The organism is Kitasatospora hibisci (assembly GCF_043950205.1).
GTDB classification, from domain to species: domain Bacteria; phylum Actinomycetota; class Actinomycetes; order Streptomycetales; family Streptomycetaceae; genus Kitasatospora; species Kitasatospora hibisci.
Map to the genome: position 1 here is coordinate 7466786 of NZ_CP171642.1, position 55645 is coordinate 7522430.

At 74.2% G+C, this 55645-nt stretch carries 52 protein-coding genes; 23 read left to right on the forward strand and 29 right to left on the reverse strand.

Annotated elements, in window-relative coordinates; translation table 11 throughout:
• Window positions 1–493 precede the first annotated feature (493 nt).
• On the reverse strand, window positions 494–1702 hold the full coding sequence (locus ACF9IK_RS32510; protein WP_395297648.1) for a hypothetical protein: 1209 nt from the start codon (window positions 1700–1702) through the stop codon (window positions 494–496).
• 284 nt (window positions 1703–1986) lie between these two features.
• Here ACF9IK_RS32510 and ACF9IK_RS32515 point away from each other — a divergent pair, with 284 nt between their 5' ends.
• Window positions 1987–2550: a pyridoxamine 5'-phosphate oxidase family protein gene (locus ACF9IK_RS32515; RefSeq protein WP_395297649.1), complete on the forward strand. Its 564-nt coding sequence runs from the start codon at window positions 1987–1989 to the stop codon at window positions 2548–2550.
• Window positions 2551–2637: 87 nt separating this feature from the next.
• Here ACF9IK_RS32515 and ACF9IK_RS32520 read toward each other — a convergent pair whose 3' ends face one another.
• Window positions 2638–4335: a sensor histidine kinase gene (locus ACF9IK_RS32520; protein WP_395297650.1), complete on the reverse strand. Its 1698-nt coding sequence runs from the start codon at window positions 4333–4335 to the stop codon at window positions 2638–2640.
• Between the two features lie 568 nt (window positions 4336–4903).
• Here ACF9IK_RS32520 and ACF9IK_RS32525 point away from each other — a divergent pair.
• Both ACF9IK_RS32525 and ACF9IK_RS32530 read left to right on the forward strand, forming a co-directional pair.
• Window positions 4904–5773 (forward strand): universal stress protein, encoded by an 870-nt coding sequence (locus ACF9IK_RS32525; protein WP_395297651.1) that lies wholly within the window; start codon window positions 4904–4906, stop codon window positions 5771–5773.
• A gap of 352 nt (window positions 5774–6125) precedes the next feature.
• Complete coding sequence (locus ACF9IK_RS32530) at window positions 6126–7133, forward strand: Acg family FMN-binding oxidoreductase (RefSeq protein ID WP_395297652.1); 1008 nt, start codon at window positions 6126–6128, stop codon at window positions 7131–7133.
• A 116-nt stretch (window positions 7134–7249) separates the two neighbouring features.
• Here the strand turns inward: ACF9IK_RS32530 and ACF9IK_RS32535 are convergent, their stop codons facing one another.
• From ACF9IK_RS32535 to ACF9IK_RS32545, 3 genes are read right to left on the reverse strand one after another with little or no spacing between them, the layout of a single operon-like run.
• Entirely contained in the window at window positions 7250–7789 is a 540-nt protein-coding gene (locus tag ACF9IK_RS32535; protein ID WP_395297653.1) for a copper chaperone PCu(A)C, read from the reverse strand.
• Window positions 7786–10113 (reverse strand): heavy metal translocating P-type ATPase, encoded by a 2328-nt coding sequence (locus ACF9IK_RS32540; RefSeq protein ID WP_395297654.1) that lies wholly within the window; start codon window positions 10111–10113, stop codon window positions 7786–7788. The genes ACF9IK_RS32535 and ACF9IK_RS32540 overlap by 4 nt, the downstream gene beginning before the upstream one ends.
• Complete coding sequence (locus ACF9IK_RS32545) at window positions 10110–10292, reverse strand: hypothetical protein (RefSeq protein WP_395297655.1); 183 nt, start codon at window positions 10290–10292, stop codon at window positions 10110–10112. The genes ACF9IK_RS32540 and ACF9IK_RS32545 overlap by 4 nt, the downstream gene beginning before the upstream one ends.
• Before the next feature lie 214 nt (window positions 10293–10506).
• Between ACF9IK_RS32545 and ACF9IK_RS32550 the strand changes: the two genes are divergently transcribed.
• The gene (locus ACF9IK_RS32550) at window positions 10507–10779 is read left to right on the forward strand and encodes a hypothetical protein (protein WP_395297656.1); all 273 of its coding nucleotides are present in this window, start codon (window positions 10507–10509) and stop codon (window positions 10777–10779) included.
• A gap of 16 nt (window positions 10780–10795) precedes the next feature.
• Here the strand turns inward: ACF9IK_RS32550 and ACF9IK_RS32555 are convergent, their stop codons facing one another.
• The 3 genes from ACF9IK_RS32555 to ACF9IK_RS32565 all read right to left on the reverse strand — a co-directional run bounded on the left by ACF9IK_RS32555 (window position 10796) and on the right by ACF9IK_RS32565 (window position 13239).
• Window positions 10796–11185: a hypothetical protein gene (locus ACF9IK_RS32555; RefSeq protein ID WP_395298741.1), complete on the reverse strand. Its 390-nt coding sequence runs from the start codon at window positions 11183–11185 to the stop codon at window positions 10796–10798.
• A 347-nt stretch (window positions 11186–11532) separates the two neighbouring features.
• Window positions 11533–12066, reverse strand: coding sequence for a hypothetical protein (locus ACF9IK_RS32560; protein ID WP_395297657.1), 534 nt, complete (start codon window positions 12064–12066; stop codon window positions 11533–11535).
• A gap of 837 nt (window positions 12067–12903) precedes the next feature.
• Window positions 12904–13239 carry a hypothetical protein gene (locus ACF9IK_RS32565; protein ID WP_395297658.1) on the reverse strand — a complete coding sequence of 112 codons (336 nt, stop codon included), beginning with the start codon at window positions 13237–13239 and terminating at the stop codon, window positions 12904–12906.
• On the opposite strand from ACF9IK_RS32565, the gene ACF9IK_RS32570 reads away from it, so the two are divergent.
• Window positions 13220–13519: a hypothetical protein gene (locus ACF9IK_RS32570; protein WP_395297659.1), complete on the forward strand. Its 300-nt coding sequence runs from the start codon at window positions 13220–13222 to the stop codon at window positions 13517–13519. The genes ACF9IK_RS32565 and ACF9IK_RS32570 overlap by 20 nt on opposite strands.
• A gap of 57 nt (window positions 13520–13576) precedes the next feature.
• Here the strand turns inward: ACF9IK_RS32570 and ACF9IK_RS32575 are convergent, their stop codons facing one another.
• Complete coding sequence (locus tag ACF9IK_RS32575; RefSeq protein ID WP_395297660.1) at window positions 13577–15940, reverse strand: lamin tail domain-containing protein; 2364 nt, start codon at window positions 15938–15940, stop codon at window positions 13577–13579.
• A gap of 397 nt (window positions 15941–16337) precedes the next feature.
• Here ACF9IK_RS32575 and ACF9IK_RS32580 point away from each other — a divergent pair, with 397 nt between their 5' ends.
• Window positions 16338–17246: an alpha/beta fold hydrolase gene (locus ACF9IK_RS32580; RefSeq protein WP_395297661.1), complete on the forward strand. Its 909-nt coding sequence runs from the start codon at window positions 16338–16340 to the stop codon at window positions 17244–17246.
• 93 nt (window positions 17247–17339) lie between these two features.
• Here the strand turns inward: ACF9IK_RS32580 and ACF9IK_RS32585 are convergent, their stop codons facing one another.
• Window positions 17340–17759, reverse strand: a complete 420-nt coding sequence (locus ACF9IK_RS32585) for a PPOX class F420-dependent oxidoreductase (RefSeq protein ID WP_395297662.1) — start codon at window positions 17757–17759, stop codon at window positions 17340–17342.
• Window positions 17760–17816: 57 nt separating this feature from the next.
• Window positions 17817–19130 (reverse strand): D-alanyl-D-alanine carboxypeptidase family protein, encoded by a 1314-nt coding sequence (locus tag ACF9IK_RS32590; RefSeq protein WP_395297663.1) that lies wholly within the window; start codon window positions 19128–19130, stop codon window positions 17817–17819.
• Window positions 19131–19404: 274 nt separating this feature from the next.
• On the opposite strand from ACF9IK_RS32590, the gene ACF9IK_RS32595 reads away from it, so the two are divergent.
• Entirely contained in the window at window positions 19405–20412 is a 1008-nt protein-coding gene (locus ACF9IK_RS32595) for an alpha/beta fold hydrolase (RefSeq protein WP_395297664.1), read from the forward strand.
• 72 nt (window positions 20413–20484) lie between these two features.
• Here the strand turns inward: ACF9IK_RS32595 and ACF9IK_RS32600 are convergent, their stop codons facing one another.
• The 3 genes from ACF9IK_RS32600 to ACF9IK_RS32610 form a co-directional block, all read right to left on the reverse strand.
• A complete protein-coding gene (locus ACF9IK_RS32600; RefSeq protein WP_395297665.1) occupies window positions 20485–21978 on the reverse strand; it encodes a VWA domain-containing protein in 1494 nt (497 codons plus the stop codon).
• The gene (locus tag ACF9IK_RS32605) at window positions 21975–22847 is read right to left on the reverse strand and encodes an AAA family ATPase (RefSeq protein ID WP_395298742.1); all 873 of its coding nucleotides are present in this window, start codon (window positions 22845–22847) and stop codon (window positions 21975–21977) included. The genes ACF9IK_RS32600 and ACF9IK_RS32605 overlap by 4 nt, the downstream gene beginning before the upstream one ends.
• A gap of 293 nt (window positions 22848–23140) precedes the next feature.
• Entirely contained in the window at window positions 23141–23812 is a 672-nt protein-coding gene (locus ACF9IK_RS32610; protein WP_395297666.1) for a Tat pathway signal sequence domain protein, read from the reverse strand.
• 372 nt (window positions 23813–24184) lie between these two features.
• Here ACF9IK_RS32610 and ACF9IK_RS32615 point away from each other — a divergent pair, with 372 nt between their 5' ends.
• From ACF9IK_RS32615 to ACF9IK_RS32625, 3 genes are all read left to right on the forward strand, one after another.
• On the forward strand, window positions 24185–25003 hold the full coding sequence (locus tag ACF9IK_RS32615) for a TetR/AcrR family transcriptional regulator (RefSeq protein ID WP_395297667.1): 819 nt from the start codon (window positions 24185–24187) through the stop codon (window positions 25001–25003).
• Window positions 25004–25138: 135 nt separating this feature from the next.
• A complete protein-coding gene (locus ACF9IK_RS32620; RefSeq protein WP_395297668.1) occupies window positions 25139–25786 on the forward strand; it encodes a DUF6230 family protein in 648 nt (215 codons plus the stop codon).
• A 122-nt stretch (window positions 25787–25908) separates the two neighbouring features.
• The gene (locus tag ACF9IK_RS32625; RefSeq protein ID WP_395298743.1) at window positions 25909–26310 is read left to right on the forward strand and encodes a DUF6114 domain-containing protein; all 402 of its coding nucleotides are present in this window, start codon (window positions 25909–25911) and stop codon (window positions 26308–26310) included.
• Window positions 26311–26437: 127 nt separating this feature from the next.
• On the opposite strand, the gene ACF9IK_RS32630 is transcribed toward ACF9IK_RS32625, so the two are convergent.
• From ACF9IK_RS32630 to ACF9IK_RS32645, 4 genes are all read right to left on the reverse strand, one after another.
• Window positions 26438–26677: a hypothetical protein gene (locus ACF9IK_RS32630; RefSeq protein WP_395297669.1), complete on the reverse strand. Its 240-nt coding sequence runs from the start codon at window positions 26675–26677 to the stop codon at window positions 26438–26440.
• 88 nt (window positions 26678–26765) lie between these two features.
• Window positions 26766–27959, reverse strand: coding sequence for an ISAs1 family transposase (locus ACF9IK_RS32635; RefSeq protein ID WP_395292209.1), 1194 nt, complete (start codon window positions 27957–27959; stop codon window positions 26766–26768).
• Window positions 27960–28024: 65 nt separating this feature from the next.
• Window positions 28025–29575, reverse strand: a complete 1551-nt coding sequence (locus ACF9IK_RS32640) for a hypothetical protein (RefSeq protein ID WP_395297670.1) — start codon at window positions 29573–29575, stop codon at window positions 28025–28027.
• 336 nt (window positions 29576–29911) lie between these two features.
• Window positions 29912–31030 carry an NAD(P)-dependent alcohol dehydrogenase gene (locus tag ACF9IK_RS32645; RefSeq protein WP_395297671.1) on the reverse strand — a complete coding sequence of 373 codons (1119 nt, stop codon included), beginning with the start codon at window positions 31028–31030 and terminating at the stop codon, window positions 29912–29914.
• A gap of 145 nt (window positions 31031–31175) precedes the next feature.
• Here ACF9IK_RS32645 and ACF9IK_RS32650 point away from each other — a divergent pair, with 145 nt between their 5' ends.
• From ACF9IK_RS32650 to ACF9IK_RS32670, 5 genes are all read left to right on the forward strand, one after another.
• Window positions 31176–32096 carry a helix-turn-helix domain-containing protein gene (locus ACF9IK_RS32650; protein ID WP_395297672.1) on the forward strand — a complete coding sequence of 307 codons (921 nt, stop codon included), beginning with the start codon at window positions 31176–31178 and terminating at the stop codon, window positions 32094–32096.
• A 187-nt stretch (window positions 32097–32283) separates the two neighbouring features.
• Complete coding sequence (locus ACF9IK_RS32655; RefSeq protein WP_395297673.1) at window positions 32284–33597, forward strand: globin domain-containing protein; 1314 nt, start codon at window positions 32284–32286, stop codon at window positions 33595–33597.
• 463 nt (window positions 33598–34060) lie between these two features.
• Window positions 34061–35101 (forward strand): alpha/beta hydrolase, encoded by a 1041-nt coding sequence (locus tag ACF9IK_RS32660; protein WP_395297674.1) that lies wholly within the window; start codon window positions 34061–34063, stop codon window positions 35099–35101.
• 56 nt (window positions 35102–35157) lie between these two features.
• Window positions 35158–35952 (forward strand): spermidine synthase, encoded by a 795-nt coding sequence (locus ACF9IK_RS32665; protein ID WP_395298744.1) that lies wholly within the window; start codon window positions 35158–35160, stop codon window positions 35950–35952.
• Between the two features lie 160 nt (window positions 35953–36112).
• Window positions 36113–36937, forward strand: coding sequence for a class I SAM-dependent methyltransferase (locus tag ACF9IK_RS32670; protein ID WP_395297675.1), 825 nt, complete (start codon window positions 36113–36115; stop codon window positions 36935–36937).
• Window positions 36938–37071: 134 nt separating this feature from the next.
• Here the strand turns inward: ACF9IK_RS32670 and ACF9IK_RS32675 are convergent, their stop codons facing one another.
• Both ACF9IK_RS32675 and ACF9IK_RS32680 read right to left on the reverse strand, forming a co-directional pair.
• Window positions 37072–37743, reverse strand: a complete 672-nt coding sequence (locus ACF9IK_RS32675) for a hypothetical protein (RefSeq protein ID WP_395297676.1) — start codon at window positions 37741–37743, stop codon at window positions 37072–37074.
• 104 nt (window positions 37744–37847) lie between these two features.
• Window positions 37848–39140 (reverse strand): MFS transporter, encoded by a 1293-nt coding sequence (locus tag ACF9IK_RS32680; protein ID WP_395297677.1) that lies wholly within the window; start codon window positions 39138–39140, stop codon window positions 37848–37850.
• 145 nt (window positions 39141–39285) lie between these two features.
• Between ACF9IK_RS32680 and ACF9IK_RS32685 the strand changes: the two genes are divergently transcribed.
• From ACF9IK_RS32685 to ACF9IK_RS32700, 4 genes are all read left to right on the forward strand, one after another.
• On the forward strand, window positions 39286–39792 hold the full coding sequence (locus ACF9IK_RS32685; RefSeq protein WP_395297678.1) for a MarR family winged helix-turn-helix transcriptional regulator: 507 nt from the start codon (window positions 39286–39288) through the stop codon (window positions 39790–39792).
• 273 nt (window positions 39793–40065) lie between these two features.
• On the forward strand, window positions 40066–40752 hold the full coding sequence (locus ACF9IK_RS32690; RefSeq protein WP_395297679.1) for a DedA family protein: 687 nt from the start codon (window positions 40066–40068) through the stop codon (window positions 40750–40752).
• A 139-nt stretch (window positions 40753–40891) separates the two neighbouring features.
• The gene (locus ACF9IK_RS32695; RefSeq protein ID WP_395297680.1) at window positions 40892–41560 is read left to right on the forward strand and encodes an O-methyltransferase; all 669 of its coding nucleotides are present in this window, start codon (window positions 40892–40894) and stop codon (window positions 41558–41560) included.
• Window positions 41561–41688: 128 nt separating this feature from the next.
• Complete coding sequence (locus ACF9IK_RS32700; protein ID WP_395297681.1) at window positions 41689–42588, forward strand: Gfo/Idh/MocA family protein; 900 nt, start codon at window positions 41689–41691, stop codon at window positions 42586–42588.
• A 101-nt stretch (window positions 42589–42689) separates the two neighbouring features.
• Here ACF9IK_RS32700 and ACF9IK_RS32705 read toward each other — a convergent pair whose 3' ends face one another.
• Entirely contained in the window at window positions 42690–43787 is a 1098-nt protein-coding gene (locus ACF9IK_RS32705; protein WP_395297682.1) for a hypothetical protein, read from the reverse strand.
• Between the two features lie 97 nt (window positions 43788–43884).
• Here ACF9IK_RS32705 and ACF9IK_RS32710 point away from each other — a divergent pair, with 97 nt between their 5' ends.
• The 3 genes from ACF9IK_RS32710 (at window position 43885) to ACF9IK_RS32720 (ending at window position 47691) form a co-directional block, all read left to right on the forward strand.
• Window positions 43885–44913, forward strand: coding sequence for a phosphotransferase family protein (locus ACF9IK_RS32710; protein ID WP_395297683.1), 1029 nt, complete (start codon window positions 43885–43887; stop codon window positions 44911–44913).
• A 4-nt stretch (window positions 44914–44917) separates the two neighbouring features.
• Complete coding sequence (locus ACF9IK_RS32715; protein WP_395297684.1) at window positions 44918–46147, forward strand: acyl-CoA dehydrogenase family protein; 1230 nt, start codon at window positions 44918–44920, stop codon at window positions 46145–46147.
• A gap of 182 nt (window positions 46148–46329) precedes the next feature.
• Window positions 46330–47691, forward strand: coding sequence for an alpha/beta hydrolase family protein (locus tag ACF9IK_RS32720; RefSeq protein ID WP_395297685.1), 1362 nt, complete (start codon window positions 46330–46332; stop codon window positions 47689–47691).
• A gap of 122 nt (window positions 47692–47813) precedes the next feature.
• On the opposite strand, the gene ACF9IK_RS32725 is transcribed toward ACF9IK_RS32720, so the two are convergent.
• The 3 genes from ACF9IK_RS32725 to ACF9IK_RS32735 all read right to left on the reverse strand — a co-directional run bounded on the left by ACF9IK_RS32725 (window position 47814) and on the right by ACF9IK_RS32735 (window position 50361).
• Window positions 47814–48785, reverse strand: coding sequence for an NADPH:quinone oxidoreductase family protein (locus ACF9IK_RS32725; RefSeq protein ID WP_395297686.1), 972 nt, complete (start codon window positions 48783–48785; stop codon window positions 47814–47816).
• The gene (locus ACF9IK_RS32730; protein WP_395298745.1) at window positions 48782–49540 is read right to left on the reverse strand and encodes an SDR family oxidoreductase; all 759 of its coding nucleotides are present in this window, start codon (window positions 49538–49540) and stop codon (window positions 48782–48784) included. The genes ACF9IK_RS32725 and ACF9IK_RS32730 overlap by 4 nt, the downstream gene beginning before the upstream one ends.
• Before the next feature lie 62 nt (window positions 49541–49602).
• Entirely contained in the window at window positions 49603–50361 is a 759-nt protein-coding gene (locus ACF9IK_RS32735) for an SDR family oxidoreductase (RefSeq protein ID WP_395297687.1), read from the reverse strand.
• A gap of 208 nt (window positions 50362–50569) precedes the next feature.
• On the opposite strand from ACF9IK_RS32735, the gene ACF9IK_RS32740 reads away from it, so the two are divergent.
• Entirely contained in the window at window positions 50570–51199 is a 630-nt protein-coding gene (locus tag ACF9IK_RS32740; RefSeq protein WP_395297688.1) for a TetR/AcrR family transcriptional regulator, read from the forward strand.
• Window positions 51200–51261: 62 nt separating this feature from the next.
• On the opposite strand, the gene ACF9IK_RS32745 is transcribed toward ACF9IK_RS32740, so the two are convergent.
• From ACF9IK_RS32745 to ACF9IK_RS32765, 5 genes are all read right to left on the reverse strand, one after another.
• Window positions 51262–52107 carry a class I SAM-dependent methyltransferase gene (locus ACF9IK_RS32745; protein ID WP_395298746.1) on the reverse strand — a complete coding sequence of 282 codons (846 nt, stop codon included), beginning with the start codon at window positions 52105–52107 and terminating at the stop codon, window positions 51262–51264.
• A gap of 291 nt (window positions 52108–52398) precedes the next feature.
• Complete coding sequence (locus ACF9IK_RS32750) at window positions 52399–53229, reverse strand: SAM-dependent methyltransferase (protein WP_395297689.1); 831 nt, start codon at window positions 53227–53229, stop codon at window positions 52399–52401.
• A gap of 83 nt (window positions 53230–53312) precedes the next feature.
• Complete coding sequence (locus ACF9IK_RS32755; protein WP_428846376.1) at window positions 53313–53747, reverse strand: hypothetical protein; 435 nt, start codon at window positions 53745–53747, stop codon at window positions 53313–53315.
• Window positions 53748–53816: 69 nt separating this feature from the next.
• Window positions 53817–54281, reverse strand: a complete 465-nt coding sequence (locus ACF9IK_RS32760) for a roadblock/LC7 domain-containing protein (RefSeq protein WP_395297690.1) — start codon at window positions 54279–54281, stop codon at window positions 53817–53819.
• Window positions 54282–54482: 201 nt separating this feature from the next.
• On the reverse strand, window positions 54483–55415 hold the full coding sequence (locus tag ACF9IK_RS32765; protein WP_395297691.1) for a MarR family transcriptional regulator: 933 nt from the start codon (window positions 55413–55415) through the stop codon (window positions 54483–54485).
• Between the last annotated feature and the right edge of the window lie 230 nt (window positions 55416–55645).

A 55645-nucleotide genomic window follows, 5' to 3' on the forward strand; every position in this document is an offset into this window, starting at 1 on the left:
TGCTTCCGTGCGCGATGGCGGCTGTGAAGTCGCTGGCCGATCGTCGGAACGCAGTGGTAGAGGTTCGGGGTGACAGTGACACTTGAGGCTCGGCGCCGCACTCCTCGTCACCGGGATCGTCCTCGGCGTCACAGCCCTGCTCCGGTCGGCCAGCCGCATGCTGATCGCAGGCACCACCATCGACACGCTGCTGCTCCTCTACCTGTTCTTGATCACGGCTCAGGGAGCGAGTCACCCGTAGGGGCGATGGTCGATCACCGGTACCGCCGCGACTTCCGGCCGTCCTCGGGCAGCTCGGCGCCGCACTGATCGCAGAACCTGGGCGCTCGCCTGGCCGCACCTCCGGCATGCGCCCGACCGGGCCGCGCGGCCCGGCCGGGCTTCGGCGCTCCCGTCCTCCCCGTCGGCCTCGGCCGGGTCGCGCAGGGGCCGCAGCACCCCGCAGGAAGAGCGCTGCAGAGAGCCCGGATCGACGTCTTCGGCGCCGACGGCCCTACCGCTGCTCCGAGCGCCGGTTCAGGAGCACCCCGCGGTGGTGCCACGCGAGCTGCAGCAGCGCGGCGCCCGCCGGCTGCATCGGCTCGCGGTCGGCGAGGCGCTCCACCTGCTCGGCCGTGAACGGGATGCCCGTGGCGTGCCCGGTGCCGTCGTCGAGCCGGACGCGGTGTCCCTCGTCATTGTCGGCGACCATCCGGGCGAAGACCTCGTCGAACAGCTCGGCGTCGAACACGGCGACGGTGAGCAGGTCGGTCACGAAGGTGAGCGGGTCCACGCCCAGGCCGAGCCAGTACATCCGCAGGGTCCCGGCCGACCGGGCCGAGGCCAGGGTCCGCTGGAACGGCCAGGCGTCGTAGTCGATCGGGGTGGTGCCGCTCCCGTAGTCCTCGCCGCCGCCGAGCAGTTCCTCGCTGAGCTCGCGGACGACCGACCGCCAGAGGTCGAAGTCGTTGGCCTCGTTCCACGGCGCGTCGTGGGAGGCCTGGAACATGCCCGCCGGCATCACCTGGAACAGCCCGCCGCCGCTGGCGACCTTGGCCGGGTCGCGCCAGTGCAGGACGAACTCGGCGGTGCCGGTCCGCCGGTCGTGGCGGACGGCCAGCGTGCTGACGGCGGCCAGGACCGGCCGCCGGGCGAGGTCGGTCGGATCGCCGACGACGTCCCGGAACGGGGTGGCTCCGGCCTCCGGCCCCGGCCCGCCGGGTGCGGACAGGGCCGCGGCCGCGTACTCGTGAGCCGCCGCCTCGCAGGTGTCGATGACGTCGAAGTAGCGGCCACGGCCGAACGTCAGCGTCGGAACGGCGGCGTCCTCCGCCACCTCCAGGAGCCGGTAGCAGCCCCGGTTCTCGAAGAGCCGGGGCCGGGCCAGGCCGCCGACCGCGTCGGCGTAGGTCTCGTACGGGGTGCCGTCGGCCCGCCGGGGGAGGACGGCGTCCAGCTCGGGGCGGCGGCCGTCGATCGGAGCCGCCGGGGCCGGCTCCTGCCAGCGCAGCCGGACCCGGTCCAGGGGGACCGGCGCCGCGGGAATCCAGTGCCGGCGCGCCAGTAGCCTGCCGCCGGGGGCGAACTCGCGCGGGGCGTGCCCGGCCGCGGCCGAGCGGGTCAGCTCGAACCGGCTGCGGTTCAGGTGGTCGCGCACCTGCCGCCACCGCTCCCGGCTCGCCTCGGGCGCGACGGGCTGCTCCGGCGGGGGACTGGTGGACACGGCGCTCCTCGGGATCGTGGCGGGCTGCCGCCGGCCAGCGTACGAGCCGGGCAGCGGTACGGCGTCGGGCACCCGGGCCTGCCTGCGCGGGCACCCGGGGCCGGACTGCGCCGGGTACCCGGGCCTGGGGGCGTACTGCCGGTCGATCCGTGTGCTACAGATCCGTGCGCCTCCGGTCCCTGTGGCGGGCCTCCCGCCGGATCCGGCGCGGGCCGCCGGACGGGACCCTCGGCAGGACCATCGGCCCTCGTCGTCCCGGGGCCCGGCGGGCGACCATCGCTGGCATGGATGCCGATCGTGAAGCGCAGTCCCCGCAGCAGGAGCCGCCCGGTGAGGCCGGGCCGTACGGCGCCCCCAGCCGGGATCTCGCCGCGGGCCTGGCCGCGGACGTCGTCCTGGACCGTTCCGCGGACGTCGGTCCGGCCCCGGAGCTGGACGAGACGCGGGCGCTGGAGCTGTTGGCCGGCACGCCGGTCGGGCGGGTCGTCTACACCCTCGGCGCCCTGCCGGCGGTGCTGCCGGTGCCGTTCCGGGTCGACGAACACGGCGGTGTGCTGTTCGCGGTCGACGCCGGGTCGGAGCTGGTCCGGGCGGTGGACGGTGCGGTGACCGCCTTCGAGGCCGACGACGTGGACGACGGCGACGGCACCGGCTGGTTCGTCACCGTCCTGGGCCGCGCCGAGGTACGGCCGGCCGAGGTCGCCGGTGGTGACGGGTTCGCGGGGCCGGACCCGGCGGTCGCTCGGACCGGCCCGGCGTGCGAGGACCGACCCACGGCCCGGAGCGAGGTGCTGATCCGGATCGGCCCCGAGCTGGTCGTCGGCCGGCGGCTGGCGGCCGGACCCTGACCGGGGACGGCGGCCTCCCGGGTGGGAGGCCGCCTCCCGCCGTGCCGCGCCCTGCCCGTGCCGCGCCCCGCCGTCGACGGCGGGCACTCAGACCCCCAGCGGGGCCTCCCACACCAGCCTCGCGCCGCCGCCCTCGGCCGACTGCAGCTCGAAGCTGCCGCCGACCTGCTCGGCCCGCTCGGCGAGGTTGCGCAGCCCGCTGCGCCGCCCGCCGTCGGGCACCCCGACCCCGTCGTCCGTGACCGTCAGCGTCACCCGACCGGCCAGCGCCCGCAGTACGACCTCCACCCGGCTCGCCCGGGCGTGCCGGGCCGCGTTGCTGAGCGCCTCGCCGAGGACGGCCATGACGTGCTCGGCCAGCTCCTGCGGCACGTCCGTGTCGAGCAGGCCCTCCATGCTGAGCCGGGGCGGGAAGCCCAGCGTCGCCTGGGCCTCGCCGACCGTGCGGGTGGCGCGGGCGCGCAGACCGCGGTCGGGCTCGCTGTGGGCGCGCAGGCCGAAGATCGTCGACCGGATGATCTTGATCGTCTCGTCCAGGTCGGCGACCGCCCGGCTGACCCGGTCGGAGGCGCTGCGGCTCTCGATCAGCCGGCCCGCGCTCTGCAGCGTCATCCCGGTGGCGAAGAGCCGCTGGATGGCCAGGTCGTGCAGGTCCCGGGCGATCCGGTCGCGGTCCTCCAGCAGCGTCAACTGCTCGGCGTCTCGCCGCCGTTCGGCCAGTTCCAGAGCGAGTGCGGCCTGGTCGGCGAAGCCCAGCAGCGGGCCCGTCTCCTCGGCCGTGAACGGCTCCCGTCCGCTTGCCCGGGCCAGCAGCAGGACACCGCGCCCGAACCCGGCCCCGGTGCCCAGCGGCACCGCCACCGCCGGCCCGAGGCCGGCGAAACGGTTCGGCCGACCGGCCGGGAACCGGGCGTCGCCCGCCAGCTCGTCGCTGGTCACCGGCGAGCCCGAGGCGTACGCGGCCCCGGAGAGGGTGCCGTCCACCGGCACCGTCACCCCGATCCGGCCGCTCGGGTCGGCGCCCAGTGCCACCTCCACGGTGAGCTCGGCCGCCCGCTCCTCCGGGCTGGCCAGCGCCACCGAGACGTCCGCCAGCTCGGCGCCCGCGATCTCCCGTGCACGGCGGGCGATCAGCTCCACCACCTCCAGGCGGGGCGCGCCCGAGAGCAGGCTGCGGGTGATCTCGGCACTGGCCTGCAGCCAGCGCTGGCGCCGCTGCGCCTCCTCGTAGAGCCGGGCGTTGTCGATGGCGACCCCGGCCGCGACCGCGAGGGTGGCGATCACCGCCTCGTCGTCGGCGTCGAAGTCCAGACCGCCGCGCTTGTCGGTGAGGTACAGGTTGCCGAACGCCTCGCCGCGCACCCGCACCGGCACCCCGAGGAAGGTGTGCATCGGCGGATGGTTCGGCGGGAACCCGACGGAGGCCGGGTGCTCGGACAGCACCGGGCAGCGCAGCGGCTGCGGGTGGCGGATCAGCTCGCCGAGGATGCCGCGCCCGGCCGGCAGCGGCCCGATCGCCTCTATCTCCTCCTTGGTCAGACCGACCGTCAGGAACTGCGAGAGGGTGTGCCCGTCCGGCCCGATCACGCCGAGCGCGCCGTAGCGGGCGTCGACCAGGTCGGCGGCGGCCTCGACGATCCGGTGCAGGGCCTGTGAGAGGTCCAGCTCGCGGCCGACCGCGAGCACCGCCTCCAGCAGGCTGTGCACTCGGTCGCGGGTGCCGCGGGCCGCGTCGATCCGCCACTGGAGCTCCTCCAGCAGTTCGTCCAGGCGCAGCTGCGGCATCCGGGCGGGTGCGCCGTTCCGGGCGATCGGTGCGCCGGAGTGGAGCCCGGGGGCGGCGGCAGGTGCGCCGGATCCCTGGTGTTCTGCCGGGGTACCGCCACCGCCTGCGCCCGCCCCCGGGCGGGCTGCCGCCGGGCCGTCCGCCCCGGCGCCCGCCGGGCAGGCCGTCATGGTGCCCGTAGGGTCGCCCGCAGGGCGGGCAGGTCGGCCGTTCGCCGAACCGCCGGTGCCCGCCCGCGTACCGTCCGCGCCGCCCACCGGCGTCCTCCTCGTGGGTCTGTCCGTCTCGTCGTTCTGTCCGCCGGGTCCGCACGCATGCGGAACCACCCTCCGGTCGCCCGACCAGAAGGACTGTCGGATTCACGGTAGTGCCCGGGGAAGCATGTCCGAAACGCCGGGGCCGGGGCGAACTGCCCCGGCGGGTCCGGTGGGTGGGACCAAAGGCCCGGCGGTGCGGGCCGTGCGGCTCTGGGCCGGGGTGCGGCCCGACGGCGAGGGTGGGGTTGTCGGACGGCGCGTCAGGGAGTGCCGCCCGCCCAGCACCGGCCCGCAGCGGAAGGAACCTCCCATGACCCCACCTGTTCTGGTCGGAGTCGACGGCTCGCCCGAGAGCACCGCCGCCGCCCACTGGGCTGCCGAGGAGGCACTGCGCCGGGGCGCGCCGCTGCGCCTGGTGCACGTCTGGCCCTGGCTGACCGACGGCCGGTCCGCCCTCGCCGACGCCGACTCGCTGCCCGCCGGTGCTCTGCGGATGCTCGCCGAGATCGCCGGCACGCTCCGGACCGGCCACCCCGGCCTGGACGCGCACACCGACGTGGTGCTCGACGCCGCGGTGGACGGCCTGGTGGCCGCGGCCGAGGCCGCCGGCCTGCTGGTCCTCGGCTCGCGGGGCCTCGGCGGCTTCACCGGCCTGCTGCTCGGCTCGGTGAGCCGGGCGACCGTCGCGCGCAGCTCGTCCCCGGTGGTCGTGGTCCGGCCGGCCGAGGCGCAGGCCGGGGCGGCGACGGGTGCCGTTCCGGAGGTCCTGGTCGCGGTCGACGTCCAGGCACCGAACGAGGCCGTGCTCGCCTTCGCCTTCGAGGAGGCGCAGCTGCGCGGTGCCCGCGTCCGCGCCGTCCACGGCTGGGACCTGCCGCCGGCGTTCGCGGCCGTGGGCTTCGTCCCGTCGCCGCCCGAGACGGCGGAGCTGCAGGGTCTTGAGGCCAAGGCGCTCACGGAGGCCCTGGCGGACTGGCGCGAGCGGTACCCCGGGACGGAGGTGGTCGAGGAGGTCCGGCTCGGCCCGGCCCGCGCGGTGGTCGAGGCCTCGGAGACGGCCGAGCTGGTGGTGATCGGGCGGCGCCGCCGCCCGCACGACTTCGGCCCGCGTCTGGGCCGGGTGGCGCACGCGGTGCTCCACCACGCGCAGGCACCGGTGGCGGTCGTGCCGCACGACTGACGGCGGTGGGCGGTGGGCGGCGTGCGGCGGCTGGTGGTCGACTGGTGGTGGAGGTGGGTGGCGGCCGGTCCGGCGGGCGCCGGAACCCGGGCCGTTCGACCCTGCCGTCCGGCCGCCGCCGGGCGCACCCTCGGGAGTACCGGCGCACCCCCGGGAGTACCGGAGCCGGCCCCGCCCGGCGCACGCGGCGGGCCGCGCAGCCGGTCGAACGGGCTTCCTTCGGCGTCACCCGGTCGACCGGCCCGTCCGGCCGTCCGACCCGACCGCCTCGACCCACCCGACCGGCCCGACCCGGCCCGACCCGGCCAAGGAAGAGACCAGAGGAAAGGCCAGAGGCAAGGAGAGGATCACCATGACCGAGCCCACCCTCACCCCGGCCGACCTGCGGTTGCTCGCCGCCGCCGGCGGCGCGGCGCCGTCCCTGCACAACAGCCAGCCCTGGCGGTTCCGCCCGACCGAGGACGGGCACGGCATCGACGTGCTCGCCGACCCCGCCCGTACCGTGCCGCTCGCCGATCCCACCGGCGCCGCACTGCACATCGCGGCCGGCGCGGCCCTGTTCAACCTGCGGGTTGCCGCCCTCCGGCTCGGCCGGGAGCCGGCCGCCCAGCTGCTCCCGGACCCGGACGCCCCGGGGCTGCTCGCCCGACTCGACCTCTCGGCGGCCGTCCGCGACGCCGAACCGTTCGGCCGGGACCTCCACGCGGCGATCACCCGACGTCACTCCAGCCGCCAGCCGTTCAGCAACCGCGACGTCCCGGAGGCGGTGCTCGGCGAACTCGTCGCCGCCGCCGAGGCCGAGGGCGCCATGCTCGCCGCACTGGAGGAGAGCGGCGTCCGGCGGGTGCTAGCGCTCACCGCCGAGGCGGAGGACCGGACCTCCCAGGATCCGGACCGCCAGGCCGAGGCCCGTGCCTGGCTCCGCTCCGACGACGTGGCGGGCGAGGCCGTCGACGGCATCCCGTTCGCGGCCCTCGGCTCGCAGGACCGCGACGCCCGCGTCCCGATGCGCGAGTTCGCCGGCCGCCCGCCGCACCGGGACGCGCCCGCGCGGCCGGCCGAGCGGTTCGAGGCGCTGCCCCAGCTCTGCATGCTCGCCACCCGCACCGACCGGCCCGCCGACTGGCTGCGCACGGGGCAGGCGCTGGAGCGCGTCTGGCTGCTGGCGACCGTCCACGGCGTGCGCCTGACGGTCTGGCACCAGGCCATGGAGTGGCCCGACACCCGCTGGGGCCTGCGCGATCCGGCCGACGGCCCAGGCCACGTCCAGCTGGTGCTCCGGATCGGTTACGGCCCGCCGGGCAGCGCGACGCCGCGTCGCCCGGTCGAGGAGACGCTCGACGCGCCGGTCACACACTGATCGGTCGCGCCGCGGGGCGCCGCCGGCCGGAAGCTGCGGGGCGCCGGTCCGGAGTGGGAGGTCGGCAGGTCCGACTTCCCACTCCGCCTGCCAACCGGGTCAGCCGCCGCCGTGGCTCACTCCGGGCGGTCGGCGCGCCGACCGCCCGGTGGGACCACCTCGGCCCGAACGGTGAGGTCCGGACTGTGCCGGAAGCGGAGTGTGAACTCCACCCACTGGCCGGCCCGCAGCGGCGGCGGGCCGACGATCATCAGATCGGTGTCCTCGGGCGACATCGCCAGCTCGCCGCGGGCAGGGACCGGCAGTCCCGCGGCCGGCTCCCACCGGCCGGACGCGCCCCGGTGCAGGTGCCGCTTCAGGGTGATGCGGCCACCGAGCTCCCAATCGGCTCCGATGAGTTCGTCGGGTACGTCGCCGGGGTTGCGGACCGTGAAGAAGGCCGTCGCCGCCGATGTCGCCGTCGACCCGCCGGAGGCGGGCAGCAACACCCAGCCGGGCCCGGCCTCCACCGGGCGCTGCCGCCCGGCCCCGCCGGCGGCCGTCCAACCGCAGAGCAGGGCCAGGGCCACCACGGCCGCCGCCACCGGCGGCCCACCACCCGCCACCCGCTCCACCGCCCGCCCGGGCCGGCCCGCCCGACCTGTCCGCGTCCTCACCGGGCACCCCCGGCGTTCCCGGCCATCAGGGCGCCACGGCCACCCCGCCGGCCCCGTCCGCCCGGCCGTCCGCCGCCCGAACCGCCGCGCGCCGGCTGCCACGTCCGCAGCCGCAGGCTGTTCCCCACCACGAGCAGCGAGCTGAGCGACATCGCCACCGCCGCCAGCATCGGGTTGAGCACCCCGACCGCCGCCAGCGGGATCAGCACCACGTTGTACCCGAACGCCCACAGCAGGTTCGCCCGGATCGTGGCCAGCGTGCGCCGGGCCAGCCGGACGGCGTCCACCACCGCCTCGATGTCGCCGCGCACCAGCGTCAGCCCGGCCGCGCCGATCGCGGCGTCGCTGCCCGAGGCCAGTGCCACCCCGAGGTCCGCGGACGCCAGCGCGACCGCGTCGTTGACGCCGTCGCCGACCACGGCCGTGGTCCGCCCGGCCGCCTTCAGCTCGGCGACCACCTCCGCCTTGCGCTCGGGCGTCGCCGAGCTGTGCACCCGGGTGATACCCAGCTCGCGGGCGACGGCCCGCGCCGCGCCGGGGCCGTCCCCGGTCAGCAGGACCGCCTCCAGGCCCATCCCGCGCAGCCGGTGGAGCGCCCGCCAGCTGCCGGCGCGCAGCGCGTCGCCGACCGCGAGGACGGCGGCCGGACGGCCGTCGAGCTCGGCCACCACCGGCGTCCGTCCGGCCTCCCCGGCCCGGGCCACCGCGGCGGCCAGCCCGGCCGGCAACGGACCCGCGGCGTCGTCGGGACGTACCACCCGGACCAGCCGCCCCTCGACCGTGCCGCTGACCCCGACTCCGGCGGTGGCCGTGAAGCCGGCCACCGCCGGAAGGGGCTCGGAGCCGCACCGGTCCCGGGCCGCCCCCACGACGGCCCTCCCGACGGGGTGCTCCGAACGGTGCTCGACGGCTCCCACCAGCCGCAGCACCTGGTCCTCGTCCACCTCCGGGGCGGTGGTCAGCTCTGCGAGCTCCATCCGCCCGGTGGTCAGCGTGCCGGTCTTGTCCAGCACCACCGTGTCGATGCGGCGCAGGCTCTCCAGCACCTCCGGGCCGCGCACCAGCACGCCCAGCTCCGCACCGCGACCGGTCGCGGCCAGCAGGGCGGTCGGCGTGGCCAGACCCAGCGCGCACGGACACGCCACCACCAGGACGGCGACCGCCGCGGTCACCGCCGCCTGGGGCTCGGCGCCCGCGCCGAGCCAGAAGCCGAGCACGCACACCGCGACCGCCAGCACGCAGGGCACGAACACCCCGGCCACGGCGTCCGCCAGCCGCTGCGCCCGGGCCTTGCCGGTCTGGGCGTCCGCGACCAGCGCGCTGATCCGGGCGAGCTGGGTGTCGGCGCCGACCGCCGTCGCCCTGACCACCAGGGCGCCGCCGACGTTCACCGTCGCCCCGGCGACCCGGTCCCCGGGGCCGACCTCCACCGGCACGCTCTCGCCGGTGAGCAGACCGAGGTCCAGCGCCGAGCCGCCGTCCACCACCACGCCGTCGGTGGCCACCCGCTCGCCCGGCCGGACCACGAACTCCTGCCCCGGCAGCAGCTGGTCGATCGGCAGCAGCCGCTCCCGCCCGGACCCGGGCTCGCGGACGCACACCTGCTTCGCGCCCAGCTCCGCCAGCGCCCGCAGCGCCGAACCGCTGCGCCGCCGCACCCGGCCCTCCAGCAGCCGCCCGGCCAGGACGAACAGCGGCACCCCGACGGCGGCCTCCAGGTAGACGTGGGCCGCGCCGCCGCCGTCCGCGGTCAGCGAGAACGGCATCCGCATGCCGACCTGCCCCGCGCCGCCGAACACGAGTGCGTACGCCGACCAGCCGAAGGACGCCACCACGCCGAGGCTGACCAGCGTGTCCATGGTCGCCGCGGCGTGTTTGAGGCCCTGCCAGGCCCGCCGGTGGAAGGCGGCGGAGCCCCAGCTCACCACCGGCACCGCCAGCCCGAAGCAGACCCACTGCCAGGCCGGGAACTGCATCGACGGCACCATCGACAGCACCAGGACCGGCACCGCCAGCAGCGCCGTCACCAGCAGCCGCCGGCGCTCGCCGGGCTCCTCCGGCAGGTCCGCCGCGGGCGGCGAGTCGGCGGCCGGCTCGGCCGTGTACCCGGCCCGCTCGACCGCCGCGACCAGCTCGTCGACACCTACCCCGGGCGGGTGCAGGACGCGGGCCCGTCCGGTGGCCAGATTGACGCCCGCCGTGACGCCCTCGATCCGCGCCAGCCGCTTCTCCACCCGGCTCACGCAGGCGGCGCAGGTCATCCCGCCGACGGCCAGGTCGGTGCTGACCGGAGAGCCGGCCGCCCGGTCCGTGCGGGAACTCACCGGCCCGCCCCCATGTCGTGCCCGCTCATCCCGGGCGCGCCCCCGCCGCCGCTGCCGGGCGTCAGCCCCGGCGCCACCGGCCCGGCCGCGCGCCCCGCGGCGAAGGCCACCCCGAACACCACCACCAACAGCAGGGCGAACCCCGCCAACACACTGAACGGCCGGCCACCCGGCGACATCGCACTCACCCCCCAGCAGTCGGGCGAGCCCGTCGGTTGGTTCCCGTACGGCCGACATGGCGCCGATCACACCGCCCGGGGCGGTGCGATCGGCGCCGTACCATCATGAGGATTCGGATTCGGGCGCTGAGGGGGCGGCGGAATGGCCGGGACGGGGATCAGAGGCGCGGGCAGCCGAACGGCGGACACGGTCGGGGCCTGGGTGTTCGGCGCCATGACGGCGGTGATCGACGGGCTCGCGCTGGCAGCCCTGCTGCGGGAGGCGTCGGGCGCCCCCGAACGGCACCGGACCGGCGTCAACCTGACGCTGGCCCTGCTGGCCGTCGCCCTGTTCGGCTCGCTGCTGGGGGCGGCCCTCGCCGGGAGCCGTTCGACCCCCCAACGCCGCTGGCGCTTCGCCATGACCGGCGCCCTCACCGCCCAGCTGCTCATCCCGATGATCCTGGCCGTCGCAGTGATGATCCACCCACCGACCTTCGTCTGGTGACGGCCCGTACGACGCCCTACCGCTCGGCCCCCTCCGGCCACACCACCCGCACCGGCACCCCACGGCCCCTCGCGTAGCCGACCACGTCCGCCGTACCCCCGTAGCCCCACGCGGGCTTCCCGTCCCAGACGGCCAGGAGCAGGTCGGAGAGGCCCACCAAGACTTCGCTGCCCGCCATGTGCGCGGCTGAGTCCGAGGCGGTCATCCCCGTACGGTGGACCGCGGCCGCACGGCTCAGCAGCCGGTCGTACAGAGGCTGGTGGTCGGCGGGGAGCGACTCCCGGTATTCCTCGGCGGGGATGACTACCTCCAGCGTGCCGCCCCGCTCCAGGACCAGCTCCGCGAACCAGGAGTCCGGGCCGTCAGCGATGCAGGACACCCCCGCCACGTCGCGCTGTTCGTCCAGTGCCGCACCGAGAAGAACCTGCCCAGGGCAGGCGTCTGCGCGAGCTGCTGCATGCTCGCCCTGCCCCGGAGACTGTCGGTCGACAGCTGGCACTCGGGCGGCAGGTGCGCCTCGTAGTCCCAGATGGCGCCTACACCGCCGAGCACGGGCTCAGCCCTGAGAACGGGGTTGTCCAGGACGGCTCCGACGCCGTGATCACACACGCCGCCGCGAGACGGTCTCATCCTCTTTTGCCGGGAGCCGGACGATCACGGCCACTGTGCCGCGGCGAATCATGCTGTCCGGCCCTGCGTTCGCTCGCATGCACGGAGCCATCCGGGCTCGGCCGGTCCGGGCCAACGAGCCCATCAGGCAGGTCGGCGCCGCCGGTAGTAGGCCCAGGCCAGGGCCAGCACGATCGGCCCCCACAACATCGCCGGGGTGATGCACACCCGGGCCAGGGCCGTCCACCATCCGTTGCTGTAACCCACCTCGGGCAAGACGCCCGCCCAGGCGAGCGGGTAGAGGTCGAACATCGCCACCAGTGCAAGGCTACCCAGGACCGCCGGGATCACCGCTGCGAGCGGCGCCACCCGCCGACCGCCGATAGACGGCACCCAGCGCGGCACCACCTCGCCCCACCCGCTCACCAAGCCGGTGGTGAGCAGAGCCAGTGCCTCGGTGAGCACACTGAGCCCGACGACGTAGAACGGAGTCCACCAGGGAGCGGCCGCCGGGGCCGCCGGGTCGATCATGCCCATACGGAAGTCGACGGCGAACGGCAGCCGCCACAGGCAGTGCGGCAGCACGACGAACGGGAGGGCCTTGGCGAGTCGGAGGGCCCAGACGGGGACGGGGCGCTCGGTGTCGCCGAGCGGAAGGGCGAGACGTGTGATCGGCATGATCCTCACCATCGTCGAACCTCAACGACAGTGCGTCGCCTGTACGCACGATCAGGATCCCCCACGGGAGCTACCCCTCGATCGTCCCGGCGGCTGACCATCGACAGGACCTGGGCGGCCATCTCGGAGGTCGGTTACGGGACAGCCCTCAACGGCACGCTGATCGATGACCGGTGGTGTGAATTCTTCTCTGAACGCGAGTGAAGGTAGGGGGAGCCTCGACGGCCCTGTCGACTGCAACTCCGACACTGCGGACAGCAATTGGTCGACCGGAGGACCTGCTGGACTTCTTCGCCTCGCCCGGATACCAGTCCGTTGGCTTGAACATCGAGGAAACCGAGGGCGTCAGCACTGCGCGTGCCACCCCGTCTTCCGAGGATGCAGTGGACGTCTGGCACCGCACCGTCAGCCGGTCGGAGTCCGGCGAGGGCCATGTGGCCCCGACCGAGTACCTCCCACACGACGGGTCAACCGAAGGACAACTGGAGTCCACTGCTGCGTTCTGGCTCGGCCGCTGGCCCGAGCGGCATTTGAGCGACAGGTCACGCTTCCAGGTCCGAGCGTCCTCGGCCGTCAGCCGGCCGCAGCCCTACCCTGCGGCCCCGGCCCCGCCGCCCACCCCAGGACCGGGACGGCGACTCGGGCCCGGCTTCTCGATGATCGCGGGCATTCAGCCCGAACGCGGTCTTCCACGCGGTCGGGGGATCCGGGGGCGGGGGCCCACTCGAACGGGGGAGCAGGGTTCGCGGTGAGGGGTGGTTGTTGCGAAGCATGGGGCGTGCGGGCCGTCGGGCCCGAGGCAGTGGAGTCGGGAGAGGGAACCTCGGTGCGCGAAGTTCAGGGACTGCCGCGTCGGTGCGGCGCGCGGGTACGAGTGGTGGCGTTCGTGGTGGCGGTGGGCACGGTCGGAGTGCTGGCGGCGTGCAGCAGCTCGTCGACCAACCCGTCGATCGCGACGGCGCCGGCCACGACACTGACCGCGGCGCCCGAGCCGTCGCAGTTCTCGGGGGAGCCGCCGTCCCCGCTGGCGTCGGCCGCGGCGTCGGCGCTGGCGTCGGCTTCGGCCGCATCCGCGTCCGCCGCCGCTGCGGCGGCCTCGTTCGAGGCGTCGGTGGCGGCGCAGGGCGAGGAGGCGCGGGCCCGGGCGTCGCAGGTGCTGGCGACGCTGGACACCGGCGGGAACGCGCTCGGGGACATCGTGATCACCGGGGTGCCGCGGGCCCGGACCGGGGGTCTGCACGCGGTCGTGGTGACCATCACGAACAGCGGCCTCGACACCGCGTCGTACGCGGTGCAGGTCGACTTCACCGACACCAGCGGCAAGACGGTGGACAGCTCGGTGGTCGGGGCCGAGCACCTGCCGGCCGGCGATCAGGCCCAGCCGGTCGCCTTCAGCAGGGCCCCCGCCGACCAGACGCTGCTCCCGGTGGTGGTCAAGGCCGTGCGGTTCTGACCCCGGCGACCGGCCGAGGCCGGAACCGCACGGGGCCGGAACCGCACGGAGGGCGCGCTACGGCAGGGGGATGCGGACGACCTGGGGGTCGTGGTCGCTGAGCTGGGTGGCGAACTCGCTGTTGAGGTGGACGATGTCGTAGTCGTACGGCCTCGCAGCCAGTGCCGGGGAGATCAGGATGTGGTCCAGCACCTGGGAGTTGCCCTCGTACACGTAGGTGTAGCGCTCGGCGGGCGGGAGGGTGCGCGGGAGGTCGACCAACGAGCCGCCGGCGGTCAGCAGGTCGGCGGTCCGGGAGAACTCGAAGTCGTTGAGGTCGCCGAGGACGACGACCGACGCGTTGGGGTCGACCGCGAGGATCTGGTCGGTGAAGCCCTTCACCACCGCCGCCTGGGCGTGCCGCTGGGTCTCGGACGGGCGGGCGGGCTGCTGGTAGCGGCCGAAGAGGGGCTGGTCGCCGCCCTTGGAGTTGAAGTGGTTGGCGATGACGAAGACCGGGCGGCCGTTCCAGCGGAACTCACCGGCCAGCGGCTTGCGGCTGGCGTTGAAGGCGGGGTTGGTGGGGTCGATCCGGCCGGGGGAGTGGAGGAGGGCCGGGGTGCCGCCGTTGTCGACGACCGAGTCGGCGGTGGCGGAGCCTGCGCCGGGGCGGTCGGTGAAGGCCAGACCGCGGTCGGTGCGGAAGAGGAACACCTGGCGGATGTTGCCGCCGGGCTGGCCGCCGTCCTGGTCGTTGACCGGGTTGACCTGGCGGTAGGAGTAGGCGGGGCCGCCTGCCGCGGTGATGGCGGCGGTCAGCTTGGCGAGGGTCAGGTCGGCGGCGACGGTGCCGTCGTCGTCGGCGCCGCTGTCGTCCTGGATCTCCTCCAGCGCGACCAGGTCGGGCGAGCGGAGGTTGGTGACGATGCCGGCCGCGAGGCCGTCGAACTTGCTCTGCGGATCGCTCGGCGCCAGGTTCTCCACGTTGAACGTCGCGGCGGCGAGCTCGCCGGCGGCGGCCGCGGTGGTGCTCTCGGGCACGGTGCCACCGGAGGCGACCGAGGGGGTCGCGGTGACCAGGAGCTTGAAGTTGCCGAAGGAGTAGTCGAGCACGCCGACGGTCGCGCCGCTGAGCGTGTCGCCGACGTCGGCGGTCGGGGTGGGGGCGAGCACGTCGTCGAGGAGCACCCGCTCCGGGTTGCCGTCGGCCGCCTGCAGCAGGATGCCGCCGCGGTTGGTGCGGGTGGTGCTGCCCTGCGGGACGACGGGGATCTCGCCGAAGCGGCTGCGCGGGCCGACCACGGCCGCGTTGTCGAGCTCGACCCGCATGCCCTCCAGGGACTCCCAGAAGTCGAGGCCGTCGGTGGCGGGCCGGAAGTCGCCGGCCGTCTCGACGTCGCCCGAGGTGACGGAGGAGATCACCGCGGCCGGGGGCACCCGCCCGCCGGCGCCGACCACCGTCGCGGCCGGCAGCGGGGCGTTGTGGGCGAGCACGGTGACGGTGGGGGAGGTGAGTTCGGTGATGGTGAGGTTGGTCCCGCCGGTGCCGCCTGGGCGGTACTCGGCCACGGTGGCACCGACCTTCACCGAGTCGCCGACGGCGACGCCGGGGGCGCCGGCCGTGTACACGTAGACGGCCTCGCTGGTGGACGGGTCGGCGTCCGGGACCGGGTCCTGGTACCAGAAGCCGCTCGCGCCGACGGCGGTGACCACACCGGGCACGGCGCTGACCGACGACCCTGCCAGCGGGGAGGTGCGGGCCGCGCCCTGGATGTCGTGTATTCGGGTGCCCCCGCCCGAACCGCCGCCGGTGTAGGAGGAGTTGCGAGGGGTCGGTGAACCGGTGGCGAAGTCGGCGGCGTTGTTGTCGGTGTCGGTCGCGCCGCTGCCGGACCGTAGCGCGGCGGTGGTGTTGGAGAGGTTGCCGGTCGGTGAGCCCTCGGCCGAACTGGCGGAGGAGCCGTAGCCGACGAAGTCCTTCACACCGGTCCGGGTGGCGCAGCCCGAGGCGCAGGTCAGCGCGGTGCCGCCGGTGACCAGGGCGACCTTGCCGGAGGTGGCGCTGAGCGCGAGGGTCCCGGTGGCGTCCGGGGTCGGCAGCGCCGTGCCCGAGCCGGACCCGGTGGCCTCCCGGACCAGGTAGTACTTCCCGGGCGCGATGCTCCCGGTCAGTGCGGTCCGCGACCAGGAGGAGCCGCCGGCCGAGGCGTACTGCACGGTCCAGCCGGAGACGTCCACCGCGGTGGTGCCGCGGTTGTACAGCTCGACGAAGTCGTTGGCGTACGGGGCGCCGGAGTTGCCGCCCCCGCCGTACACCTGGCTGATCACGACGTCCGGCGACACCGCCTGCGCGGTGGTGGCCGGAAGGGCCGGCAGCGCTCCCACCACGGCGGCGGAGACCACCGCCATCGTGCGGAGCCGGACTCGATCGGTTCGCCGCATGGGCTCTCCTTCCGACGGCCGGACAGGCGGGTGGCCCGCCGGGCCTGGAGGTCTGTGGATCTGACGGTCCTGCATTCCTGTGCTCTTGCGCTCTTGCGCTCTTGCGCTCTGAAGTGCGGGCACTCTGAAGAGCGGACGATCTGACGTTCTGACCGGTCGGTGGAACTTCGGGCGCTGAGGTTTGTAGCAGCACCAACCGCTCCGTACCGCGGGCGCGGGCCGACGACAAGACGTACAGCAGGAGAACAGTTGGTCGTCATGTACGCACCGGAGTGGTCGGTGCGGGGGAGGTGGCCGTCTGCGCCGGCGGCTTGGGCGACCGCCCGGCGCAGGAGTCTTGTGGCGCGGGCTACCGGCCGGTAATTCTTGTTGACTCCAGATCTCACAGAGGAGTCGCATGCCCGCCGACGTGACCTTCCCACTGCCCGCCCCGTACGGCCCGGGCACGGTGACCGCCCGCTACCAGCGGCTCGGCGCCGGCAGCCCGCTCCTTCTGCTGCACGGCATCGGCCACCACTGGCAGGCCTGGGAGCCGGTGCTGCCCGCGCTCACCGAGCGGCACGAGGTGATCGCGGTCGACCTGCCGGGGTTCGGCGCCTCGCCCGCCCTGCCGCCGGGCGTGCCGTACGGGCTGGAGGCGGTCGTCCCGCTGCTCGGCCGGCTCTGCGCGGCGCTGGGGATCGAGCGCCCGCACGTCGCCGGGAACTCGCTCGGCGGGCTGCTGGCGCTCGGGCTCGGCAGGGCCGGGCTGGCCGCGTCGGTGACGGCGCTCGCCCCGGCCGGCTTCTGGACGGAGGCCGAGCGCCGCTACGCCTACGCCGTCCTCGGCGGGATGCGGGTCGGCGCGCGGCTGCTGCCGCAGCCCGCCGTCGAACGGTTGGCCCGTACCCGCGTCGGTCGGGCGGGGCTGGTCTCCACCATCTACGCGCGCCCGGGCCGGCGCGATGCCGCCGCGGCGGCCGCCGAGACCAGGGCACTGCGGGAGGCGACCGGGTTCGAGCCCACCCTGTCGGCCGGCCGCGGCCTGCGCTTCAGCGGAGACCTCGCCGCGCTGCCGGTCACCGTCGCCTGGGGTTCCCGGGACCGCATCCTGCTGCGGCGTCAGGGCGTCCGCGCGCTGCACGAACTGCCCGACGCCCGGCTGGTGCGGCTGCCCGGCTGCGGGCACGTGCCGATGAGCGACGACCCCGCACTGGTCGCCCGGGTGATCCTGGACACCTGCGAGCGTGCCGAGCACTGGGACGCCCGGGTCGGGCGGGTCGCCGCGTACGGTCCGGCCACCGGGCACGGGCCTGCGCCTCTGTAGCGGGCCCGCCGTGGCTGCGCCGGGGCGGTCCGGGCGGTCCGGGGTTCCGGCGGTCCGCAGCCGTCGGTCACCCGGCCCGCCCGGCGGAGGGCGTCAGTCGGTCAGCGTGATCCGGATGCCGACGGTGCCGCGATCGCCGCGCCGCAGCCGGCTGCCGAGCAGGGTGAGCACGCCCAGGAGGCCGTACTTCTGCCGCAGCAGCGTCCGGTAGGCGGCGGTCCGCTCGGGCCCGAGGATCTCGGCGGTGGCCGGGTACTGATCGCCGGTCGGCCGGCCCTTGACGTCGCAGGGACCGACCATGACGTCGGCGCGGTTGCGGATCCGCTTGGCCTTCCAGGAGTCCGAGACCGTCCAGATGCCGAGTGCGTCGCCGTCGCGGACCACCCAGACCGGGGTCGGCACGCCGGTGCCGTCCTTCTTGTAGGTGGTCACCAGCAGGTAGCTCCCGGATGCGAGGCGGACCAGGCGTGCGAGCCGTTCCTGCTGGGCGGGGTCGGGCGTTGCGGCGTTCATGCCGGGAAGTCTAGGCCCTGTCCTGGCCCGCGCCGGGTCCGCCGACGCCCTCGCCGGTCACGGCCGGCGCAGCCGTCGGCGGGCCGAGTCGACCGTCCGGCGGACGACGCGGGCGGCGCGGACGGACCTGCGCCGGCGGCGCCCGCCCACGGCGGTCGAGCCGCCGAGCGCCGTGGCGCCCGTCCGGGTGTACGCGACCGGCGCGGGTAGCGCCTCGGCGGCCGCCACAGGGTCGGGGCGCCGGTGGATCAGCGACCGGCCGGCGGCCAGCAGCACCAGCGCGACGCCCAGCGCGACGGCCGTCCAGCCGCCCGGGCCGAGCGCGCGGTCGGCCTGCCGGATCGCCTGCGGCAGCACACCGGGGCCGGGCTCGGCCGACCCGGCCGCGGACGGATCGGCCAGCTCCTCCGCCAGGTGCCCGACCGGCTCGACCTTGCCGACCGCCGCGAACCCCCAGTCCAGCAGGCTCGCCGCCTCGTCGTACACCGTGGCCTGCGCCTCCGGGTGCATCACCGTCACCAGCAGCGTGCGGCCGTTGCGTTCGGCCGCACCGGTGAAGGTGGACCCGGCATTGGTGGTGTAGCCGTTCTTCACCCCGATCAACCCGGGGTACTTTCCGAGCAACCGGTCGGTGTTGGCGATGTCGAAGGAGGTCCGCCTCCCGGTCGTCTTGTCGACCCCGCCCGGGAAGCGGGCGGTCCGCGTGGAGCAGTACGCGCGGAAGTCGGCGTTGCGCAGCCCGGCCCGGGCGAACAGCGTCAGGTCGTACGCCGAGGAGACCTGGCCGTCCATGTCGTAGCCGTCCGGAGAGACCACGTGGGTGTCCCGGGCCTGCAGGGAGGCCGCACGGGCCTGCATCTGGGCCACGGTCTGCGGTAGGCCGCCGTTCATGTGGGCCAGCACGTGGACGGCGTCGTTGCCGGAGCTGAGGAAGACGCCCCGCCAGAGGTCCTCCACCCGGTACGGCAGGTTCTCCTTGATGCCGACCAGGCTGCTGCCGGAGCCCAGGTTGGAAAGCTCGGCCGGTGCCACCCGGTGCTCCAGCGAGCGGTCGAACTTGGGCAGCACGGTGTCCGCGAACAGCATCTTCAGCGTGCTGGCCGGCGGCAGCGGCAGATGGGCGTTCTGCGCCGCCAGCACCTCGCCGGTGGCCGCGTCAGCGACCAGCCAGGAGCGCCCGGTCAGCGCCGACGGCAGGGCGGGTGCGCCGGCCAGCGGCGCCACCTGGACGGCGGAGCGGCCCAGCCGCTCCCCGCCGACCACGCCGACCGCGTCCTGCGCGGTGGCCGTCGGCGCTCCGGAGACGAGGACCAGCGCGGCGACGGCCGAGGCCGCCGCGGGCCTCCTGACGTGGTGTGACCTCTGCTGCACACCGCGAACGTACCCGCACGGCCGCCGCCCCGCCCCGCCCGCTGCTCCGTCCGGGCGCCGCGGCCCCGCAGGCGCAGCCCCGGAGGCCGGCGCGGACCGGATCGGCCGCCGGCTCCAGGGCTGAGGGCGCTTCAGGCCGGGCCGCGCGGGGCGGGCGCTTTCGGGCCGGTTCGGGGTTCTCCGCCCGGCCGGTTGGGCAGGACGGATAGCGAACGGTCGGACGGATTCCGGACCGTGACGACATGACGCGACCTGAGGAGCAGGAGTGGGAAACGTGACCAGGCACACCGACAGTGCCTACGGCGACATCCAGCACCGCGAGATCGAAGTGAACGGCGTCCGGCTGCACCTCGCCGACCAGGGCGAGGGCCCGCTGGTCCTGCTGCTGCACGGCTTCCCGGAGAGCTGGTACTCCTGGCGCCACCAGTTCGCCCCGCTCGTCGCCGCCGGCTACCGGGTGGTCGCCCCCGACCAGCGCGGCTACGCCCGCAGCGAGCAGCCGCCGGCCGTGGACGCCTACACCATCCTCCACCTGGTCGGCGACGTCGCCGGTCTGATCGCCGCGCTCGGCGGCGGTGAGCCGGCCGTGGTGGTCGGCCACGACTGGGGCGCGCCCGTCGCCTGGGCCGCCGCCGCGCTCCGGCCCGACCTGGTGCGCGGCGTAGCGGGCCTCAGCGTGCCGCCGCTGCCGGTCACCGGACTGCCGCCGCTGGCGCAGACCCGGGAGCGGTTCGGCGACGGCTTCTACCAGAACTACTTCCAGCGGCCCGGTGTCGCCGACGCCGAGCTCGCCCAGGACCCTCGCTCGACCTTCCGCCGCATCCTGTTCAGCGGATCCGGCGACCGGCCGGGGGCCGAGCGTCCCGCCGCCTGGGTCGTCCCCGAGGGCCGGACCCTGCTGGACACCGTGCCCGACCCGGAGAAGCTGCCGCACTGGCTCACCGAGGACGACGTCGAGGCCTTCGTCGCCGACTACGCCGGACACGGCGAGCACGCCTTCACCGGCCCGCTCAACTGGTACCGGAACATCGACCGCAACAACGAGCTGGGTGCCGCCTTCGCCGGGCGGGCCATCGAGGTGCCCGCACTGTACGTGGCGGGGGACCGGGACATGGTGACGGCCCTGGTCGGCCCGGACGCCACGGCGTCTCTGCTCGACGGCCTCACGCCCGAGCTGTACCGGCACGTCACGCTGGCCGGGGCGGGTCACTGGACGCAGCAGGAGCGCCCGGCCGAGGTCAACGCCGCACTGCTGGACTTCCTGCAGCACCTGGACGGCTGAACCGGCCCGTGGTCGCCGACTTGCCCGACACGGTCGCCCGGCCGTGGTTCTGGCGTGCCGTCTGGTCGGGCGTCAGAGCGGCAGCAGCCGGGCGATCAGCTCGCCGAGCCGGCGGGCGTTGCGGCAGGAGTGCATCTCCACCACCTCCGCGTAGACGGGCGCCGCGGAGTCCCCGGTGCCCCAGAGCGCGGGTTGCTCCGGGTTGAGCCAGTACACCCGCCGCGCCCGGGCGGCGATCCGGCGCAGCGCGGCCGGCTGCGGGTCGCGCCGGTTGTTCCGCGCGTCCCCGAGGATCAGCACGCTGGTGCGCGGCCCGACCGCGTCCAGGTGGTGTTCGGCGAACTCGGCCAGCGCCGAGCCGTAGTCGCTGTTGCCGTGGTATCCCATCACCTCGGTCTCGGTGAGGATCCGCCGGGCCAGCGAGGTCGGGTCGGTGCCGCCCACGGTCAGCAGGCCGGTCACCTCGGCGGTGCGGTTGACGAAGGCGAACACCCGGACCTTGCTGAACTGCTCCCGCATCGCCTGGACCAGCAGCATGGTGAAGTCGGCGAACCCGGCCACCGATCCGGAGACGTCGCAGAGCAGGACGATCTCCGGCCGGGCGGGCCGGCGGACCCGGTAGGCCGGGCGCAGCGGCACTCCACCGGTGGAGAGCGAGCGCCGCAGCGTCCGGCGCAGGTCGATCTGCCCCCGGGCCGCCCGGCGGCGCTGCGCGGCCAGCCGGGTGGCCAGCTTCCGGGCCAACGGGTGCACGGTGCGCCGGAGTTCTGCGAGCTGGTCGCGGCCGGCGGTCAGGAAGTCGATCCGGTCGACGGTGGGCGCGACCGCTCGCTCGGCGATCCGCTCCGGGCCGCGCAGCTCGGCCACGCGGCGCCGGGCCTCGGTGCCGACCATGGCCCGGAAGCCCTGGATCCGGCGGCGGATCTCGTCGGCGAGCACGCGGTCGGCCACGTCGGTCGCGTCGGCCGCCGCGCTCGGGACGTCCGCGGCCGGGCCCGCGCGCAGTGCCGCCAGGACGCGGGCCAGCAGGGTTTCGGGCGCGAGCCGGCCGAGCGTCTGGTAGGCGGACCAGCCGTCCGTGCCCGGGGTGGCGCCGCCGTTGTAGCGGCCGAACGCGGCGACCGCCTCGCCCGCGAGCCGAGCCTGCGCGGCCCGGTCGTCGGCGGCCAGCGCGGCGGCGAGGCGCTCGCGCAGCCGCTCGCGCAGCTCCTCGGGTGCGGCGTCGCCGACGGGGTCGCCCGGGGCGTCGGGGGACGGCCGCTCGGAGTCGGCCGCGGCCCCGGCCCGGGCGGCCGCCGGCGCGCCGACGCCGAGCGGGAAGAAGAGGTCGAACGTGGCGTCGTAGGCGCCGCGCTGGCCCTCGGAACGCAGCAGCGCGGCGGCCAGGCCGGCCCGCAGCTGCTCCCGGTCGGCCAGGCCGAGGACGTCGACCACGGCGGCCGCGTCCACCGTCTCGGCCGGACCGATCCGCAGGCCGTGGCCGCGCAGCGCGCGTACCAGCCCGGTCAGCCGGACGGCGACGTCGGCGCCGTCGCTGGTGGTCGTGCTCTCGGCGGGGGCGGTCATGCGGGGGTGAGCTTCTGGGCGGCCTTCACCACGTCGTCCTGGTGCTTGAGGATCACGCCGAGGGTGTCGCGGACCACCGCCCCGTCCAGGGTGTCCGCGCCGAGCGCCAGCAGGGTGCGTGCCCAGTCGATGGTCTCCGCCACCGACGGTGCCTTGCGCAGTCCCATCGCCCGCAGCGCCCCGACCACCCGGACCAGCGACTCGGCCAGCACCGCGTCCAGGCCGGGGACCTTCAGCCGGACGATCCGGCGCTCCAACTCGGCGTCCGGGTAGTCGAGGTGGAGGAAGAGGCAGCGGCGGCGGAGCGCCTCGGAGAGCTCGCGGGTGGCGTTGGAGGTGAGCAGGACGAAGGGTCGCCGGGTCGCCGTGATGGTGCCCAACTCCGGGACGCTGACCTGGAAGTCGCTGAGCACCTCCAGCAGCAGCGCCTCCACCTCGACGTCGGCCTTGTCCATCTCGTCGATCAGCAGCACGGTCGGCTCGTCGCCGCGGATGGCGGTCAGCAGCGGCCGGGGGAGCAGGAACTCCTCGCCGAAGATGTCGGTACGGGCACGGTCCCAGCCCTCGTCCCGCCCGGCGGTGATGCGCAGCAACTGCTTGGCGTGGTTCCACTCGTAGAGCGCGCGGGCCTCGTCGATGCCCTCGTAGCACTGGAGACGCACCAGCCGGGCCCGGCCGATCTCGGCCAGGGCCTTCGCCAGCTCCGTCTTGCCGACCCCGGCCGGGCCCTCGACCAGCAGCGGCTTGCCCAGCCGGTCGGCGAGGAAGACGGTGGTGGCCACCGCGGTGGAAGCCAGGTAGCCGGTCTCGGCCAGCTTGGCGGCGGCGTCCGCCGCCGACTCGAAGAACCCCGTGCCCTCGCCGCGCATGCGCTCCACTCCCGTCGGTGTGCCCTGAGCCCGTGGCCGGGCACCCGGGCCCACGCACCCCGGGCCCCGCGCCGGGTGGCCTGTGACCCGCACCCTACCCGCCGGTCACTTCGCTGTCCCGGGCCGTCCGGGGTTGTTCCCGGGTTGCTCCGGCTCGGGCGCGGGCCGGGGCGCGCCGGGCGGTGTGCGGGCACCGGGGCGGCCGCACGCCGCCTGCTGCCCGCCGCAGCCGTGCGGCCGCCCGGCTGCGCTTCCGCGGCAGGACGGCCGCCGACCGTTCGGGCCCGGCGGTCTCAGTTGACGAACACGTGCGGGCTGCCCGCGACCGAGCTGTCGAGGACCGGCCCGTACGTCGCGGTGAAGTAGCCCGCCGCGAAGCAGAGGCTCGGGCCGGCGACCTTGTTGAAGGCCTGGGAGGCGAAGCCGATGGTCTGACCGGTGTTGGAGGTGGTGCCGGAGATGCTGCCGGGTGCGCGGTACACGCAGGTGATGGTGCCGAGGAGGGTCTTCAGCACCACCGTGGTCTGCAGCGGCCCGGCGGCGGTCGGGGCGAGCGTGACCGGGTTGCCGGCGGCGTCGCTGACCGAGTTGGTGTACGGGAGGTTGTTGACCGTGATGCTCTGCACCGCGGTGACGCCGATGACGTTGGCGGTGCAGGAACCGAAGGTCTGGGTGTCCAGCTGTTCGGTGGCCACGCCCGGTGCGGCCGGGTTGCCGGTGACGGTGGCGGAGAAGGAGGACGTGGCGCACTTGATGCCGCTCGTCCCGGTCGCGCTGGAGTAGAAGGTGGCGTAGGAGCCGGCGACCAGGTCGGCGGTCAGGACGTCCCCGACGGCGACGTCGGGCCCGCCGACGGCGGTGTGGGTCAGCACGGCCGAGCCGGCGGCCTGGGCCGGGGTGATCGCGACGGTGGTCAGGGCGGCGGCGGCCAGGGCCGCGACGCCGAGGGTGCGGCGGATGCGCATGAGGGTGCCTCTCTCCGTACGGAGCCGGTGGGGGAGCCCGCGGGCCGCACGGGGGTGCGCGGCGGTGTGGTGCGCGGGACGGTGCTGCGGGGTGTTGCCGTGCCGTGGTGCGGCGCGCGACGGCGCATGTGGGGGGGAAGGCGCGTCCGCTGCTGCGGCGGACCCGGCGCCACGGGCCCGCCCGTACGGCGAGTCGGTGCAGGGATTGCGTGGGTGCACGTCGACGGCTGCCACCGCCGGGCATGCGTTCGCCATACTGAACAGTCGGAACGCGTGAAGGCCTCCGGCGGCTCGACGCCGCCCGATTGGAAACCTGCGAGTGTTGTAAACCCGCCCTTGCGTCAATGTCAAGACAGAGCACGGGAGTTGGCGATGAGCTCGGATGCCGTTCCAGCCGCCGAGGCGCTGCTGCTGCCGGGTGCGCGCACCGGCCGCGACCCGGCCCGCTCGATCAAGCGCGGCCCGAGCCGGCTGCCGCCCGACGTGGTCGCCGCCACCCAGCGCGAGCGGCTGCTCGACGGGCTGGTCCACACCGTGGCCCAACAGGGCTACCAGCGCGCCACGGTGAGCGACATCTGCCGCGCGGCCGGCGTGACCAGGCCGGTCTTCTACGAGCTGTTCAGCGGGAAGGAGGACGCCTTCCTGGCCGCCCACCGGCACGGCACGGGGGTGGTGATCCGGCGGATGGCGGCCGCGTTCGCCGCGGCGCCGGACTGGTGCACCGGGATCCGCGAGTCACTGCGCGCGCTGCTCAACCTGCTCGCGGGAGTCCCGGCGTTCGCGACCATGGCGGTGATCGAGATCGAGGCCGTCGGCCCGTCCGGGCGTCGGGAGATCGCCCAACTCCTCACCCGCTTCCGGGCGTTCTTCGCGGAGGTGCCCGAACCGCCGGGCGGGGTACGGGCGGAGGCGTTGGTGGACGCGGTCGTGGGCGGCGTCTACCGGACCCTGCACCGCGCGATCGACGCCGGGCGGACGGATCAACTGCCGGATCTGCTCACGACGTTGAGCCTGTTCTGCCTGGCACCCTTCCTCGGGCCGGCGGAAGCCCACCGGCGGCTCGCGGCGGTGCCCGCGGCGCCGCTGGCTTCAGCGGCCTCGCCTGCTCCGCCGCAGGTCACGGCCTCCGGTCCGGATGCGGACGATGATCCTTCGTGCACCCGTATTGACCCGCCGGATACCGGGCAGTAGCTTCCCAGTGACCCACTGCGGTCCGACCGGCCCGCCCCGCTGCCGAGAGGCGGGCCACCGGTCGGGCCGCAGAACGCTGTCCGCGCCAGGGCAACGTGCCAGTGCCTGCACTTCCCACCACCCGAGGGAGCACACATGGCCACGTCCGAGGACGCCGCCCCCACACCCGAGAGCACCGACGCACCCGTCGCGAGAAGAGGCCGGGTCCGGCTGCGGCGCACCGCGCTGATGGCCGTCCCCGCCGTCGCGGTCGGGGCGGTCCTGATGACCCTCACGGCACAGGGCGTGCTCGCAGCCCAGTTCGCCATCTCCGGCATGCCGTTCACCGTCACCGCCGACAACCTGGAGGGCGTCGGCTTCGAGCAGTTCGGCAGCCTGGACCACATGATCGAGGACAGCCCGAACCAGGGCGACACCGGCGGGCAGGTCCTGGTCGCCGTCTCCGCGATCAAGCAGGCCTCGCTCACCAAGCTGTGCCAGAGCGTCGACCTCGGCGGCATCAACCTGCTGATCAAGGCCGGCGATGCGGGTACCCCCGTCACGGCCACCGACCTCACCACCGACTCGGACCTGCTCTCCGGCGACGCGTCGTTCACCAACCTGGATATCGGCGGCGACGCCAGCACGTTCACCAAGGCCGGCGTGAAGGGCCTGCCGGGCGTGTTCGGGCAGCAGGCCGACACCGTCAACATCCGCAACCTGCGCCAGCACAACTACGCCACCACCGCGGGGGCGTTCAAGCTGCCCAACCTGCGGCTGAGCTTCAGCTCGGAGGGCTGCTGACGGTGGCCGACCCCGTACCCGACGCGGCCGGTCCGGCCGGGAAGGGCGCCACCGCGGACAGCGCGGCCGCCGAGGTCTCCGCCGCCGAGGCCGCGCCGACCGGGCAGCCCGAGGCCGCGCCGGTGGCCCGGGCCCGCCCCGGTTGGCGCGGCTGGCGGGGCCGGCGCCCGTTCTGGGGCGGCCTGCTGGTGCTGCTCGGCGGCGCGGAGATCCTCTTCACCCTGCGGGCCCCGCTGCCCGTCGTCCTGCACATCGGGATGCAGGGGCTGGCCGGCTACCTGGTGCCGGTCGTGATGGTGATCTGCGGCGTGCTGATCCTGGTCAACCCCGCCCAGCGGCTCTTCTACTCGATCCTCGCCGTGCTCAGCTCGCTGGCCAGCTGGATCACCTCCAACCTGGGCGGCTTCCTGATCGGCATGATCATCGGAGTGCTGGGCGCCTGCCTCACCTTCGGATGGCTCCCCGACCAGCCCGCGCGCCGGCGCCGCATCCGCCGCAAGACCCCCGGACCGGCCCAAGCCTGACCCCGGTCCGGCCCCACCACGACGCCCCGCCCCCGGCGATAGGAGAGCACCGGAGGCGGGGCGTCGTGGGAACCGCTGGACAGGGAAGGCCGTGTGCGTGCACTCCGAGTGGCACGCCATCAGCGACTCATAGGAGTCTGGGTGAGAAGAGTAGGTGGAACTGTGCCGAGACCTGCGTGTGTGCCTGGTGCATTGTGTCGATGGCGATGCGGTTCTGGAAGTAGGCAATGACCGTGGTGATCCACAATCCGGCCAGGGTCGCCATGAGGAGGTATTGCTTGTTTCGCTTGACCCGCATGCCAAGAGTCGATGATTCGCGGGCCAGCGCGAGGGATGCCGCTACCGTGACCGGCAGGAGGATGGCCACGACGTCTGCTCCGTTGAGCCTTTGCTCAGGGTCGTAGTGCCACCAGAGGAAGCCCCAGGCGAAGTGGATAAGCAGGGCATGAGCTTTCTCAGGTTGTGGGCTTGATCAGGTCGAGTGCGTGGTCGGGGCGTGACCTGTAGTGATCGACTGCCGCGGCGTGGTTGTGCCAGCCGGCGAGCTCGGCGAGCGCGAGGGCGGTGTTGCGCAGACCGGCCATGATGCGGGGTGCGCTGCCGGTGCGGATCTTGGAGGCGTCCTCGCGGAGGGTGACGTCGCGCAGGTGGTGCAGGGCCTCGACGCCCCAGTGTTCGCGTACGTGTTCGGCGAGGTGGGCGGCCGTGGCCTCGTGCATCGTCAGGTCGGTGAGCGCGTAGATGCGTTCGACGGTGAGTTTGCCGGTGCTCAGGACGCGACGGCGGCGCACGATCTGCAGGACCTGGTCGGCGTGGGGGAAGGGAAGGTCGGGGACGGTGGCGGCCTTCAGGCGGCGGATCTCGTCGCGGCCGTGAGCGATGGCGCGGGTCTTGTCCATGAGCGGGACCTCACTCCAGGGGAGCTTCTTCAACTGGGCGTGCAGGGTGGGGTGGTTGCCCTTGATCAGGGCGATGTAGTGCGCGTTCTTCTCCTCGACCAGGAAGCGGGCGTGGTCGTGCTGGGTGAGCAGGGCATCGAAGGTGACGACCTTGTCCGCCAGGTCGAGGGGTCCGAGGAGCGGGCGGAACGCGGTGATCTCGTTGCTCTTGGAGTCGACCTGCCGCTGGGCGATGACGGCGCGGGTGCCGTGGATCGACGCGGCGAGCAGGTGGACGGCCCGGCGCTCGCGGGTTCGCGAGCCGCGCAAGGTCTTGCCGTCGACCGAGACCGCGTCCCGTTTGACCGGTGCGTCTGCCGGGACTGGGCCGGTGAGTGGGTCGGTGTGCTGCAGTTGCAGCCAGGCGCCCAGTGCCGCGTCGAGCGCGTCGCCGTCGAGGCGGGCGAGGAGGCGGGCCAGTGTGCTGGTGCGCGGGATGCCGCGGACCAGGCCGATGCGCTCGCGCAGCACCGGGTCGAGGCCGGCGGCGAAGCGGACGATGGCGGCCCAGGTGGACGCCCCGGCCATTACCGCGGTGGCGCACAGCACGAGCAGGGCGCCCAGTCGGTAGCGGCGCCCCCGCGTGCGGCGCGGGTCCGGCAGGCGGTCCAGGACCTCGGCCAGGGTGATCAGGCGCTCGGCGTCGCCGGTCAGATCGCCCGGCATGTGGTCCTGGTGGCGGGTGACGGTGGAGATCAGGGAGGATGGCATGCAGACGCGGCTTCGGTTGTGATCAACGGCTTCGACACCTTGATCATCCGGAGCCGCGTCCCGTTTCACCACACCGGCGAAGCGGACAACCCTCCCACTTCGTCACAACTGTGACGTCTCGTCACCCGAGAACGCTCGCGCCCTGAGTGGATAAGCAGGATGAGAGCAGAGAGCGTTGCGCCGGTTACGCCCAGCGTGGCCAGGGATCGAGCCCAGATCTGACGCAGGTGGAGCTCGATCCAGATCTGGTCGACACGCTTTTTCGTGTCGTATCGCGAGTAGGATTCGCCCTCCTTCTGCTCGTCGTCAGGTGATCCGGAGACTTTCGGACACAAAGGCTTCCAGAGGTCGTTCCGAGCTTGGCACTTCTTCGGTCTGAGCTGGACGTGCTGGTCGGGAATGGTGATGTGCAGATGATTTGATGCAGCGTCTGCGAATGAGACGTGGTAGTGAGCTACTGAGCGCTTCTTCTGAATCCACTCGGAGAAGGCGGAGTGACCCTCAGGGGAGCAGAAGTCCATCATCCGCCGATCCTTAACTGATATCTCGAACGACCTGTCGACCGGAATCCTGCACTTGGCGACGGCCTCCCAGCGGCGGCCGTACGAGGCGTAGGTGGAGACGAGCTTGTAGGCCGGGCTCTGAAGATCACGGGGGTCGGCTTGAAATCTTCCTTGAGCGTAGAGTAAAAGGTCTCGAAGGTCCAGAAGGGCTGCGGTTATCTGGTCATCCTGGAGGTCTGGAATCCTTCGGCACAGTTTGGGGATGGCGAGAAGGGGATTCTCTGGGGCGCTTCGAGCGTTCTCGGTGACGTGCTGGCGCACCACGAGGTCGCGAATCGTTTCAGACACCTTTCGCCACCGCGCATATGTGGCGACATCGATCTTCTTGTGGTCATCCTGCCTGAGCTGGATGTATTCGTAGACGGGGTCGTAGTCCTCGATGGTTCCCTTGAAGAACCTTATGAGCCGAGACCTGAGGCGCCGATGCCTTCGTTCGAAGTCCGTCCACGTGCTTGAAGAGAAGCTGAAGATGCAAGACAGTAGGCGAAGCAGCAACTCGCTGATGTTGATGTCGCACTCCGCGCGTTTGGATAGGTGTGCGAAGTAGCGGGCCTGGAGATCTCCATTGATGTCCCGCGGGAGTCTTTGGGAGGTGCGCCCATCAACCTTGATCTCAAAGGCGAGGAGTGGCGTCCTCGGGAGCGATGCGATAGGCAGGAGGAGCTCTGCAAAGCGTCCGTCCGGAGGTGTTACGATATTCTTTGGATCGGAAACCGTAAGGCTCTTGACAAGGTTCCCAATCTCGATTGCCTCGGGCTTTATATATCCCTCTTCGTTGGAAGATGAGCGCACTTCGGCAAACGATCGAACGTCGATTGTGCGTTCCCGGTCAGACAGGATTTCACTAGTGATTGCGATCTGCTCCACCGCGCGCTCGCGCCATATCTGCGGGTTATCGAGCAGATGAAACAAGAGATCCTCGGCCCGCTCTTCCAGTTGTGTATCGGTGAATCCAAGCAGGGTTAACGGAGTGGCCTCATCGGGAGGTGTTGTGCGCTGCGGCGGGAGTCGCTTGAGTTGGCGATCATGGATTCTTTGAATTGGTGCCGACATGGCGTACCGCCTCGATCCGAGAATTCAGACTCCCTCGATCTGCCGGTTCGGCGTGGAACTGTCGATGAGGAGTGGTAGGTGATGGTGGATGATGACCGGATCACGCACCGCAGCCTTGTCGGGTCGGGAATCCGGCCGGCGATGGGTGGACATCTCCTCCCTCCACCGTCCCACTGACGGGGAGGTTTTCACAGCCCTGTCCGGGAGCCGGATCCGTTCGCTGGCGTGCACGGACGAATGCGAAGCGCTACCGCACGCCGGAGAGCCGCGTCGGGGCCTTGGTGGGGCTCCGGCGCGGCCTGTGGCTGGGGGCGAGGGCGCCTGATGCGGTGCAGGTCAGATGGTGGCGGTGTCGATGACGAAGCGGTAGCGGACGTCGCTGGTGAGGACGCGGGCGTAGGCGTCGTTGATCTGGTCGGCGCTGATCAGTTCGATCTCGGCGCCGATTCCGTGGGCCGCGCAGAAGTCCAGCATCTCCTGGGTCTCCGGCAGGCCGCCGATCATCGAGCCGGAGACGGACCTGCGGCCGATCAGCAGGGTGTGGGCGTTGATGCTGACCGGCCTCTCCGGTGCGCCCACCTGGACCAGGGTGCCGTCGGTCCTCAGCAGGCCGAGGTAGGCGCTGAGGTCGAGATCGGCGGAGACGGTGTTGACGATCAGGTCGAAGGTGCCGGCCAGCTCGGTGAAGGTGGCCGGGTCGGAGGTCGCGCGGTAGTGGTCCGCGCCGAGCCTCAGGCCGTCCTCGCGCTTGCGCAGGGACTGGCTGAGCACGGTGACCTCGGCGCCCATGGCGTGCGCGATCTTCACGCCCATGTGCCCGAGCCCGCCGAGGCCGACGACGGCGACCTTCTTGCCCGGCGCGGCGCCCCAGTGGTTGAGCGGCGAGTAGAGGGTGATGCCGGCGCAGAGCAGCGGCGCGGCGACGTCCAGCGGCAGCGCGTCGGGGATGCGCAGCGCGTACCCCTCGTCCACGACCAGTTGGGTGGAGTAGCCGCCGTAGGTCGGCTCGCCGTCGTGGCCGACGCCGTTGTAGGTGTAGACCGCGCCCGGGGTGCCGGTGCAGTACTGCTGCAGGCCGGCCAGGCAGTTGGCGCACTCGCGGCAGGAGTCGACGAAGCACCCGACCCCGACGCGGTCGCCGACGGTCCAGCGGGTCACCCCGGGACCGACCTCGGCGACCACGCCGGCGATCTCGTGGCCCGGGACCATCGGGAAGATGCCGTCGCCCCAGTCCTCGGCGACCTGGTGGATGTCGGAGTGGCAGATGCCTGCGAAGCGGATGTCGATCAGGATGTCGTGCTCGCCCAGCGCCCGGCGCGGGACGGTGGTCCGCTCCAGCGGGGCCTTCGGGGCCGGGGCGGCGTACGCGGCGACCGTGCGCGGCCCGGCCCCGGCCGCAGGGTCGGCACTGCGCGCGGCGGTGGTGGTGTTCGCGGTGTCGATCGTGTTCGTCATGTTCTTCAGCCTGCGCCGACGCGACAGGGGCAACCAGGTCAGCGGTTGTCGTACGACGGCCCCGCGTACGACCGCGGAACCTACGCGCGGGCAGCGTACGACCGGCCAGCGTACGACTGGCAGGCTCACCCTCATACTGGGCCGCATGGACCCGCGCACCGAACTCAGCGAATTCCTCCGCTCCCGCCGGGCCAGGCTGCGGCCGGAGGACGTCGGTCTGCCGGACTACGGCACCCGCCGGCGGGTGCCCGGACTGCGCCGCGAGGAGCTGGCGCAGCTGGCCGGCGTGAGCACGGCGTACTACATCAGGCTCGAACAGGGCCACGGCGAGAACGTCTCCACGGCCGTGCTGGACTCGATCGCGCGTGCCCTGCGGCTCACCCCCGCCGAGCGCGAGCACCTGCAGCGGCTCACCAAGCCGCCCCGCCGCCGGAGCGGACGCGCCGTGGCGGCCCGCCCCCAGCAGGTGCGGCCCGCCCTGCAGCAGTTGCTCGACGCGATGGAGGGCGTCCCCGCGTACGCGCTCGGACGGCGGCTGGACATCGTCGCCTGGAACCGGCTCGGCAACGCGCTCCTCGGTGACTTCTCCGCGATGCCGACGGAGCAGCGGAACATGGCCTGGCACGTCTTCCTCGACCCGGCGGCGCGCGAGCTGTACGACGACTGGGAGGGCAAGGCCACGGATGTGGTGGGAATCCTGCGGCTGGAGGCCGGCCGGGACCTCGACGATCCCCGGCTGGCCTCGTTGATCGGTGAACTCTCCCTGAAGAGCGCTGACTTCCGTCGGCTCTGGGCCGCGCACGACATCCGGGACAAGGGCCACGGCACCAAGGACCTGCACCACCCCGTGGTCGGCCGGCTGACCCTGCGCTACGAGACGCTGCGGCCGGCCGGCGATCCGGACCAGGTGCTGGTCACCTACCACGCCGAGCCCGGCTCGCCCTCGGCCGAGTCGCTGCGACTGCTGGCCAGTTGGGCCGCGACCGGGCCGGCCGAGGGTGTGGGATCCGACACGCCGACCGCCCCCGCCGAGGGCCGGGAGTCCTCGGCGGATCGGCCCCGTTAGTCCGGTGGTCCCGGGCCGGTCGGGACCACCGGCCCTGTCCGGAGCCCTCCGCCGGGACGTTCACTGGAACTGCGCACCGTCCGGGCCCCGCCCTGCCCGAAACCGGCCCGGTGCGCCGACCGGGCCGGCCCGCAAGGTGAACTGGGCATGTCCACAATGCATCTGACGGATGATTAGGCTGTTGGTCATGGAGATCAGCAGCAGCGCCGCATCCACCGAGTACGACCGGTTGATCGCGCGCCACCACGCCATGCGCCTTCGCCGGCAGATCCTCGCGCCGGCACCCGCGTTCCCGGCGCCCGCCGACCCGGGGCCGGCGGGCGGACGCGGTGGCGCGCCGGCCCGCACCGGTGAGCTCTACGACGGTGCGGCCGACCAGCGGCTGATCCTGCGCGCCCTCGGCCTGGTCACCCCGTTCGCGGATCTGATCGACCACCTCTACCGGTTCATGTTCCTGCGCCGCCCCTACCTGCGCTCGCTCTTCCCTGCCTCCATGGAGTTCCAACAGGCCCACCTGGAACGGATGTTCACCTATCTCGTCGAGCACCTCGACCGGCCCGCCGAACTCGCCGACACCCTCGGCCGACTCGGCCGCGACCACCGCAAGCTCGGCGTCCGGCCGGTCCACTACGAGGCTTTCGAGGAGGCGCTCTGCGCGGCGATCCGGCACCGGGCCGGCTCGCAGTGGAACGAGGAGCTGGAGGCGGCGTGGGTGCGGATGCTGCGCTTCGCCGTCGAGGCGATGGTCGCCGGCGCCGAGTCGGCGCTCACCGAACCGCCGTACTGGCACGCCGTGGTGGTCGGCCACGAGCGTCGCCGCCCGGACGTCGCCGTGCTGCGGGTGCGCACCGGCGAGCCCTATCCCTACCGGGCCGGCCAGTACGGGACCGTCGAGCACCCGCTGCTGCCGCACACCTGGCGGCAGTACTCGATGGGCTGCGCGCCCCGCGCGGACAACGAGGTGGAGTTCCACGTCCGCCGCACCGGGCCGGGCGGGGTGAGCGAGGCGCTCGTCGAGCGCACCGCGGTCGGGGACCGGCTGCGGCTCGGCCCGCCGCGAGGCTCCCTGATGCCCGCGGACGACACCAGGGACCTGCTCCTGGTCGCCGGTGGCACCGGACTGGCGCCGATGAAGGCGATCGTGGAGGAGCTGGCCGAGCACCGCCCGCGCGGGCGGCGGGTCCACCTCTTCGTCGGTGCCCGGGACCGGGCCGACCTCTACGACTGGCCGGCGCTGTCCGAACTCGGTGGGCGCAAGCCCTGGTTGGAGCTGATCCCGGTCGCCGACGACGGCCCGGCGGGCGGTCCCGCGGGCAGCCCGGCGGCCGGCGCGGTCGGCGGACGCCGGCTGGCCGAGGCGATCGGGATCAGGGGCGACTGGAGCGACCACCTGGCCTGCGTCAGCGGCCCGGCCGGGATGGTGGACGAGGTCCGCAGCTGCCTGGTGGCCGCCGGCCTGCCGTCCGCCCGGGTCCACCACGACCCGGTGCTCGGCCGCTGAGCCGGGGCGGCGGGGCGGCGGGGCTTCAGCTCGGAGGAGTGCAGCCCGGGCAGCAGCAGGTGGCGTCGACCGGGGTCCCGTGGCAGGCGTGCGCCGCCGCGCCGGAACAGGTGTTCCAGCCGAAGCGGTGCGGCTGGCCGCCCGGCTCCGGCCGCCGGCGGGATCGAGAACCCGTCCGCAGGTCCGCGACCCCGGAGGGTGTCGACGGTGACCGGCGTGTCCGGTCGCCGCGCCGACCGGACGAACCCCGCGACGTGCGCCGACCGTTCCGGCGGCGGCGCACAGCAGGCGCACGGCGGGTGGGGGAGCGGGCGGGGCGACCCCGCGGCCGACCGGGCGGCCGGTACCGCGGAGCGGGCTACCGGCCGGTATCGTCGGTCCAGCAGGAGCGCCGCTCCCGGACCGGCCGGTCCGGCGCCGGCGCGTCGGGGCAGTGTGAGCAGAGAGCCGGGTGCGGGCAGGCATGGAATTCCGAGAAGACGTCCTGGGCGCTCCCTACGAGGCCGCCGAGCTCCCGCTCGCGGCCGACGCGGAGGGCACGGTCAGCGCCACCCTGGTGCGGCGACTGGTGAAGGGCTCGGACCGCGCCGTGCTCTACGTGCACGGCTACAACGACTACTTCTTCCAGACCCACCTCGCCGACCACTACGTCGAGCTCGGCTACTCCTTCTACGCCCTCGACCTGCGTAAGTACGGCCGGTCGCTGCGCCCGCACCACTCGCCGAACTTCGTCCGCGACCTCTCCGAGTACGACGAGGAGCTGGACGCCGCCGTCCGCATCATCCGTGAGGAGGACGGCCACCGCCAGCTGCTGCTCAACGGCCACTCCACCGGCGGTCTGGTCGGCGCCCTGTGGGCCGGCCGCCGGGCCGGCCGCGGGCTGGTCGACGCACTGTTCCTCAACAGCCCGTTCCTCGCGCTGCCGACCGCCCCCGCGGTGCGCACCGTCGGCGGGCCCGCGGTCTCCGCGATCGCGCGGATCTCCCCGACCCGTGTGCTGCCCTCCTCGCTCAACCCCCACTACACCCACAGCCTGCACCGCGACCACCGCGGCGAGTGGGACTTCGACCTGCGCCTCAAGCCCGCCGAGGGCTTCCCGCTGTTCGCGGGCTGGCTGGCGGCGATCAACCGGGGTCAGCGCGAAGTCCGGGCCGGGCTCGGCATCGACGTACCGGTCCTGCTGATGGCGTCCACCGCCTCGATCGCCACCACCAAGTGGCACGCCGCGCTGCACCACGCCGACGGGGTGCTGCGCGCCGACGACATCGCCGCCCTGGGGCCGCGCCTGGGCCGGCACGTCACCGTCATCCGGATCAAGGGCGGCATGCACGACCTCGTCCTCTCCGGCGAGGCCGCCCGCACCCAGACCTTCACCGAGCTGGACCGCTGGCTCGCCACCTACCTGCCCGCCCCGGAGGCTCCGGCCGACGGCGTGCAGGTCGGCGACGCTCGGGCCGACGGTCCCGCCGGCGACGCTCCGACGGCCGACCGGACCTCCGCGTGAGCGGTGCGGAGCGGCTGCCGGTCGCGCGCAGGACCGACCTCGGGCAGGCCCGGCTGATGCCCGACATCGACCGCGACGGCGGCTGGCTGCTCACCCTGGACGACACCCCGCAGTCCTACGTCGACCTCGACGACCCCACCCACCTGGAGTTCGAATACACCCGGCGGCTCGGTCACCTGGTCGACGCGATCGCGCCGGCCGGGCAGCCGCTCGACGCCCTCCACCTCGGCGGCGGCGCCCTGACCCTGCCCCGCTACCTCGCCGCCACCCGCCCCGGCTCCCGGCAGCGGGTGGTCGAGGTGGACGGCCCGCTGCTCGCCCTGGTCGAGGAGCAGCTGCCCTGGCAGGGGCCGGGCGTGGACGTCACCGCGGTGGTCGGCGATGCGCGGGCCGCCCTGGCCGACGTCCCGGCCGGCACGCTGGACCTCGTGGTCGCGGACGTCTTCCACGGCTCGCGCACCCCCGCGCACCTCACCTCGGTGGAGTTCCTGCGCCTGGCGGCAGCCGCGCTGCGCCCCGGCGGCTGCTACGCCGCCAACCTCGCCGACGGCCCGCCGCTCGCCTTCGCCCGCGCCCAGGCGTCGACGGTGCGCGCCGTCTTCCCCGAGGTCTGCCTGGTCGCGGAGGCCCCGGTGCTGCGCGGCCGCCGCTACGGCAACATCCTGCTGGTCGGCTCGGCCGCCCCGCTGCCGGTGGCGGACCTCTCCCGCCGGGTGGCCGCCGACATCTTCCCGGCCCGCCTGACGGACGGCGCCGACCTGGCCGCGTTCACCGGCCGCACGGCGGCGGTGACCGACGCCGAGGCGACCGACTCGCCCCCGCCGCCGGACGGCGCGTTCAGCGTCGGCTGAGCCGCCCGCGGTCGGCGGCGGGGCGCGCGCCGCGGCGGGCACCGCGACCGCAACCGCCACCGGCGCGCCGCCGCGGCCGCGCCCGGTTCCCGTCCCCGCAGGTGTCAGAATCGGCGGGTCCACGCCGGGAACAGGTCCGAGACGTCCGAGGGAGCGCGTGATGAGCAGCGGGGAGCGGCCGGAGCTGGGGGCGGTGCCGGAGACGGCGCTGTGGACGCTGTGGTACCGGGCCGTCGCGGCCCGCCGCCCCGACGCGGTGCTGCGCGACCCGAAGGCCGTCGAGCTGGTCGAGCGGATCGACCACGCGTTCGCCGACCGTTTCGGCACCAGCGGCCTCCAGGCCCAGCTCCAGGCGCTGCGGGTGGGGTGCTTCGACCGGGAGGTGGCGGACTTCCTGGCCCGCGAGCCGCGCGGCACCGTCGTCTGCCTCGGCGACGGCCTGGAGACCCAGTACTGGCGCGTCGACAACGGCCGGGCCCGCTGGCTGACCGTGGACCTGCCCGAGCTGGTGGCGCTGCGCGAACAGCTGCTGCCACCCGGCCCGCGCCAGCGCTACCTCGCCGCTGACGCCACCGCACTGGGCTGGGCCGAGGAGGTGGACCGCCACCATGGCGTCCTGGTCACTGCACAGGGCCTGCTCATGTACCTCCCGCCGATGCGGGTACGGGCCCTGATCGCGGGCTGTGCCGAGCGGTTCCCGGGTGGCTCGCTGGTACTGGACGCCGTGCCGCGCTGGTTCAGCCGGCTCACCCTGACCGGCAGAATGCGCAGCCACGCCTACCAGGCCCCTCCGATGCCGTGGGCGATGGACGCGGACGAGCGCGGCAAGCTCCGCACCGCGAGCCCGGCGGTGGCCGCGGTGCGCGATGTCCGGCCGCTCGGCGGGCGTGGCCCGGTGGGAGCCCTGCTGCCGCTCGCGCTCACCGTCCCGCCGTTCTCCACCCGCCGCCCCTCCGTCGTTGCACTGGAGTTCGCCGCGAGGTGACGCCGCGAGGTGACGCGGGTCCGCCGTTGACCGGGCGGCCGGTCAGGTTCGGCCCGGTGCGTGCCGGACCGCGGCAGGCGCGTCGGGCACGTCGGGCGCGGCGGGCACGGCGGGTGCCCGGGTGCCGGTCGGCGTCAGCGCGCCGCCACCGTGGTCGTGACGCGGACCAGGCAGGGGGTGCGGGGCGTGGAGCCGAAGCCGAACCGCACGGGTACGACCGGCGCGAGCGGGCCGAGGTCCCGGTCCTCGAAGACGGCGGTCGCGGTGGTGAGCGGATGGAGGTCACGGACGCCGTACCACTCCCGCCGGCCCCGCCCGGCGGTGCCCCGGGTGCGCACACCCAGCAGGAGATGGGCGAGCGGGTCGGTCACGGCGGTCCACGCCGGGCGGGCGGCGACCGGAGCGGGGACCGCCCGGAGCAGATGTCCGAGGGCGTCCCGTCGTCCGACGGTGAAGCGCAGGTCGAGCGGGCCCGCCGCGATCCGCCAGTCCACCGGCCCCGGCTCGACGCGGACGGGTGCGATCAGCACCCGGTCGAAGGTGTACGTCCCGGCGACGAAGTCGGCCGTCCGCTCGGTGGGGGCCAGCAGGAGCCGGTCCCCGTCCGCGCGTTCGACCATGACGTCGGTGAACGGTCCGAACGGCGAGCGCGGCCAGTGGCCCACCACCAGACGGGTGCCGGAGGCCGTCCCGATCCCGGCGATCCAGCCGTCGAACCGCAGCCGGGCGGGCCGCCGGGAGCCGCGTGCGGGCGTGGACGCGGGCCCGGCCGTCGCTCGGCCACGTCCAGCGGACACCTGGTCCATCGCACCTCCTCCGCCGGCCTCCGCCGGCCTCCACCAGCCTAGGACCGCCGGCCGGCGTCGGCCCGCTCCGGAACCCCCGGGTGCGGTCCGCCCCGGGAGGCCGGTCAGCCTCCCAGCGTGATCAGGGCTGCGATCGCCGGGCCGAAGGCGCCGCCCAGCTGGTAGCAGAGGTTGAACAGACCGATCGCCGTGGGCCGCTGGGCGGCCGACGTGGCCTGGGTGACGGAGACCGCCAGCGTCGCCTGGCCCGCGCTCGTCGCGAGCACGGCCAGGGTCGCGACCGGCAGGAGCAGCGGAGCCCAGGGGCTCAGCGCCGCGGTGAGCGGGGCCAGTGCGCCGACCGTGAGCACGATCGCCAGCACCCGCCGACGGCCCATCCGGGCCGAGGCCACGGCCAGCGCCATGGCGAGCGCCGAACCGGAGAGGAGGGCGACCAGTTGGCCGGTGCCGATGGTGGAGGTGGACCAGTCGGTCCGGTCGCGCAGCAGCTGCGGGACGGTGAAGAGCAGCGTGAAGTACGAGGTCGAGAGGGTGCAGGCGAGCAGGGCGGAGAGGACGAACGTCCGGGTGCGCAGCAGGGACAGCGGGACGAAGCCCGTGGGGTTGGACCGGACGTGGAGGACCAGCAGTGCTGCCGCTGCCAACGAGGCGGTGACCGCCGCGAGCGGGTGGCGCGGGACGAGCACCAGGGCGGTGGCCAGCAGGACCAGCAGCGCGGCGCCCCGGCCGTCGAAGGGGGTGGTCCGTGGGGGTGCGGACAGATCGGCGCGGCGCATGACCGCCGGTACGGCGAGGAGGGCGACGCCCCCCACCGTGAGGGACAACCGCCAGGAGGCCGCCCCGGCGACGGCCGAGCCGAGCAGCGGGCCGACCGCGCCCAGCGTCCCGAAGCCCGCCGTGATCACGCCCATCCGGCGGATCGAGCCCGCCAGGCTCATCGCCGCGGTGACCAGGCCTGCGCCACCCGCGGCCTGCGCCGCCCGGCCGGTCATCGCCAGCGGCAGCCAGGGCGCCGCGGCGACGACCGCGGTGCCGGCCACGATCAGGGCGCTGCTCAGCCGGAGCGTGCTGCCCAGGCCACGGCGCCGCAGGAGGCCCGCCATCAGGGGCGTGCCGACGGCCATGGCCCAGGCGAAGACGGTGACGAGCCAGGTCGCGGTGGCCGTGCGGACGCCGAGCGAGCCGGCCATCTCGGGAAGGATCAGGACCGGGCTGTTGGCGCTCGCGGCGATCGGGGTGGCCAGCAGCGCCAGCCACACGACCGGCACCGGGCGGCGCGCAGCCGCCCCCGCGTCGGCCGACTGCGGCACGGCGGGTCGGGTGTCGTCGTGAGCGTCGTCGTGGGTGTCGTTCGGGGTGTCGTTCTGGCTGTGGGCGCGCAGCGTCACCGCGGACATCGGATGCCCCCCTCGTTCAGTACCGTCATTCTCAATGTCGAGATAACAGCAGCTGGCTCTCTTAGTGTCAAGTATCTCGAAACTAAGAGAATCGATACTGATAGAGTCCTCCTTGGGAGAGTCGGGATCGAGAGGAGTGACGGCGATGAGCGACGCCGTGGACGCGATCATCGGGCAGTGGGCCGAGGAACGCCCCGACGCCCTGGAGGGTCTCTGGCCGGTCGAGCTCTTCGGGCGCGTCCAGCGCCTCGCCCTGGTGGTCGAGCGGTCGGTCAAGGCCACCGCGGCCGCGCACGGCCTGGACGTCGGCGAGTTCGACCTCCTCGCCACGCTGCAGCGCTCCGGGCCGCCCTACGCCCTCACGGCCGGAACGTTCCTCAAGGCGTCCATGGTCTCCTCCGGGACGATCACCAACCGCGTCGACAGGATGGAGGCCAAGGGCCTGGTCGAGCGCGTGCGGGACGGGGAGGACCGGCACACGGTCAAGATCCGGCTCACCGAACGCGGCCACGAGGTCACCCGGGCCGCCTTCGCCGACCATCTGGCGAACTACGCGAAGCTGCTCGCCGATGTCGACCGCGGCCTGGTCGAGGAGTCCGGCGACGTCCTGCGTCGCGTCCTGGAGGCGCTCGGCGACACCAGCATCACCTGAAGGCCGGCCGGCGCGTGGCGCCCGGCCGCCGGCAGCCCCGCCCCCCGTGGGCCGGCCCGGCGGCGCCGACCGGTCCCGTGCGTTCGGCGGAACCACCAGAACGCGTCGTACGTCGTAATCAGGGGTGATCGGCCGGGGGGACAGGCCGCCTCGGCACGTTAGGCTGCACTTTCGGGGAGCGGCCTGTGCCGCCATGATCGACGTCGAGACCGCCGGCCACGCACCGCACGCGTGGCGCCGTCGCGGCTCGTCCTGCCACGGAGGTAACCGGCCTTGCACATCGACGCCTGGATCGAGAGCGTACCGCCGACCGCGGTGTACGCCCTGGTCGCGCTGATCATCGGGCTGGAGTCCCTGGGCATCCCGCTGCCCGGCGAGATCGCGCTGGTGTCGGCGGCGCTGCTGTCCGCCAAGGGCGTGGTGAGCCCGGTCTGGGTGGCGGGCTGCGCGATCGCGGGCGCGATCATCGGTGACTCGATCGGCTACTCGATCGGCCGCAAGGGCGGCAAGCAGCTGTTCGAGAAGCTCGGACGGAAGTTCCCCAAGCACTTCGGGCCGGACCACCTGGCCACCGCCGAACGCTCGTTCCAGAAGTGGGGCATGTGGGCGGTCTTCTTCGGTCGCTTCATCGCCCTGCTGCGCATCTTCGCCGGCCCGCTCGCCGGCGCGCTGAAGATGCCGTACTGGAAGTTCCTGATCGCCAACGTGCTCGGCGGCGTGGTCTGGGCCGGCGGCACCACGCTGCTGGTGTACCAGGTGGGCAAGGTGGCCGAGCAGTGGCTGTCGCGCTTCTCCTGGGTGGGCCTGCTGCTGGCCGTACTGATCGGCGCGCTCTCGGCCTGGATCATGAAGCGCAGGGCCGCCAAGTCGGCGAGGCAGCGCGAGGCCGAGGACGCGGCCGCCACCGCCCCCTCCGTCCCCTCCGCCGAGCCGACGGCCGCCGCACCCGCCGTGGACTGAACCCTCCGCAGCGGACGGATGCGGACGCGCCGCCGCGCCGCACATCGTCCGGCTCGTCGCTCCAGCGGAGCGGCCACACCGCCGGGGTAGCATCGGGCTACCCCGGCGGTGGCATGTGAAGCAGCAGGTGGAGGGCCCGATGACGCAGCAGACGTGGGACGCGGTGGACGCGTACTTCACCGATCGGCTGATCGGCCACGATCCGGAGCTGGAGGCCGCGGCGGCCGCTGCCGACCGGGCCGGATTGCCGCACATCGCCGTCGCACCCAACCAGGGCAAGCTGCTCCACCTGCTGGCCCTCACGCAGGGCGCCCGCCGGATCCTGGAGGTCGGCACGCTCGGCGGCTACAGCGCGATCTGGCTGGCCCGGGCGCTGCCCGCCGACGGGCGGCTGATCACGCTGGAGATCGACCCCCGCCACGCCGAGGTCGCCCGGGGCAACCTCGCCCGGGCCGGGCTGGAGGGGGTCGCCGAGATCCGGATCGGCCCGGCCGCGGACACGCTGGCCGAGTTGGTGGCGGACGGCGTCGAGCCGTTCGACCTGGTCTTCATCGACGCGGACAAGCGGGGCAACCCGGAGTACTTCGCCCGGGCACTGGAGCTGACCCGCCCCGGTTCGCTCATCGTCGTGGACAACGTGGTCCGCGGCGGCGCCGTGGCCGACGCCGCGAGCACCGACCCGGCGGTCACCGCCACCCGGCGCCTGCACGACGTGATCGCAGCCGAGCCGCGGGTCTCCGCGACCTCGGTGCAGACGGTGGGCACCAAGGGCTACGACGGCTTCACCCTGGCCCGCGTGCGGAGCTGAACCGCGCCGCCGAGCCGGACTGCGCCGCCGGACGTGGCGGGACCGGCCGGCGCGGCACGAACGGACCGGCGAGCCGGTACGCGAACGAGGGAACGGACGAGGGAACGGACGAGGGAACGAAGGACAGCATGCGGATCGGACTGCTGGGCACCGGCCCCTGGGCGGAGCGGGTGCACGCGCCCGTGCTGGCGGAGCACCCCGCCTACGAGTTCGCGGGCGTCTGGGGCCGGCGGCCCGAAGCGGCCGCCGCGCTCGGTGCGGCGCACGGCGTGCCCGGCTACGCCGACCTCGACCGGCTGCTCGCCGAGGTGGACGCCGTCTCCATCGCCCTCCCGCCGACCGTCCAGGCGGACCTCGCGGTGCGCGCCGCCGAGGCCGGCTGCCACCTGCTGCTGGACAAGCCGGTCGCGCTGACCGTCCCGGACGCCCGGCGCGTGGTCCGGGCGACCGGCGCCGGCGGCCTCGCCTCGGTGGTCTTCTTCACCGTCCGCTTCGGCCGCGAACAGATGCCGTGGATCGAGAAGCAGGCCTCGGTCGGAGGCTGGTTCACCGGCCGCTCCGACTGGCTCGGCTCGGTCTTCGCCCCCGACAGCGCCAGTCCGTACGCCGCGTCGCCCTGGCGCCGCGAGAAGGGCGCGCTCTGGGACGTCGGCCCGCACGCGCTCTCCGTCCTGCTGCCGGTGCTCGGCGATGCGGCGCAGGTCACCGCCGTGGCCGGCCCGCTGGACACCGTCCACCTGGTCCTGCGGCACACCAGCGGCGCGTCCAGCACCCTCGCGCTCAGTCTGACCACCCCGCTGGCCGGCGGCGGGACCGGCATGGAACTGCGCGGCGAGGCCGGCGTCGTCCACCTCCCCGAGCGCGGCGAGGGCCCGGTCGCCGCCCTCCACCGCGCCCTCGAGGCCCTGGCCGGCTCCGCCCGCACCGGCGTCCCGCACCCCTGCGACGCGGCCTTCGGCCTCCGCGTGGTCGAGATCCTGGCCGCCGCCGAGCAGTCCCTCACCACGGGCACCGCGGTCGACGTCTGAGGCCTCCCCGGTGGTGGCCGGCGGTTCCAGGCGCCGGGCGCGGATCCTCGCGCCGCCCTGCACCGCCGGCCGCCGCAACCGGGCCCGCGCCGCGCCCCGCGTCAGAGGGAGCCCGGGAGGCCGGGGCGGCGGTCGGCGGGGCGGGCCGGGGGGATGGGAGGGGCGTGGAAGTCGCGGGGGCCGGTCCAGAGGGCGGGGACGGCGTCGCTGCGACGGGCCAGCTCGTAGGCGAGCGCCTCGTAGTTGACGCGCCAGCCGTGGAAGTGCGGCCAGGCGTCGGCGGTGGCGCGCTCGCGGGGGAAGCCGGCGGCGGTGATCATGGCGACGGCGGCGTCGAACTCGGTGTAGGTGAGCCGGATCGGGGTGTCGGGGGAGGGGTCCGGGTCGAAGTCGACGCGCAGCGAGCGGGCGATGTCGCGCAGTGCGGTGAACCCGGCGCGCAGTACCAGGCGGGCCTCGGGCGGTGCGGAGCGCGGGTTGACGGCCAGGTGGATGGCGGCGGCGTCCATCACGGCGGTCAGGCCGACCACCCAGCTGCGGTTCGGCTGCGGGGAGCGGAAGGAGAGCAGCACGGGGTAGTTGGAGTGGCTCTCACCGATGTCGGCGGCCAGCCGCTCCCAGTCGCGGTAGAGCTGGGGCAGTGCCGTCTCGGTGTCGACGAGCGACTGGCGGGCCAGTAGCTCCGGGCCCCAGGCGGGCTCGCCGGCGCGGGACTGGAGGAGCGTCACCTCGACCTCGCGGCGGTTGTAGGCGCCGTAGAGGGTGGGCAGGTAGGAGATCTGCAGGGCGATCACCAGCGGACCGCTGGCGGCGGCCATGAAGTCGATGACGGAGAGATGGAGGCGGTCGCCGCTGGCGAAGCCGAGCGTGAAGAGGCTGGATCCGGCCTCGCGGAAGGAGACCGCCCAGTCCAGCTGCGAAGTGCCGTGCAGCAGCAGGGTGTAGGCGACCAGCATGGTCCCCAGCCAGACCCCGAGCATGCCGAGCAGGACCAGCGGGGCGAGCCAGGTCTGTACCCGGTCCTGCGTGTGGTAGCCGCCGAACGGCCGGGCGAGCAGCCGCAGCAGTGCCCGCAGGACTCGCCAGAGCCGGTGCACCAGGGCGGAGTAGAGCCCGCGCGGGACCACCAGGGTCCGCAGGATGCTGGCGACGGTCAGGACCAGGAGCAGCACACCGGCCAGCGTGTGGATCAACCTCATGGAGGACATTCTGGCGGTCCGGCGGCATTGACAGGGTGCGGCCCACCGCTGAATGCTAAGCAAGCGCTTAGTCAGTCCTAGGTGAGGAGAGCGATCCGTGCCAGAGAACCCCGTCGACCCGCCCGGCCTCGACCTCGCCCGGCTCCGCGCCCACCTCGACCGCGAGCTGCCCGGCACGGTGCGGGGCCCGCTGGGCGCCGAGCTGATCGAGGGCGGCCGCTCCAACCTCACCTACCTGCTCACCGACGGCACCGACCGCTGGGTGCTGCGCCGTCCGCCGCTCGGTCACGTGCTCGCCACCGCCCACGACATGGGCCGCGAGCACCGGGTGATGACCGCGCTCGGCGGCACCGGCGTTCCCGTCCCCGGCACCCTCCTGCTCGACCCGGGCACCGACACGCTCGGCGCGCCCTGGTACCTGATGGACTTCGTCCCCGGAACGGCCCACCGGGAGGCCGCCACCCTCGCCGGCCTCGGCGCCCCGCGCGTCCACGCGATCGGCGAGCGGCTGGTCGACACCCTCGCCGCCCTGCACCGGATCGACCCGGCCGCCGTCGGTCTCGCCGACTTCGGCCGCCCGGACGGCTACCTGGAGCGCCAGCTGCGCCGCTGGTCCACCCAGCTCGCCGCCTCCCGCAGCCGTGAACTGCCCGGCGTCGACCGGCTGCACGGCCTGCTCGCCGCCCGGCTGCCGGAGTCCCCCGCACCCGCCCTGGTCCACGGTGACTACCGGCTCGACAACGTGCTCGTCGACGGGCGCGACGCCGTAGCCGCCGTCCTGGACTGGGAGATGTCCACCCTCGGGGACCCGCTCACCGACGTCGGCCTGCTGGTGATGTACACCGAGCTGGCCGGGGTCGGCGGCGGCATCATCCCCTCCGCCGCCACCGCCCCGGGCTTCCCCTCGGCCGGCGAGCTGGTCGCCCGGTACGCCGGGCTCACCGGCCGCGACGCCGCCGCCCTCGACTGGTACGTCGCCTTCGCCTCCTTCAAGCTCGCCGTCGTCGCCGAGGGCATCCACTACCGGTTCCAGCAGGGCAGCACCCTCGGCGCGGGCTTCGAACGGGCCGGCGAGATCGCGCCCGTCCTCGCCGAGCACGGCCTGACCACCCTCAAGGAGCGCTGACCCGATGGACTTCGCCTACGACGCCCGCACGCTCGAACTGCGCGAACGGCTGCTGGCCTTCATGGACGCGCACGTGTACCCGGCCGAGCCCGTTCTGGAGGCGCAGCTCGCCGACCCGGACCGCCCCGCCTGGGCCGTGCCGCCGATCGTCGCCGAACTGCAGGCCGAGGCCCGCAAGCAGGGTCTGTGGAACCTCTTCCTGACCGGTCGGCACGGTGTGCCCGGTGAGCCGGGCGCCGGGCTGACCAACCTCCAGTACGCGCCGCTCGCCGAGATCACCGGCCGCAGCCCCCAGCTCGCGCCGCCCGCCCTCAACTGCGCCGCGCCCGACACCGGCAACATGGAGCTGCTCGCCCAGTTCGGCTCCGCGGAGCAGAAGCGGCAGTGGCTCGCGCCACTCCTCGACGCCGGGATCCGCTCCGCCTTCGCTATGACCGAACCGGAGGTCGCCTCCTCCGACGCCACCAACATCCGGACCCGGATCGAGCGCGACGGCGACGACTACGTGATCACCGGCCGCAAGTGGTACATCACGGGCGCGATGAACCCGCAGTGCCGGATCTTCATCGTGATGGGCAAGACCGACCCCGGTGCCGACCCGCACCGGCAGCAGAGCATGGTGCTCGTCCCGCGCGACACCCCCGGGGTCACCGTCCGGCGCGGGATGAAGGTCTTCGGCTACGACGACTCCGACCACGGCGGGCACGCCGAGGTCCACTTCGACGGCGCCCGCGTCCCGGCGGCGAACCTGATCGGTGAGGAGGGCGCCGGCTTCGCGATCGCCCAGGCCCGGCTCGGCCCGGGCCGGATCCACCACTGCATGCGGGCCATCGGCATGGCCGAGCGGGCCGTCGAGCTGATGTGCCGGCGGACGCTGGACCGGGTCGCCTTCGGCCGGCCGCTCGCCGAGCAGGGCGTGGTGCAGGACTGGATCGCCGAGTCCCGCGTCCGGATCGAGCAGCTGCGGCTGCTGGTGCTCAAGACCGCCTGGCTGATGGACACCGTCGGCAACCGGGGCGCGCACACCGAGATCCAGGCCATCAAGATCGCCACCCCGAGCACCGTCGAGTGGATCCTGGACAAGGCGGTCCAGGCACACGGTGCGGCGGGCGTCGGGCAGGACACCCCGCTCGCCCAGCTCTGGGCCGGCAACCGCACGCTGCGCCTGGCCGACGGGCCCGACGAGGTGCACAAGCGCTCGCTCGCCCGGCGTGAGCTGAAGCGCCACCGCTGACCCGCCGCCGACCCCTAGGGGAGCGCCCGGAGCGTACGGCTCCCGAGAACGGGTGTCACATCAGGGTGGAACCGGGAGAGGCCGTCCTGAGGTATGACGTCCACGCACGACTCCGGCCCGTACCGTCACGGTACGGGCCCGCCGGTCGGCGGCGGGCGGAGACGAACGGGGAACGGGCGAGCATGCGCAAGTGGGGGCAGGAGCAGGGCCGCGACCGGGCACAGGGACGTGGACGGCCACAGGGACGGACGGCGGCCCCGGGCCGCAGCCGGGCGGCGCGGGCCGGGATCGCCGTGGCGCTGGCGACGACGGCGCTGCTGGGCACGGCCGCCGTACCGGCGACGGCAGCGGCCCCGGCCCCGGCCCCGGCCGGGACGGAGCGGCAGGCCCGCGCCTGGCTGCCCGAGCCCACCGGACCCTACCCGGTCGGCACCACGACCCTGCACCTCACCGACACCGGGCGGCAGGATCCGTGGAAGCCGGACCGGGTCCGCGAGCTGATGATCAGCCTCTGGTACCCGACCGCGCGCCCCGCCACCGGCGACGACCGTGCCCGTTACATGGACCCGCGCGCGGCCGACCACTTCGGCGGCGAGGACGGTGCCGCCGTCTTCAACTACCACACCGAGCCGGGCCGGACGGCCTGGCAGCAGATCCCCACCCACGCCCGCCAGGACGCGCCCGCGCTGCCGGGCCGCGGCCCCCGCCCGGTGGTGCTCTACTCGGCCGGGCTCGGCGACCCGCGCACCTGGGGCACCGGCCTGGTCGAGGACCTGGCCTCCCGCGGCTACGTGGTGGTCACCGTCGACCACACCTACGACGCGTCCGAGGTGGTCCTTCCGGACGGCAGCCGCGCCGACTCCGTCCTCCCCGGCATGGCCGGCCCCGACCTGGACGTCGGTGCCCTGCTGCGCAAGGTGATGCGGACCCGGGTCGACGACACGCGCTTCGTCCTGGACGAGCTGGCCGCGCTGCGCACCGACGGCCGGCTGCCGGCCGGCCTCGGGGCCTCGCTCGACCTGGGCCGGATCGGCATGGTCGGCCAATCGGCCGGCGGGTTCACCGCCGTGCAGACCATGCACGACGACCCGCGGATCGCGGCCGGTATCAACATGGACGGTCAGCTGCACTTCCCGGGGCCGGACGGCACCGGCGTCCATCTCGGCAGCGTCGCCGAGGACGGCCTGGACCGGCCCTTCCTGCTGATGGGCACCGCGAGCGAGGACTCCGGCGACTACCACCACCAGCCCGGCTGGGATGCGCTCTGGCAGCACAGCAGCGGGTGGAAGGCGGACGTCACCCTCACCGGCTCCCGGCACGGCTCGTACACCGACGCGCAGTCGCTGCTGCCGCAACTCGCCCGCCAGGGCGCCGTGTCGGGGGATCAGCTGCGTTCCGACATCGGGGACGTCCGGCCCGAACGCGCGGTGGCGGCGACCCGCGCGTACGTCGCGTCGTTCTTCGACCGCTGGCTGCGCGGGCACGACGACCGCCTGCTGGACGGTCCCTCACCGCGCTTCCCGGAGATGGAGTTCACCCGCTAGTCCGCGCGCGGGGCCGTCCCCGCGGGGACGGTGGGCTGCCACGACGGCGGGCCGGTCACGACGGCGACGGGCGCCGTCGGTGCCTGGAGCCCGCCACGTGGCGGCCCACCGCTGAGCCGGGCTCAGGTGCCCAGTACCACCACCCGGCCGGTGGTGGTCCCGTCCGCGACCTGCTGGACGGCGTCCGCCGCCCCGGTCAGCGGCAGGCGGGCGCTCACCAGCGGACGGACCACGCCGGCCGCGGCCAGCTCGGTGAGCTGCTCGTGCGCGGCCCGGACCGCCTCCGGGTCGTGGGTGTTGTAGAGGCCCCAGTGCAGCCCGAGCAGGCTGTAGTTCTTCACCAGGGCGTGGTTGAGCGGCGGGGCAGGGATCTCCCCGCCCGCGAACCCGACCACCACGATCCGGCCCTCGAACGCGACGCACTTGGTGGAGCCGGTGAACGCGGCGCCGCCGACCGGGTCGAAGACCACGTCGGCGCCGCGCCCGCCGGTCGCCTCCTTGACCGCGGCGACGAAGTCCCCGGCGCTCCGGTCCACCACCAGGTCGGCGCCGAGCTCCTTGGCGACGGCGGCCTTGGCGGGGCCTCCGACCACGGCGATCACCCGCGCGCCGGCCGCCCGGCCGAGCTGGACCGCCGCGCTGCCGACCCCGCCGGCCGCCGCGTGCACCAGCAGCGTCTCGCCCGGCCGCAGCCCGGCCCGCCGGTGCAGCGCGAACCAGGCCGTCTGGTGGCCGATGTGCAGCGCGGCGGCCTCGGCGTCGTCGAGGGCCCCGGGCGCCGGGAACACGGCCGCGGCGTCCAGCAGCGCGTACTCGGCGAAGGCTCCTGCGGGCAGCACCGGGTTGCCGATCACCCGCTCGCCCGCCCGGGGGCCGTCCACCACCTCGCCGCACAGCTCGACCCCGGGGGTGAACGGCAGCGGCGGGCGCACCTGGTACTGCCCCCGCACCATCAGCGCGTCGGGGAAGTTCACGGCGGCGGCCCGCACCCGGACCAGCAGCTGCCCCGGCGCGGCCACCGGCGCCGGAACGTCCTCGGCCAGCTGCAGCGCCTCGCGCGGCTCGCCCCACGCGTGCACCTGCCAGGCCCTCACAGCGCCGCGCTCCGTTCCAGCCCCTGCTGGAGCCGGTTGACGCCGGCCAGCCAGCGGTCCGGATCGGTGGCCCGGACGGCGTAGTACTCGGCCACCTCGGCGTGCGGCAGGGCGAGGAAGCGGTCCTCGCGCAGTGCCTTGAACAGGGCCGCGGCGACGTCCGCCGGCTCCATCGCGGTCGGGGCCAGCAGCGCCTCGCCGACCGCGCCGGCCGCGGTGAGCATGTCCGTCCGCACGCCCTGCGGGCACAGGGCGTGCACCCGGACGCCGCGGTGGCGGTAGGTCGCGGCCAGCCACTCGGCGAAGGCGAGCGCGCCGTGCTTGGAGACCGCGTACGGGGCCGAGCCGAGCATGGTGAGCAGCCCGGCCGCCGACACGGTGGAGACGAACCGGCCCTCACCGCGCTCCAGCCAGCGGGGGAGCAGCAGGTCGGCGGCGCGGACGTGCGCGAGCACGTTGACCTCCCAGGCGGCCGCCCAGGCACCGGCCGACGCGTCGGCCCCGCCGACCGGCGCGACCCCGGCGTTGGCGCACCAGACGTCGATCTCGCCGAGCGCGGCCCGGGCCTGGTCGACCAGCGCGGCCACGCCCTCGGCGGAGGCGGCGTCGCCGGGGGCGGCCGTGCCGCCGCACTCGGCGGCCACCGCACGGGCGGCCGCGGCGTCCAGGTCGTTGACCACCACGCGGGCACCGGCCGCGGCGAAGGCGCGGGCCAGCGCGGCCCCGATGCCCCGACCGGCGCCGGTCACCACCACGCCCTGGCCGGCGAAGTCCCCGTGGCCCCGGACGCTGCCCCCGGCGGGCTCCGAGGCGGCGCTCACAGCCCGCCGCCCAGGGTCACGCCGCCGTCCACCACCAGGGTCTGACCGGTGATCCAGGCGGCGTCCGAGGAGAGCAGGAAGGCCACCGCGCCCGCGACGTCCTCCGGCACCCCGAGCCGGCCCAGCGGGTAGGCGGCGGCCACCTGCTCCTCGCGGCCCTCGTAGAGGGCCTCGGCGAACCTCGTCTTCACCACGGCGGGCGCGACGGCGTTGACCCGGATGCCCTGGCCGCCCAGCTCGGCGGCCAGCTCCGTGGTGAGCCGCATCAGGGCGGCCTTGGACACCCCGTACAGACCGATCCCGAGCGACGCCCGGATTCCCGTGACGGAGGCCACGTTGACCACCGAGCCGCCGTGCTCGCCCATCCAGGCGGCGTGCGCCCGGCGGGTCCAGGCCAGCGGCGCGAGCACGTTGACGGCGAGGATCTTGGCGGCGGCCGCCTCGTCGGTGTCCAGCACGGGGCCGTAGACCGGGTTGATGCCGGTGTTGTTGACCAGGTGGTCGAGCCGGCCGAAGGCCTCCATCGTGCGGGCGACCGCGTCGTCCTGGTGGGCCGGGTCGTCGGCCTTGCCGGCGACGCCGATGGCGACCTCGGGCCCGCCCAGGTCGCGGACGGCCTCGGCGAGCGGCTCGGCGTTGCGGGCGGTCAGGCAGACCCGGGCGCCGCGGGCCACCAGCTCCCGCGCGATCCCGAGGCCGATGCCCCGGCTGGCGCCGGTGACGACGGCCACTTGGCCCTTGAAGGAGTGCACCACGGAGGGTCCTTTCGCGCGGTCCGGCCGGAGGGCGGGCCGGAGGCTGGCCGGGGAGCCGGCCGGAGGGTCCGGCCGGCTGATCTCACGTTCTGCCTCAGTGCTCGTGACTAAGCGCTTGCTTAGCATGCTGTCGGTGCGGGACCCTGTCAACAGCCCGCCCGACCCCGCCGCCGGACCGCTCGCCCGACCCTTCTGGGAGGATGGCGCCATGACCAGCACGCCCATCGCCGACCTCTGGCCCGCCCAGCCCGGCGGCGCCGACGCCCGCCCCGAGGCGGCGTACCGGCTGCTCCAGGCCGCCGTGGAGTCCTTCGCCGAGCGCGGCTTCCACGCGACCACCACCCGGGACATCGCCACCGGGGCCGGCATGAGCCCCGCGGCGCTCTACATCCACTACCCGTCCAAGGCCGCCCTGCTCGCCGAGATCAGCCGGACCGGCCACGCGGCCACCCTCGCCCTGGTCCGGGCCGCGGCGGCGGGCGACGGCGACGCGGCCGCCCGGATGCGCCGCCTGGTCGAGGAGTTCACGGTCTGGCACGCCCGCGGCCGCACCGTCGGCCGGGTGGTCAACTACGAACTCCACGCCCTGCCCGAGGACGCCTACGCGGTGGTCGCCGCGCTGCGCCTGGACATCGAGCGCGAGGTCACCGCCCTCATCGAGGAGGGCGTCGGCGCCGGCCTCTTCGTCGTCCCCGAGGTCCGCACCGCCGCCCGGGCCGTCACCTCGCTCGGCATCGACGTCTCCCGCTGGTACACCGACCGCAGCAGCGAGACCCCGGAGGAGCTCGGCCGCCGTTACGGCGAGCTGGTCCTGCGGATGCTCGGCGCCCGCCTCTGACGCTCCGGCGCGGGGCGCCGTCGGGCGCGCCGGCGGGGGCGCCGGTGCGGCCGGCCGGGGCCCTACGGCTTGACCGCGGTGTGGACGTACCAGGAGACGTAGTCCCGGACCTTGTACATCTCCACCACCGACCGCATGTTGAGCCACCGCTCGGCCGGGCCGAACAGCCGCAGCAGCGCGTACGGCACCCGGAAGTAGGCGTAGAGCGCGTCCGAGGTCGGGCGGTACCGCGCGGTGGCGTCCAGCGCCTCCTCGACCCGGAAGCCCGCCCCGGCCAGCAGATCGTTCAGACTCCGGGTGTCGTACTGCTTCGCCCCCGGGAAGACCATCGCGTCCAGGTAGGGATCCAGCACCGCGCGGCCCTCGGCGCCCAGTTCCTCCCGCGGCGCCCCGATCGGGCCCAGGAGCACCAGCCGGCCGCCCGGCCGCAGCACCCGGTGGAGCTCGGCCAGGGCGCGCGCCGGGTCGTACGAGTGCACCAGCGTCTCCATCGAGTACGCGCCGTCGAACGAGCCGTCGGCGAACTCCAGGTCGTGGTAGTCGCCCCAGGAGAAGGTGGTCCGGTCCTCCAGCGCGGCCCGCACGCTCAGTCGGCGGGCCTCCCGGACGTGGAAGTCCAGCACGTCGACCCCGGTGATCCGCAGGCCGAACCGCTTCGCCATCTCCCGTGCCACCACGCCCGCACCGCAGCCGGCGTCGAGCACCCGGGAGCCGGCCGGCAGGGACAGCTTGCGCCCCAGCACCCCCTCCAGCTGGCGCTGCGCCCGCCAGCACCGCCACTTCGACTGGCCGGGCTCCGTCCAGCCCCAGTGCCGGGCGTTGCGGCAGACCGCCGTGTAGAAGAGGCGGCTGCCGGGGCGCCCGTAGACGCGCCGCAGCCCGGTGAGATCGAGCTCGCCACTGACCATCTGCACCCGCCCGGCCTTCCGCTGCTTCGCGCCGCTGCCGTCGGCGTCGCCGCTGCCGTCGTCGCCGTGCGACGCGTACCGTTCCGCGCCGCCGTCCGCCCACGCTAGCGACGGACTCCGGACGGCGCCGGTCCGATGCGTCCGCTCGGGTGGTGGTCGGACGCCGCACCGGGGCGGCGGAGCGCGGTGCCGGTCCGGACGCGCCGAGGCCCGCCGCCGGGCGTGCCGGCGGCGGGCCGCGGGTGGAGGGCCGTGTCCTGTCGGGGAGTCGGCGGAAGGACCGGCCGGCGGTCAGGCCTTGCGGCCGACGCCCGCGTACATCCAGCGGGTGGAGCCGTCGGTCGGGCCGTCCGGGCGCCAGAGCGGGACGAAGTCGACCCCGGGCTCCAGCAGCTCCCAGCCGTCGAAGTACCGCACCACGTCGGCGCGGCCACGGTCGTGGATCTTCGAGGCGGTGTTGTCCCAGGTCTTCGCGACCTCGGCGGCCCGCTCGGGGTCCCCCTCGGAACTGCTGTGCGAGACCAGCAGGTAGCTGCCCGGGGCGACCCGCTTGTGGATCGCCCGGACGGCCGCGTCGGCGTGCTCGTCGCCGACGAAGTGGAGGACGGCGAGCAGGAGCACGGCGACCGGCTGGGAGAGGTCGATCAACTCGCGGAGCTCCGGGCGGTCCAGCAGCTCGTCGAGGTCGCGCAGGTCTCCGGTGAGGACGGTGGTGGTCCGGTTGTCCGCGAGCAGCGCCCGACCGTGGGTGAGTACGATCGGGTCGTTGTCGATGTAGACCACCCGCGAGTCCGGAGCGACCTCCTGCGCGACCTCGTGCACGTTGCCCCGGGCGGGCAGGCCCGAGCCGATGTCGATGAACTGGCGGATGCCGGCCTCGGCGCAGAGGCGGACGGCCCGGCGGAGGAAGGCGCGGTTCTCACGGGCGCCCTGCGGGATGTCGGGCGCGATGGAGATGGCATGCTCGGCCGCGGCCCGGTCCGGCGGGAAGTTGTCCTTCCCGCCGAGCCAGTAGTCGTATATCCGGGCCGGATGCGGACGGTCGGTCTGCAGGTCCGTCGCATCGCTGTTGCCTCTGTCGTCGAACATCCGGTCCCCTCCGGTGAACTGATAGGCTGTCATGTGCATGTCCGCCAGGGGGCGGCTCGGTGACGGCCGGTCGAACGTCCACGCATGATAGCGGTCCCGGTGGGAGCCCCGGTGGCTCAGAGCGGACCGTGCTCGCGAAGGACCCTCCTGGCCTGGGCGAAGAGCATGCCGACGTTCACGGTCTTGCGGCAGACGACCACGGCGACGACCTCGTCCGCGCTCTCCATCCGCAGGAACAGGTGCGTCAGGTTGTCGCTGTTGACCAGGATCTCCTGGAAGTAGTGCCGGTCGCTCACCACGCCGCGGCGCTCCTTGAAGATGCCCTCGATCATCACCACGTTGCGGCCCTGGAAGAGGTCGAGCGTGGCGGCGGCCAGCATGTCGAGGACCTCCGGTGGGTGGGTGTCCACCGTCTCCACCGCCAGCAGCATGCCGGTCGACATGTCGATGATGCCGGCGGCCACGCAGTCGGGGGACTCCGCGCGGAGGCTCTTCACGATGCGGGCCACGCGTTCGGACATGCTGTGGGGCTGGGTCTCCGGCAGGTTCATGGGGTGCTTGGTCTCCTGGTGTCGTCGTTCACTTGCTGGATACGGGGCGGGTCGTCGGGGGCGCGGCGGTCAACCGGTCGGCCTGACCGGCTCCCCGGGTTCGGCCGCCCCGGCCGCGCGTGGCGGGGGCGTCGGCTTCGTGGGCGCGAGGACGGAGCCGATGCGTTCCGCCGCCCCCTGGGTTTCGACGTGCAGGCGCTTCATGTCCATCCCCGCGTCGCCGAGTACGGCGATCAGCCCCAGTTCGCCGATCGCCTGGGCGAAGAGGTAGCCGTCGCTGAATCTGACCGTCGTGTGGCGCAGCGGCCCCTTTCCGGTCGCGCTGCCGGACCGGCGGGCGATGCCGACCGCGGCGGCGGTGAGCGCGGCGAGGACCTCGGGGTCGGCGGCGTCGTCGGTCTCGGCCGTGATCAGCAGTCCGTCGGCGGACGCCACGACCACGTCGGTGACCCCGATCACCCGGTCCCGGAGTAGCCGCATCTCGGTGGCCAGGTCGTCGCCTTTGATCGGCATGGTGCTCCTGTATCTGTTCATTCGTTCACGATTGTTCTCGCGGGGGGATTCCGACGAGGGAGGGGTCCGCGCGAGGGCGGCGGGCTTCGAGCGGAGTCGTGCGAGGGATTGCGCGGGGCGCCGATGCCGGCTTGTGCCGCGGATTTCGCAAGGTCCGGTGCGGAGTCCGCCGGGGTTGTTCCCCGGGTTCCGAAGGGCTTTCGGCGCGTTTCGGCGCTTCCCTCAGGGGAGCCGCTCGGAGATCGGCCGGAGCGGGAACAGTTCGGTGATCCGGCTCGCCCCGCGCTGGCGCAGAGGAAGCGCCGGCCGGTCGGGGCGCGGACCGGCGGCGAGCGGTGGCGCCCCGGTGCCCGGCGAACCGAAGGGGCGACCGTGCTCGTCCGCCGTTCCGCTCGGCCGGAGCGTTCCGGGTGCTCCGGGCGCTCCGACCGAGCGGACCAGGCCCTCACCGTGCATGCGCGCCATCTCGACGGTCACCGCGTACAGGCTCCGCCCGAGGAGGAAGGCGATGTCGCGGGCGCTGCGGCGCCCGTTGACGCGGACCAGGATCTCGCGCCGGTCGCCGTTCACCGGCGACCCGTCAGGGTTCGCCGGCTCCTCCAGCAGGGCGGCGCCCGTCACCGTCCGCAGGGGGCGGCTGTGGAAGGGGGCGTGGGGCGCGGCGAGCGAGGCGAGCACGCCGATCCGGCGTTCGGCCTCCTGGAGCAGCCAGTCCGCGTCGATGCCCTCGGGCGCCGGGAGGTGCTGGAAAGGGGCGCCCGGATCGAAGGAGAACCCGTCGATCCGGCCCATGCCGATGGCCAGCGCTGCGTCCAGCGCCGCCATCAGGCAGACCAGTTGGAGCTCGGCCTGGCCGACCAGCCCGCGGGCGACCAGTTCGGCCCCGGCCCGGTCGCCCGCCTCGCCGGCCCGCAGGGCGGTCGACCAGTCGGACTCGCTCACCCGGCCGGAGTGCAGCAGCAGGGTCTCCACGCCCGGGGCGCCCGGTGAGGAGACCTCGACGACGGCGCCCGTCCGGAAGTGGAACCGGCCACCGGGATCGCCGGCGACCTGCAGGGAGCCGGACAGCTCGCCGGTCCGGGCCCTCCGCCGGATCTCGGAGGTGACGGACACCAGGGAGTCGCGGTGTTTCGCCGTCCATTCGACTTCTGGCATGTTCCCCGCAATCGCCCGGATCGAGTAGCTTTCGACTTCGGGTTCGGACTCTAGCCGCAGGGTCGAATCCGCAATCGACGAGACCGGAATTGATCACAAGACTCGGACATCCAGGCATATGACAATCGGATGATGATCGATGGTGTCGGAATTCGCGGCGATCTGTCCGGCTCGCGGTCGGTGCGGGGGCCTGCGGCCGGGGCCGGGCGGCTCTCGGGGGCCGGGGCGGA

Bases quoted from the DNA above. Each gene is read 5' to 3' on its own strand.
- ACF9IK_RS32515 (WP_395297649.1), top strand. From the start codon at position 1,987: ATGGATGCCGATCGTGAAGCGCAGTCCCCGCAGCAGGAGCCGCCCGGT.
- ACF9IK_RS32520 (WP_395297650.1), bottom strand. From the start codon at position 4,335: ATGCCGCAGCTGCGCCTGGACGAACTGCTGGAGGAGCTCCAGTGGCGG.
- ACF9IK_RS32525 (WP_395297651.1), top strand. From the start codon at position 4,904: ATGACCCCACCTGTTCTGGTCGGAGTCGACGGCTCGCCCGAGAGCACC.
- ACF9IK_RS32530 (WP_395297652.1), top strand. From the start codon at position 6,126: ATGACCGAGCCCACCCTCACCCCGGCCGACCTGCGGTTGCTCGCCGCC.
- ACF9IK_RS32545 (WP_395297655.1), bottom strand. From the start codon at position 10,292: ATGTCGCCGGGTGGCCGGCCGTTCAGTGTGTTGGCGGGGTTCGCCCTG.
- ACF9IK_RS32550 (WP_395297656.1), top strand. From the start codon at position 10,507: ATGACGGCGGTGATCGACGGGCTCGCGCTGGCAGCCCTGCTGCGGGAG.
- ACF9IK_RS32560 (WP_395297657.1), bottom strand. From the start codon at position 12,066: ATGCCGATCACACGTCTCGCCCTTCCGCTCGGCGACACCGAGCGCCCC.
- ACF9IK_RS32575 (WP_395297660.1), bottom strand. From the start codon at position 15,940: ATGCGGCGAACCGATCGAGTCCGGCTCCGCACGATGGCGGTGGTCTCC.
- ACF9IK_RS32580 (WP_395297661.1), top strand. From the start codon at position 16,338: ATGCCCGCCGACGTGACCTTCCCACTGCCCGCCCCGTACGGCCCGGGC.
- ACF9IK_RS32585 (WP_395297662.1), bottom strand. From the start codon at position 17,759: ATGAACGCCGCAACGCCCGACCCCGCCCAGCAGGAACGGCTCGCACGC.
- ACF9IK_RS32600 (WP_395297665.1), bottom strand. From the start codon at position 21,978: ATGACCGCCCCCGCCGAGAGCACGACCACCAGCGACGGCGCCGACGTC.
- ACF9IK_RS32605 (WP_395298742.1), bottom strand. From the start codon at position 22,847: ATGCGCGGCGAGGGCACGGGGTTCTTCGAGTCGGCGGCGGACGCCGCC.
- ACF9IK_RS32610 (WP_395297666.1), bottom strand. From the start codon at position 23,812: ATGCGCATCCGCCGCACCCTCGGCGTCGCGGCCCTGGCCGCCGCCGCC.
- ACF9IK_RS32615 (WP_395297667.1), top strand. From the start codon at position 24,185: ATGAGCTCGGATGCCGTTCCAGCCGCCGAGGCGCTGCTGCTGCCGGGT.
- ACF9IK_RS32620 (WP_395297668.1), top strand. From the start codon at position 25,139: ATGGCCACGTCCGAGGACGCCGCCCCCACACCCGAGAGCACCGACGCA.
- ACF9IK_RS32635 (WP_395292209.1), bottom strand. From the start codon at position 27,959: ATGCCATCCTCCCTGATCTCCACCGTCACCCGCCACCAGGACCACATG.
- ACF9IK_RS32640 (WP_395297670.1), bottom strand. From the start codon at position 29,575: ATGTCGGCACCAATTCAAAGAATCCATGATCGCCAACTCAAGCGACTC.
- ACF9IK_RS32645 (WP_395297671.1), bottom strand. From the start codon at position 31,030: ATGACGAACACGATCGACACCGCGAACACCACCACCGCCGCGCGCAGT.
- ACF9IK_RS32650 (WP_395297672.1), top strand. From the start codon at position 31,176: ATGGACCCGCGCACCGAACTCAGCGAATTCCTCCGCTCCCGCCGGGCC.
- ACF9IK_RS32655 (WP_395297673.1), top strand. From the start codon at position 32,284: ATGGAGATCAGCAGCAGCGCCGCATCCACCGAGTACGACCGGTTGATC.
- ACF9IK_RS32660 (WP_395297674.1), top strand. From the start codon at position 34,061: ATGGAATTCCGAGAAGACGTCCTGGGCGCTCCCTACGAGGCCGCCGAG.
- ACF9IK_RS32665 (WP_395298744.1), top strand. From the start codon at position 35,158: ATGCCCGACATCGACCGCGACGGCGGCTGGCTGCTCACCCTGGACGAC.
- ACF9IK_RS32670 (WP_395297675.1), top strand. From the start codon at position 36,113: ATGAGCAGCGGGGAGCGGCCGGAGCTGGGGGCGGTGCCGGAGACGGCG.
- ACF9IK_RS32675 (WP_395297676.1), bottom strand. From the start codon at position 37,743: ATGGACCAGGTGTCCGCTGGACGTGGCCGAGCGACGGCCGGGCCCGCG.
- ACF9IK_RS32680 (WP_395297677.1), bottom strand. From the start codon at position 39,140: ATGTCCGCGGTGACGCTGCGCGCCCACAGCCAGAACGACACCCCGAAC.
- ACF9IK_RS32685 (WP_395297678.1), top strand. From the start codon at position 39,286: ATGAGCGACGCCGTGGACGCGATCATCGGGCAGTGGGCCGAGGAACGC.
- ACF9IK_RS32695 (WP_395297680.1), top strand. From the start codon at position 40,892: ATGACGCAGCAGACGTGGGACGCGGTGGACGCGTACTTCACCGATCGG.
- ACF9IK_RS32700 (WP_395297681.1), top strand. From the start codon at position 41,689: ATGCGGATCGGACTGCTGGGCACCGGCCCCTGGGCGGAGCGGGTGCAC.
- ACF9IK_RS32705 (WP_395297682.1), bottom strand. From the start codon at position 43,787: ATGAGGTTGATCCACACGCTGGCCGGTGTGCTGCTCCTGGTCCTGACC.
- ACF9IK_RS32715 (WP_395297684.1), top strand. From the start codon at position 44,918: ATGGACTTCGCCTACGACGCCCGCACGCTCGAACTGCGCGAACGGCTG.
- ACF9IK_RS32720 (WP_395297685.1), top strand. From the start codon at position 46,330: ATGCGCAAGTGGGGGCAGGAGCAGGGCCGCGACCGGGCACAGGGACGT.
- ACF9IK_RS32740 (WP_395297688.1), top strand. From the start codon at position 50,570: ATGACCAGCACGCCCATCGCCGACCTCTGGCCCGCCCAGCCCGGCGGC.
- ACF9IK_RS32745 (WP_395298746.1), bottom strand. From the start codon at position 52,107: ATGGTCAGTGGCGAGCTCGATCTCACCGGGCTGCGGCGCGTCTACGGG.
- ACF9IK_RS32750 (WP_395297689.1), bottom strand. From the start codon at position 53,229: ATGACAGCCTATCAGTTCACCGGAGGGGACCGGATGTTCGACGACAGA.
- ACF9IK_RS32755 (WP_428846376.1), bottom strand. From the start codon at position 53,747: ATGAACCTGCCGGAGACCCAGCCCCACAGCATGTCCGAACGCGTGGCC.
- ACF9IK_RS32760 (WP_395297690.1), bottom strand. From the start codon at position 54,281: ATGAACAGATACAGGAGCACCATGCCGATCAAAGGCGACGACCTGGCC.
- ACF9IK_RS32765 (WP_395297691.1), bottom strand. From the start codon at position 55,415: ATGCCAGAAGTCGAATGGACGGCGAAACACCGCGACTCCCTGGTGTCC.